The organism is Nonomuraea cavernae, from assembly GCF_014646355.1.
GTDB lineage: Bacteria > Actinomycetota > Actinomycetes > Streptosporangiales > Streptosporangiaceae > Nonomuraea > Nonomuraea cavernae.
In genome coordinates, this window is sequence record NZ_BMNH01000038.1 from 1 (window position 1) to 54481 (window position 54481).

Below are 54481 nucleotides of genomic sequence, written 5' to 3' on the forward strand. Positions count from 1 at the left end.
GTAAGACCAGACCGGCCGCGCGTCAGCGCGGCCAGGGCGGCACGGTCGGCGAAGCAGGTAGCCACAGAAGTGCCGCCTAAGCGGCACAGGCTGAATCCTCGGCCTTCAGGCCGGGGAGCGCGTCAACGTCTCCGCCTCGACCGGAAGCCGCCCGACCTCGACGACCCCCGCCCGCCGTCCGCCGCCCACCTGGTGGTCTCACTCGAACGACCGGAGGAGCCCCCGGTGCCGCCGTCGAGGTGAGTCACGCGGAGGGGATGCGTTCCAGGAGGCTCTGCATGTCGTCGGCGTGCTCCTCCTCCTTGGCGAGCAGTTCCTCGAACACGCGCCGGGTGGTGATGTCGCGGTCGCCCAGCCACTGGATGATCTCCGTGTAGCTGGCGACCGCGATGCGTTCGGCGACCAGGTCCTCCTTGATCATGTCGATCAGGCCGAGGCTCTCGTCGTACTGGGAGTGGGCGCGGGTGGTCAACGTGTCGGGGTTGAAGTCGGGCTTCCCGCCCAGCTGGACGATCCGGGCCGCCAGCTTGTCGGCGTGCTGTTGCTCCTCGCCGGCATGCTCCAGGAACTCCTGGGCCACGGACTCCGACTGGATCCCGGAGGCGGTGTAGTAATGGCGCTTGTAGCGCAGGACGCAGACGAGTTCGGTGGCCAGGGCCTCGTTGCACACCTGGATGACGCGTTCCAGGTCGGCGCCGTACGCGTCGGTGATGGGGCCCTTGTCGATCTCGGCGCGGGCGCGCTCGCGGATGGTCTTGATGTCGGTCAGGAACTCAGCCATGTCGGCCTCCTGCCCACTGGGTGGCTGAAGACGCGCCTTGGATGACAAAGAGCGGTCACTTCCGGCCTCGGGGCAAACGTCGCGAACGGCCTTCCAGAGGCTGTTACTGGTCGGTAATTAGCCGTGTTTAATGTTCAACCAAAGTCGCCATCCCCGCTGGTGGCGGCAGTTGCGGGCGAAGGCGGCGCGCGGGGCCGGTTATGGCGCCTTCTGTATGGACCGCGTCGAAGATTGTTTGCAGGCCATTTACCGCTAATGCGCAACCGGCCTTTCTTCCTGGGGCCGCCGGTCAAGTCTCATTTAATCGGGCCGATTAGTAGTGATTTGTGTCCTTATGGGTGCTAGCGTCCTTTTTGGAAAGATCCTCACCACTGGAGGAGGAGAAATGGCTCGCAACGGATTCCAGGCATGCGGTTGGAGGCGTGGCTGCGGATGCCGCCGACGCCGCTGGTGCGGAGGCGGCTGTGGCTGCGGATGGCGCCGGCGGTGGTGGTGGTAGCAAGAACACGTGAGAGCCGGCGGGTCACCCGCCGGCTCTCGTTCTCGCCGTCCGGCAGGGGAGACCGCGCGCCGCTCGCGCCGGCGGTCACTCTGCGCCGGACCTTCCGGGAGTTCTGGCCCGGGACTCGCGGCCTGCGCCGGCTGTTCGCGGCCGGCGCGGTGTTCGCGATCCTGGCAGCGCTCTGCGAGGTCGCCGCGATCGGCCTGTTCGGCCACATCACCGACGAGGTGCTCACCACCAGGAACCTGGCGGCCTTCTGGGCTCCCGCGTCCATGTGGCTCGGGCTCGCCGCCGTCGCCGGCCTCGCCTCCTTCGGGGGTACGTACCTGACGGCCCTCGGCGCCGAACGCTTCCTGCTGAAACTGCGCGACCGGGTGTTCGCGCACGTCCAGACGCTGACACCGGACTATTTCGAGAACCGGCGGCTCGGCGACCTGATGGCCAGGCTGACCGACGACATCGAGGCCATCGAGGAGCTCGTCGGCTCCGGCGTGGTCAAACTGATCACCACGGTCGCCAGCGTGGTCTTCTTCGCCGGTGCCGCGTTCTACGTCCGGTGGGACCTCGCGCTGGTCACCCTGGCGCTGGTCCCCGCGTTCCTCCTGGTCTCGAAGATCTTCGCGAGCAGGTTCAGGACGGCCGCCGCGCGCGAGCGCCGCAGCAACGGCGCCATGAACAGCGTCATCGAGGAGAGCCTGGCCAACCAGCCGCTGGTGCAGGCCTACAACCGTCAGAACAACGAGTCGGTACGCCTGAACCGCGAGGGCCAGGGCTGGCTGCGGGCCAACCTGTCACAGGCCTGGCTGTCCGGCATGTACGGCCCCCTCGTCCAGGTGCTCGAAACCGTCTGCCTGATCATCGTCCTCGGCTTCGGCGCCTGGCAGATCGCCCAAGGACGCCTCACCCTGGGCGGCCTGCTCGCCTTCGCCGCCTACCTGGCGATGCTCTACCCGGCGGTGCAGAGCCTGGGGCAGATCGCGCTCACCGTGTCGGAGGCGGCGGCGGGCTCCGACCGGGTCCTGGAGATCCTCGACGCCCGGCCGGCCGTCACCGACCGCCCCGTCGCTGTGCCGCTCATCTCCCGCAGCCGCGGCCGCGTGGAGTTCGACGACATCGGCTTCACCTATCCGAACCGCAGGAGGCCGACCCTGTCACACCTGTCCTTCGTCGCCGAACCCGGCGAGCTCATCGTCTGCACCGGGCCGAGCGGATCGGGCAAGTCCACGCTGACCAAGCTGCTGCTCAGGTTCTACGAGCCGAGCGCGGGGCGCATCCTGCTGGACGGCGTCGACATCCGCGACGTGACCCGGGCCTCGCTGCGGGAGAACGTCACGATCCTGCACCAGGAGAGCATGCTGTTCTCGGGCAGCGTGCGCGAGAACATCGCCTACGGCCGCTCCGGCGCGTCGCTCGACGACGTGATCAGGGCGGCGGAACTGGCCGGGGTGCACGACTTCATCTCCACGCTGCCGCGCGGCTACGAGACTCCGCTCGGCCAGCGCGGCCGGCTCGTCTCCGGCGGCCAGCGGCAACGCATCGCCATCGCCAGGGCACTGCTGCGCGACGCGCCCGTCCTCGTCCTCGACGAGCCGATGACCGGGCTGGACGAGGCGACCGCCGCCCGTGTCATGGCGCCGCTGCGGCGGCTCATGGCCGGCCGGACCACGATCCTCATCACGCACGACCTGCGCCACGTACCGGTGGAGGCGCGCCGGATCGTGCTGGAGCCGACCCGGCGCGTGGACCGCATCCGGATCCGACGCCTCGGCGTCCCGGTCTGAGCACCGCCCGGCAGACGGGGACCGGCCTGAACACTGTCCGGTCCCCGCGCCGGGCAGGAGTCAGGGGGCTGCCTGGGTCATCCACCAGCGGTCGGAGGAGCGCCGCACCTGTTCGAGCGGCACCTCCACCCGGGTGCCCGGCGGCGTCTCCCCGCCGAGCCCGGTCAACCGGCGCACCATGGCCCTCCCCATGCGGCTGTGCGGCATCGTGAAGGCCAGCCTGTCGACGCCGGCGGCTCGCAGCTCATGCCAGAGCCGCAGCGCCGTTCGCACGGCGGCATGCTCCCCCCGCCTGTCGGGCCGGATCACGAAGACGCTCACGTCACAGGTGCCGGGCTCGGGCCGATGGAGCCGGGCGGCGATGACACCGATCAACCTTCTGTGCCGGTCCCTGTGTGCGGGCCTGTTGACCACCAGCAGCACGCGCGTGGCCGCACGCTCTCCCGTGAGAATCTCGCGCAGGACATCTCGTTCGGCATGCTCGCCCGCGGCGTCCAGAGCGGCGATCATCGACAGCATCTCGGGCTCGTCGTACGGCTCGTAGTCCCGCACGATGTGTCCGTTGTTGTGTTCGATCTCCAGGTAGGCATCGTCCGCGCAGGGCGCATGGGGCGGATGCCGCCGGGTGCAGCGCGGGTCCCAGTGGAACGCGTAATGGATCAGCGAAGCGGCCAGGCCGGGATGAGCCGCCGCCCAGATGTCGTCGAACAGGAACCACTGCCGGTGGCCGAACGGCTCATCGGTGTGAACGCACATCTGGGCCAGGTGGTCGCCGACGTGGATGAGCGAGCGGCCAGGGTCGCGACCGTACGCCGGGGTGAAGCCGTCAAGCAGGCGCAGCGCCCGCGCGTGTGCCCGCGGGTGCGGATAGGCCAGCGCCGCCCGGCGACGCCGGTGAACGCCGATGATCTCGTCCTCCGTCGTCGGCCATCTGTTGCGGCGCTCCAGCGCGGGGCCGATCAGATCTTCGCCCGGGGCCGTCAGTGCCCGTAGTGCCAGCATCTCGCCGCTCCAACGCTCAGGGTCAGCGTCACTCTCGCGCAGGGCCGTCGCCAGCTCCGGCAGCCGAACGCCGGGGAAGGCCGTGGACCGAACCCCGCCCACGCTCCGATCGCCGTCTTCGAAATCGAGGACGACCGCGTACGTCACCCCGTCGCCTCCTTCGCGGCCGAGGTCGACGGTGTTGGGGGACACCGGAGGCTCGAAGGGCCGGCCCGGGCCGTCCGCGGCATCCGGCAGGAGCCGCCCCTGGTGAACCGGATACGACCAGCGATCAGGCTCCGCGGACACGAGCGCGTCGTCCACGAAGTAGTACGCGAGTTTCACCTCGTCGTCGTTGGTGAGGACACGGACGCTGTGGTCGTCCACGCGCAGGTCTTCCTCGTAGTGGAGGTGATGCCGCATCAGCCGGCGCAGGTCGGCCATGCTCGTGGGCGCGGGCTCTCCGGTCTCGAAGACGCTGTAAAGGCCATAGACGTCCGCGCCGAGCTCGCGACGCACCCACTCATGGGCGTCCTCCCGAGCGGCCTCGTCCCAGGAGCGGCGAAACCAGTCGAGGACGGTGACACCGGGAAAGTGCCGAGCGTGCTTGCTGAGCGGGCCGGCGTACCAACTGCGATAGACGAAGTGCATCCGCGTCCTGTCCTCGGCACGTTTGCCGCGATCCTGGCAGATCGCTCCGACATTTCCCCGGTTCCTTGACGTCGGACGCTCACAGCCGCCGGGCGGCTATGTGATGGGTCACAAGAATGGCCGCCGCGATTTACCGCGCCGCCCAATTCACGGACGGGGGGCGGCGACGGATGGTGTGGGAGAACTCCACTGATCACGGGAGATTCCCATGGAGCGACGCACCTTCCTCTTCGCCATGTCCGCCGCCGCCTTCTCGGGTTCGCTGTGGCAGGCCGCGGCACCCGCCTGGGCCGGAGTGAGTCCGTACGGACCACTCGGCCCGCCCGACGCCAACGGGATGGCCCTGCCCGCCGGCTTCACCAGCCGGGTCGTGGCCCGCACGGGCCAGTCGGTGGGCGGCATCCTGTGGCATCCCGCCCCCGACGGCGGCGCCTGCTTCGCCAACGGCACCGGCTGGATCTACGTGTCCAACTCCGAGGTCCCGCTGATCGGCGGCGCGTCGGCGCTGAGGTTCCGGGCCGACGGCTCGATCGAGCGGGCGTACCGGATCCTCAACAACACCAACATCAACTGCGCGGGCGGCGCGACGCCGTGGAACACCTGGCTGTCGTGCGAGGAGATCTTCCGCGGCCGGGTCTACGAGACCGACCCGTACGGCGTCCGCTCCGCCCAGGCGCGCTCGGCGATGGGCCGGTTCAAGCACGAGGCGGCGGCCTGCGACCCCGACCACCAGGTCATCTACCTCACCGAGGACGAGAGCGACGGCTGCCTCTACCGGTTCCGCCCCAACACCTGGGGTGACCTGTCCAGCGGCCGGCTCGACGTGCTGTGCGAGGGCGTCGTGTGGCGTCAGGTCCCCGACCCGTCGCCCGGCGTGTTCGAGCGGCAGACCCGGCACCAGGTGAGCTCCGCCCTGCACTTCGACGGCGGCGAAGGCTGCCACTACGCCGCCGGCGTCTGCTACTTCACGGCCAAGGGCGACCGCAAGGTCTGGGCGTACGACGCGGTCGCCGGCACGCTCTCCGCGATCTACGCGGGAGGAGGCACTCTCGACGGCGTCGACAACATCACCGGCACCCGCGGAGGCGACCTCTACGTCGCCGAGGACGGCGGCAACATGGAGATCAACATCATCACTCCGGACCGGATCGTCGCACCGGTCATGCGGCTCGACGGTCACGGCAGCTCCGAGATCACCGGTCCCGCGTTCTCTCCCGACGGCTCGCGCCTGTACTTCTCCTCGCAGCGCGGGACCAGTGGAGAGACGGCGGGCACGGGCGGCGTCACCTACGAAGTCACCGGCCCCTTCCGACGTTAGGGAGTCACCATGTTCCGCCGATTAACGCTCCTCGCCACCTCCTGCCTGCTCGCGCTCAGCCTCACGCCCGTGGCGCACGCCGCCGCCGCCGAGTCGTACGTCGCCCTCGGTGACTCGGCCGCCGCCGGGCCGCTCATCCCCAACCAGATCCTGCCCGAGCTGGGTTGCTTCCGCTCCGACCGCAACTACGCCCACCTGACCTCGCAGAACCTCGGCGGCTCCCTGAAGGACGTCACCTGCTCGGGAGCCAAGACCAGGCACATGTACGAGTCGCAGGAGACCGACCTCGGCTCGGTGCCGCCGCAGCTCAACGCGCTGTCGTCGAGCACCAGCCTGGTGACCGTGCACATCGGCGCCAACGACGTCGGCCTGACCGGCTTCATCGAGGACTGCCTCAACCTGCTGCTGCCCGGCGACCCCTGCAACGACGACTACCAGCAGAACGGGCGCGACTCCTGGCGTGACGCCACCGACGCGCTCCGGCCGAAGATCGACCAGGTGATCCGCGACATCCGGGCGCGTGCCCCGCAGGCCAGGGTGTACGTGGTCGGCTACGCCACCTACGCGCCGGTCAACGGCTGCTGGCCGAGGGTGCCGGTGTTCAAGGCCGACGCCAACTACATCCGCGCCACCATCGCCTACTTCAACCTCATGCTCGCCCAGCAGGCCGCGGCCCAGGGCGTGGGCTTCATCGACCTGCAGACGCCCAGCGAGGGCCACGACCCGTGCAAGTCGTCCGGCGTCCGCTGGATCGAGCCGTACATCCCGACGACCCCGGCCACTCCCTTCCACCCCAACGCGCTCGGCATGCGCAACTTCGCGACCATCGTCACCGCGGCCGTGCGCGCGGCCGTATAAGCCCGTACAGCACGAGGTCAGCGTCCTCTGGCGCGGCGCGCGGCCAGCGCCGCGCCGATGGACTGCAGATCCGCCGGGTCGACCGGGTCCAGCCCGGTGAGGCTCACGGCCCGGCGGAGCCGGTAGTCGACCGTGTTGGGGTGCACGTGCAGCAGCTCGGCCGTACGCCTGCGGTCCAGCCCGGTCTCCAGGTAGACGGTGAGGGTGCGCAGCAGGTCGGGGTTGCCGGTCAGCGGGTCGAGCAGCCCGGCCAGGTGCTCCGTCGCCTCGCTCGGCCGGGTCAGCTGATACTCCAGCAGCACGTCGGCCAGCCGGTAGAGCCCCGGCGGATGCTGGAAGAGCTGGACCACGTCGAGGACCTCCTGGGTCAGCCGGGCGGCGTCCGCCACACCCTCCGGCGGGACGACCTCGCCCGCGGCCCGCACCTCCACCCCGGCCGCCTCGCCCATCCCGGCCACCAGAGCCTCGGCCGAGCACCAGTCGAGGTCGGGCACGAAGATCAGCCCGCCGCCCGGATCCAGCAGTGACAGCACCGGCTCGGCGGCGAACTTCTGCACCGAGTCGCCGATCCGGCGCAGCTTGCGCCGCCCCGCCACCGCCCCCGACCGCTCGTCGGGGTGGAAGCCGAACGTCACGCTCAGCACCAGATAGCGGGCGGCGAACCGGATGCCGGCCGTGGCCAGCGGCTCGCCGCTGAGCAGCGCCGAGACGGCGGCGTGCCGGGCGTGCTGGTCCTGGCTGACCAGGCTCTCGCGTTCGCTCTGGTAGGCGCCGCACACGGCGGCCGTCACGGACTCGATGTAGCGGAGCATCAGCCGGCCGGCGTCCAGCGCGTCGGGCAGATCCTCCTGGCAGGCGTCGGCGAACACGTGATCCCAGATCCGGCCCGCCCCCAGATGGTAGGCGGCCAGGATCGCCTCGACCGGCACGCCCTCCTGCGCCCTGCGCGCCGCCGACCTGCGCAGCGGCTCCAGCTCGGCCGAGGTGGGCGCCCGGCGGTCGCGGAACATCCGGGCGACCAGCCTCAGGTTGTGCACGGTGATCCGCTCGATGTCGCCCGCGATCTCCTCGGCGGGTAACTGGCGGTAGACGGGGATCTCCTCGACGAACGAGCGGACGAGCTCCCGGGCCAGGCTCACCGCCTTCCGGTCCAGGAGTTCGTGTACGGCCCGCCCGGCCAGGGTGAGCGCTTCGGCCATCGTCGCTCCCGAAGGTCGTTCTGAAGGTCGTTGCTTACGCCCATCCAGTAAGGCAGAACCACGACTCCCCGTCACGACCCAGGTAAGACCAGGACTCAACCCACAACCCCGGACATATCTGGCAAGCGCCGACGAACTCGTTCACCCGGGCCCCTCAGGAGGGTGGCTCGCGGTGCCGCGCGAGCATGTCCTCGCCGACGGCGACATAGCTCTCGAACAGGCCGACGACGCTGTCCAGCCGTTCGCGCGTCGCCGGGCTCCTGGCCAGCTCGCGGCCCTGCCGCAGGGTGCCGATGAGGGTGCGGGCCCGGGCGTGGCTGGCCTCCAGGAGCGACTCGATCCCCCCGGCGGCCTCCACGACCAGGCGGCGACTGCCAGGCCGTGGGATGGTGCGGGCCAGGCCCCACGACACGAGCTGTCGCACGGCGGTGCTGACCGCGCCCTTGCTGAGGCGCAGCTCCGCGCCGATGGCGTCCAGCGAGAGGGGCTCGTCCGTGACGAGCAGCAGCCCGTACACGCGGCCGGTCGCGTGCGGCAGGTTCCACGACGCGAGGAGATCGCCCACCGCGGTCACGAAGCTGTCCGTTTCGCTCATGATTCAAGCTCCGTACGGAGAAACGCCAGGATCGCCGAATTGACCGCGTCGGGCGCGTCCAGGGTGACGAGATGCCCCGCGTCCGGGATGACCGTCTCCTGCACCCCCTCGGTGCGGGCCCAGCGGGGCATCGCGGTCGCGATGTTGCCGGTGCGGTCGCGTTCGCCGCGGATCAGGCAGAGCGGCACCGGAGTCCGGTAGGCCGGATCGGGATCGACCAGCTCCACGGTCGCCCGCCACACGGCCAGGAACTCCCGCTTCGGCAACTGCTCGAACGCCCGCCGCGCGTACGCCCGTCCCTGTTCGGTGGCCGCCGAGGCGTTCGCCATCAGCGCGGGGAGCCGTCGCGCCGGGATCACGGACAGGGTGGGCAGCGCGGCGCTGAGCAGGACGCGCTCGGCGCGGCTGAGCGGGCCGGTGTTGCACGTCGAGTCCATCACGATCAGTCCGCGGGCCAGGCCGGGCCGCCGCCGCACGACGGCCTGGGCGAGGTTGCCGCCCAGCGACTGCCCCGCCAGCACGGGCCGCGCCAACTCCAGGTGGTCGAGGAGCGCCACCAGGTCGCCGGCCGCCCGCTCCGCCGTGAACGGCGCGCCGCCCGGACGCGACCGCCCATGCCCGCGCAGGTCCCAGGTGACCACCCGGTATCCGTGACGGGCCAGGTGCTCGGCCTGCGACCGGAACATCAGTTGGTCGGCTCCCGCCCCGTGCGAGAACACCACGGGAGTGCCGTCGCCGCCGGTGTCCCAGTAGCGGAGGTCGCATCCCGCGACTGTCAGGCTCGCCTCTATATTCAGCATGTACTAAATATAGTGAATAAATCGGGAGGCGTACGCTGGGGGCATCACAGCAGGTCACAGGGCTGACAGCGAGGTGGGCAAGGGTGGAAGAGAGCGTACGGGTGCACGTGGCCGACGCCGTTCTGGAGGCCGATCTCGCCGTGCCGGCGGACCCCAGGGGAGTGGTGCTGTTCGCCCACGGGAGCGGCAGCGGCCGCCACAGCCCGCGCAACCGTCACGTCGCCGGGCGTCTCCAGGCCGCCGGGCTGGCCACGGTCCTCGCCGACCTGCTCACCCTGGCGGAGGACCGGCGCGACTCCCTGACCGGCGAATACCGCTTCGACATCGACCTGCTCGCCGGCCGGATGACCTGCCTGACCAACTGGGCCGAGGCCGACCCCCGCCTCACCGGCCTCGGCATCGGCCTCTTCGGCGCCAGCACCGGCGCCGCCGCCGCGCTCGTGGCCGCCGCGCACCGTCCCGACACCGTCCGCGCCGTCGTCTCCAGGGGCGGCCGTCCCGACCTGGCCGAGGACTCCCTCGTCCGGGTGGAGTGCCCCACCCTGCTCATCGTCGGCGGCGACGACCCGATCGTCATCGACCTCAACCGTCAGGCCCAGCGCCGGATGCCCGGCGAGACCCGGCTGGAGATCGTGCCCGGCGCCACCCACCTGTTCGAGGAGCCCGGCGCGCTCGACCAGGTCGCCGACCTGGCCGCCGACTGGTTCGTCAGCCACCTGCCTCCCCTGCCCGGCGACCTCACCCAGGAGGGCCAGGCCGGTTAGAGACGCGGGGGCGCCCCGCGCCCCGCGGTGGGGTCCTGCTCGGGGGAGGGACGGTCGAAGAACGGGGGCTCGCCGGCCGGGAGGGGGGTGCGGAAGGCGCTGAGTGACAGGACGAGGGTGTCGTAGTAGCCGACGAGGACGACGAGCTCGTACAGCATGTGCTCGCCGAGGTCGGCCGTGGCGCGCGCGTAGAGGGCGTCGTCAAGGGAGCGGTCGGTGAGAAGGGCCCGGCAGACCGCCCGGAGGGTGCGCTCGGTCTCGTCGAAGGTGACGGCGTCGGCCCCGGTGGAGAGGGCGGCCAGCTCTTCCTCGGTGAGCCCGACCCCGCGGCCGACCCGTTCGTGCGCGTACCACTCGAAGTCCGCGCGTTGTTCCGGAGTCAGGGTCGTGCGTTCATGCCAGGGGATGCGTCCGTGCATAGGGCCTCTCCTGGCACCAGCGACATGTGTCATACAGACGACGAAGCTAGCAGGCGCGGGTGACCCGGACGCCGCGCGGATGGGGAGCGACCCCGACGATGATGCGAAACATTCCTCAGATCCACGTATGCGGTTGTCTGTCATGAATCCTGTTACCTGAGAGGTAATCGCGCCACGTGGGCGTATTGGAAAGGATGTGATCTCACCGCAGGTCCTGATCGGGAGGAAATACCCCATGTCTACGCGCGAGGTCGTCGAAGAACTACTGCGTCGGATCGGCGACGGCGACTCCGAGCGCATCGCCGAGATGTACGTCGAGCACAGCGACTGGAAACTGGACTGGCCGGAGGCCGAGCACGGACGCGCCGCCACGCCATGGATCCGGCACCGCGCCACCCGCGCCGACGCCGCCGCCCACTTCCGGCAGATCGCCGAGCACCACGTGCCCGAAGAGGCGGGCACCGTGATCGAACGCGTTCTCGTGGACGGCGACGACGCGGTCGTCCTCGGCGAGATCCGCCAGACCGCCCGCTCCACCGGACGTGCCTACCGGTCAAGGTTCGCCCTGCACCTCACGGTCGAAGACGGCCTCGTCACCCGGCACCACATCTACGAGGACAGCCTCGCCGTCGCCCAGGCCTTCGACCGGCCCTAGGCGTCGCCGAAGACCTCCCAGACCTCCAGCAACTGCCTGCTGACCGGGTCGTACGCGACCTTGGCCAGGGTGTAGTGGAACCGCACCGCCGGTGGTGGCGGCGAGCTGGCGCAACATGGCGGATCCCCCGTTCCCCGAGTACTTTGTGAGCCTTCCCCTGAGCACGAGGAGAGCCTGGTGTCCGAACCGACCAGCCTGGCCGAGGTCCGCGCCCGGATCGACGCGCTCGACGGCGAGCTGATCCGCCTCCTGGCCGATCGGCAGGCCCTGGTCCGGCGAGCGGCCGCGTTCAAGAAGGACGAGCAGGCCGTACGCGCTCCCGGCCGGGTGGAGCACGTGGTCACGGCGGCCCGCGAACGCGCCGCCGGCGCCGGACTGTCCCCGGACGTGGCCGAGAGTGTGTGGCGGGCCATGATCGACGCCTTCATCGAGCTCGAACTGACCGAACACCGGGCCGCCGGCGCCCCAGGCTGATCGCGCTGTTCGTCAGCGCGGGTGATGACCCCGACCGATGCAGCCGATCAGCGTGGCCGGGCATGACTGTGAGTCCCGACGCGCCCACGTGACGGCGGGCCGATCACCGCGCATCCTGGTACTCACCAGCCGCGAGGCATCAGGGAGAATCGATCCGCATGGCTGTCCAGAAGCTGAGGCGCAAGCCGTACGAGAAGGAGCTGCTTCGCCTGCAGGCGGAGCTGGTCAAGGTGCAGGAGTGGGTGCGTGCCGAGGGGCAGCGGCTGGTCGTGCTCTTCGAGGGCCGTGACGCCGCCGGCAAGGGCGGCACGATCAAGCGGGTCACCGAGTATCTCAACCCCCGGATCACCCAGATCGTCGCCCTGCCCGCGCCGACCGAGCGGGAGCGGACGCAGTGGTACTTCCAGCGCTACGTGGAGCACCTGCCGGCCGCCGGGAACATCGTGCTGTTCGACCGGAGCTGGTACAACCGGGCGGGCGTCGAGCGGGTGATGGGATTCTGCACACAGGACGAATACACCAGGTTCCTGCACCAGTGCCCCATCTTCGAGCGGCTGCTGGTGGAGGACGGGATCCTGCTGCGCAAGTACTGGTTCTCGGTGAGCGACGCCGAGCAGGAACGCCGCTTCCGGGCCAGGCTGGACGACCCGATGCGGCACTGGAAGCTGTCGCGGATGGACCTGGAGTCGATCACCCGCTGGGAGGAGTACTCGCGGGCCAAGGACGAGATGCTGATCCACACCCACATCCCCGAGGCGCCCTGGTACGACGTGGAGAGCGAGGACAAGCGCCGGGCCAGGATCAACATGATCAGCCACCTGCTGTCGACGATCCCGTACGAGGAGGTCGAACGGCCGTCCATGGAGATCCCCGAACGCCCGCCGAGCACCGGCTACCGGCGCCCGCCGCGAAGGCTGGACACGTCCGTCCCGGACGTGACGACCGGCCTCTGACGCCGGCCGCGTGGCTACTCCCATCCGGGTCTCTCACGGTGATGACGGAGGCCGTCACAGCACCTCGACCCGCCCGCGAACCGATCATCTTTCGCGCGATTTCGCACGTCGTCTGGGATAGTGGCCGTGTGCCAACCGTTCACATCGAGGCTAAACCCGACCATCTGCTGCGACTTGCGAAGCAGCGGGACCCGGTAGGCGCGGTCGCGGAGATGATCTGGAACGCCCTGGACGCGGAAGCGAGCCTCGTCAGCGTCGACCTCGAGGTCAACGAGCTGGACGGTGTGGAGTCGGTTCGGGTCAGTGACAACGGCCATGGCATGCCGAATGCCTCCTGCGCCAACTACTTCGGAGGTCTGGGCGGATCCTGGAAGACCACCGCCAAGGTGTCCCCGGAGCTGAAGCGCGGGCTGCACGGGCGCAGCGGGCAGGGCAGGCTCCGCGCGTTCGCGCTCGGCGAGCAAGTGCGTTGGGTCACGGTCGCGAAGGCGGCAGACGGCCGGATCGAACGGACGGTGATCAGCGGAGCAGTCGACAGGCCTGCCGATTTCGACATCTCCGAACCGGAATACGTACGAGAGCCATCCGGGACACGGGTGGAAGCGTCGGTCCCGGCGGACTTCGTCACCCGCCTGACACAGGACGACACGGCTCAACAGCTGGCCTCAACTTTCGCGCCATTCCTGGCGGCCAACCTCGAGGTGCGGATCGTCTATCAGGGCACGGTCCTTGATCCGGCCACGGTGTGGACTGACATGGCCGAGTATCCGGTGCCCTGGCCGGACGCGGACGGTCACCCAGAACCGGTGCTGCGCGTCATCGAATGGCCGAAGGACGTCGGCCGGGTGCTCGCTCTCTGTGATGCCAACGGTGTGGTTCTGGACGAACTATCGCCCGGGATCCAGGCGCCCGGCTACCACTTCACGGCGTATCTGCTCTGGGACGGCTTCGTCGAGCGGCGGGACGATCTCCCGTTGGCGGAGATGGACGAGATCGGTCCTCTCCTCGCCCTCGCCCGCGAGACACTGCGTGCGCATGTCAAGAGACGCGACCAGGAGCGCAGGGCGAGGCTCATCCAGGAATGGAAGTCCGAGGGCGTCTATCCATACTCCGAGGAGCCCGCCGAGCCGGCGCAGGCGGTCGAACGCGAGATGTTCGACGAGGTGGCTACCAGGATCTCCCGGCGCCTGCCGGGCGTGACGCAGAGCAAGAAGACCACGCTGCGACTCCTCCGCGAGATCATCTCGCGCGACCCGAGTGGGCTTTATCCGGTGCTGGACGAACTGTTCCGGCTGCCCCAGTCGGAACAGGAGGAACTCAAGCGGATCCTGCAACGGACCAGCCTGTCCGAGGTGATCAAGGCCACTGGGCAGGTGAGTGACCGGCTCGACTTCCTGGCCGCCTTGAAGCGGCTTGTGTTCGAGCCGGAGATCAGCCGGACCGTCAAGGAACGGAGCGAGCTCCACAAGATCCTGGAAAGTGAAACCTGGATCTTCGGCGACGCCTACGCCTTGATGGTCAGCGACCAGAGCCTGGATGCCGTGCTGGTGCGCCATCTCAAGGAGCTGGGGCGCGAACTGGAAGATGGCCGCCTGAATCCGGTCCGTCGTGAGGATGGCAGGACGGGCGTCGTCGACCTCCTGCTTGGCCGAGCACATCGCGGAAGCGCCGGACGCGAACACCTTGTGGTCGAACTCAAGGCTCCCAAGGTCAAGATCGGCCAGGCCGAGGTTGCTCAGATCAAGAGTTACGCGGAGGCGATCGTCAGCGATCCGCAATTCCGCGACGCCCGCGTTGCCTGGGATTTCTGGGTCGTCTCAACCGAGATGGCGGACATCGTCAGGCGGGATGCCAGCGCACCGAACCGCCCTCCGGGCTGCATCGCGGAGTGGGAGGGAGGGGTGCGCATCTGGGCCCGTACGTGGAGCGAGATCATCGATGACTGCGAGGAACGGCTGCACTTCTATCGGGAGCATCTGAACCACGACCCTGCCGCGGAACACGCGGTCGAATATCTTCAGCGGGTCCATGGCGAGCTCGTAACGGAGTCAATCGCGGCGAACTGATCCCTAAGAAGCGTGGCTCGCATTACTTCCCGGAACGGGTGGATCAGGCCGGCATCAGAGACCCGTCGCGACGTCGAACAGCAGCGCCCGAAGCCATTCGATGAAGTGCTGGTCAGCCAGCCGAGGGTTCCAGACCATGTCGATCCCGAGCCCGGGAAGCGGGAACGGGAACTCCTCGATCCGCAGGTCGGCGAGGGTCAGCATGGTGGCGGCGACCTGGTAGCGAAAGAGGGCGACGCCGCCCGCGCGGGCGACCAGGAAAGGCACCAGCAGAAAGTCGGAGACCAACTGGCCGACCCGGTAGGGGATCCCCTTCTCCTCCAGCACCGCATAGGGGAAGACCCGCCCATCGGTGTCGACGACGATGTGCGGCTGGGTGGTCAGCAGGTCGAGCGCGTTCGCGTCCGGAGGAGTGTCCGGTGAGGCCACCACCACAATGCGGTCGTCGTAGAGGCGCTCGCGTGGATACGGCGAGTAGTGCCCCTCGGAGATCAGCACGACGTCGACGCCCTTGTCGGTGAAAGTCGCCTCGGTCGGCACCGTGATCGTACGGATCCGCAACGTGGCGCGAGGGGCATGTTCGGCGATGAGCCGCGCCAGTCGAGGGCCGAGGACGAACGCCGTGCTGTTGGTCATGGCGATCGTGATGACGCGCTGATCCGTGGCGGGGTCGAAGGAGGGGAAGTTCACGATGTGTGCCGTCTGTTGCAGGGCACTGCGCAGCGGCGCGATCAGCTCCTGTGCTCGCGGGGTCAGGGTGACGCCTGCCCCCTGCCGGACGACGAGGTCGTCACCCAGCAGCCGCCGCATTCTCGTGAGGGCGTGGCTCATCGCCGGCTGTGACAGCCCGACCCGTTGCGCCGCCCTGGTCACCGAACACTCTTCCAGGAGCGCGAGGAGGGGCACCAACAGGTTGAGGTTGACCGATGCCAGCCGGTCCAACCCCGAACCTGTGACGTCCTCTCCGTCGTGTCCCATCGAGAAGAACCCTACGCGGCGGCCTGACTCATACGACGCAGCCGGGGAATCGCGACCCGGTAGTTGAGCGCCGCGGCCACACCGGCCCCGTCATCGTGTGACCAGCGCATCAACGCCGGCCCGCCACCGGGCTCTCCCTCGATGTACGTCGGTTCGCCCTCCAGCGGCAGATAGCCCACCGCTTTGAGGCTCAGCCCGAACTGCTCGGTCCAGAAGTACGGCTGGAACCGCAGCGGCGGCGCGTCGTGGCCGTGGACCAGTGCCCGGGCGGCGACCTTCGCCTGCTCGATCGCGCTGCTCCAGAGGGGGATGCGGCGCAAGCCGTACGGGGTGGGGAAGGCCGCCAGGTCACCGACGGCCGCGACGTCGGGCCGGACCAGCCCGTGTGAGTCGACCGGGATGACGCCCTGCGGCGCGAGTCCCGTGTCCGCGAGCCATTCCGTGTTGGGTACGTCGCCGACGGCGGTGATGATCATTTCTGCCTCGCGGACCGCGCCCTCGTCAAGGACGACCCGCGCACTCCCCTCACGCCGTTCGAGCCGGGCCGACCCGGTCTCGACGATGGTGAGTCCCTGGTCCAGCGCGGCCCTGACGAAGACGCCGGCGAGGTGGGGGCCGAGCTGGACGATCAGCGGCACGCCCTGGGAGACGAGGGTGACCTGACAGCCGGCGGCCAGGCACCCGGAGGCGATCTCCATGCCGAGCGGGCCGCCGCCCACCACGATGACCGACGGTGTGGCCGCCAGCCGGCCCCGCAGGGACAGCGCGTCGTCGAGCCCGCGCAGGGTGAGCTCCTCGGAAAGACTGGACAGCCGTCGCGCCCGGGAGCCGGTGGCCAGGACGACGCGGTCGTACGGCAGGGCCGTGCCGTCGTCGAGGCTGACGAGCCGGCGATCGAGGTCGAGTGCGGTCGCGCGTACGCCCAGCAGTTCGGTCGCCCCGTGGCCGGTCGGCGGAAGCTCGTGCGACGACACGTCGTCGCCGTCGAGCAGCAGCGCCTTCGACAAGGCCGGGCGGCTGTACGCGGGGCGCGGCTCGTCGCCGACGATGGTCAGCTCGCCGTCGAAGCCGGCCTCGCGGAGCGTGTCGGCCGCGGTCAGCCCGGCGATCCCGTTGCCGACGACGACGACGCGGTTGATGGCGCCGCCACTCATGCGATCCTCAGTGCCGCGACCGGGCACACGCGGACGGCGGCGTTCGCCAGGGCGGCGTCGGCCTCGTCGATCTCCTCTCGGTCCAGCACGAGCTCGCCGTCGTCGTCGAGGTGCATGAGCCGCGGCGCGGCCTCCTCGCACAGGCCGTGACCCTCACAGCGGGGGCGGTCGACAACGATCCTCACGCGGGGATCACCTCCAGGACGGGGAGCTCCTCGATGCTCCGGGTGATGTTGCTGGGAACACGGACCTCGGGCCCGACGACGAGGCGCTTGGCGCGCCGGGAGAGCGCTTCGATCACGGCGTGAGCCTCCAGGCGCGCGAGTCCCTGGCCCGCGCAGCCGTGGGGGCCGTAGCCGAACGACAGATGGTCGACCGGATTGCGCTCGACGAGGAAGGCGTCCGGGTTCTCGTAGTGCCGGGGGTCGCGGTTGCCGGCGCCGAGCAGGACCGCGATCTGCGCGCCCGCCGGGATGACGGTCCCGTCGATCTCGACGTCCCTGGTGGCGCGCCGGCCCCAGGCGTTGACGGGAGGCCAGAAGCGCAGCACCTCGTTGAACGCCGCCGGCACCAGCGACGGGTTCTCACGGACCAGATCGAGCTGATCGGGGTGCGCGGCGAAGAGCGCGACGACGTTGCCGATCGCCGCCACGGTGGTGTCGACACCGGCGCCGAGGTACTGGTGGATGATGTGACCGGCCGTGTCCGGCGGGATGGCGCCCCGCGCCTCGGCGTCGAAGATGCCGCGGCCCACGGACCCTTCGGCCAGGTCGGACGCCTTGACCTGGGAGCACCAGGCGTAGAGCTCCCCGGCGATCGGGAAGCTCTCGGCCGTGCGCTGGTTCATCGGACCGATGACCTGCATGGCGGCCTGTCCCCAGCGCAGCATGTTGTCGCGCACGTGGCCGGTGAAGCCGATCAGGTCCGCGACGACCTCCAGCGGGAAGGCCCGCGCCAGGGCGTCGATGGCCTCGAAGGAGCCCTTCTCGACGAGCTCGGCGACGAGAACGTCCGCCTTCGCCTCGATCCGGCCCTTGAGCCCGCGCAGCGCACGCGGTGAGAGGTTCTCGGTGAGCGTGGCGCGCAGCTGGGTGTGGACCGGCGGATCGGACGCGAGCGAGGTGCCGGTGAGCGCCTCGTTGGCCATCGGATTGAACGCGATCGAGGTCGAGGAGAACGACTCCCAGTCCATGAGCGCGTCACGGATGGCGGCGTAGCGCGTCAGCGCGTACACATCGTTCTTCAGGAGGTGGACGACGGTGCCCTGCTCCCGCAGTTCGGCGTAGACGGGGTACGGGTCGAGGACGACCTCGTCTGCGAAGAGGTCGACGTCGGAGGTAGGCGGGGTGGTCATGCCCTCAGTGAAGTGGCTGACCTTACATCGAGCAAGTGAATGTTTTACATGCTGTTACATGCGCGACATGCATGCGTCATGGAACGGCGCCCGCGTCGACGCGCCCGCGTGCGCGGGATCGGTGGTTGTTTGATCCATTCCGCAAAGTATCCCAAACGTAATTGGCGGCGACTAATGTAGTCATGGTGCGAAAAACGATCATCACCGCCTTCAGTGCGGCAACTCTCCTGGTCATTTCTGGAGCTCCCGCTTTAGCGTCCGCCGAAAGTCACTCGCATTCTCACTCACTGGTGGCCCCGGCCGGCTGGTGCAAACAGAAGCAGAGCTCGGGCAGGTACTACTACCAGCACAAGAAGCACTGGGACTGCGTCTCGCCCGGCGCCTTCTGCGCCAAAACCCAGCGCAACGCGTACGGATACTCCATGCGGGCTGCCGCCCACACCAAGCGCTACAAGTGCGTCCGATACCCCAGCAACACCTGGCACTGGAAGCCCGTCAAGGCCTAACGCGTCCAGTGCCGCCCGTTCTGTCCGGCCTGCGTGGGACACGGACAACCGGACCAGCGAGGCCGGCGGCCTCAACCTGGCGAATCACGGGGGGCAGGCGCGGGGCAGTACGCCGGGATGACGCACGAACTCCGGAAGAGCGATAACACGCACTCCATTTGTTAGGCCTTGTCACTATGGTGCCCCTGCTTCACACTGAGCAAAATCCGTGACCTGACCAGGAGGCGTCATGCGCAAACTGTTCTTTGTCCTGCTCGCCGCAGTAACCCTCACGGCTCTGCTTGCTGGGCCTGCGTCAGCGGCGTTCATGATCTACTAGCGGCCGTCCACCTGGGGCGGCCGACACCACGCAGCTCAGACCGGCCGCCCCGGCGTGTCGTGGAGAGCGCAGCCAAGCGCTCGCACTTGACCGGGAGCGCGCCGGAGAGCTGGAAGAAGGGTCGAGACCGCCATGGCGGCGACCGCGAACGGGGCCGGGGACCCCGCCGTACGGCGAGGCGCTGCTGAAGATGAGACTCCTCCGGGCCGCCCGGCGGCAATCATCCATACTTTGATGTTCTTTACCGAGAGCCCCGTGGCCAGGCGGACCAAAGAGGGCAGGTAGGCATTAAGGCACTTTTGTTGAATGACGGGTGGTTGGTCGTGAATTTTCCTAGTGCATCGGCTCCGTTGCGGCTGGCCGCCGAAGAGTCCAGTGACTTCATCGGAATCGAGGCACCTGGCTCAGGGCAGGCGATGCTCCTACGCTTGGTGACCTCCGGTCCCGACGGCCAGCGCGGCACCAAGCCGCCGCTGATCCAGCTCAGAGCCGATATGGGACCGCCGGTCACGGTGACCGAATTCCCTGACGCGGAGCCCGTCGTCGACGCCGAGAACCATATCGTGGGCTCCGCCACCTGGATGCGGAGAAACTTCGACGTATATCTCGTACGAGTGTCTCTCGACCGCCCGGGAAGCAACTGGCAGATCCAGGTCGTGAATGACGCCTCAGAAACTCGCACTTTTCAGTTCATCAGCCTCAGTGGCGCGAGAATTTTTGCCGAAGACGGATGGCCGGGTTCCAATGTCTACTGCGGAGACTTCCCGTGCGCTTGCACCCGCCATGAAGGCAGCTTGACAAGTCCGTGCCCTCATTGCGGGCACAAAAGCCCGCAGGGCTGAAGCGTTTTCATGTTGTGAGACCGAGTAGTTGGAGCCCGTCGGTGCGAGCTCAGCCCCATAGCCTCGGACTCATGAACGATCGTGCTCTCGTCCCCGACGACTTCGCCGTCCCTCCATGCCTGGCCACCCCGCAGTTCCGTCTGGAACCCCTGGGACCCCAGCACAACGCCGCCGACCACGCTGCCTGGACCAGCAGCATCGAGCACATCCGCGCGACCCCGGGCTTCCCGGACGGAGATTGGCCCCCCGTGGGTGGCATGACCCTGGAGGCGAACCTCGCCGACCTGCGGCGCCACGCGAACGACTTCGTTCAGCGCCGCGGATTCACCTACACCGTCCTCGATCCGGCCGGTGGCGAGGTGATCGGATGCGTCTACATCTATCCCTCCCGCAGCGACGACCACGACGCTGACGTGTCCTCCTGGGTCCGGGCGGACCGAGCCGAACTGGACGTGCCCCTGTACGAAGCCGTGACAGCGTGGTTGTCCACGCATTGGCCCCTCGGGACGCTCAACTATCACCCGCGCTGAGACCACGTCATCCCGCCGGGAACGAGCCCAGGACGCCGAACGCCCAGCCGGGTGACCACGGGGTCACGATGACGCCGCCCGGCCGCGTCTGCTCCACCCAGGTCGCCTTGGTGGATCGGTTTCGGGTCTCCCGTTCCATGGCGTGGAACGGGATGTCACGCCCTTCTGATGACAGTCACTCTTACAGGGGGTATCTCATGCGTAAGCACCTGCTGGCGATCCTGGCCTCGGCAGCCACCGTGGCGGCACTGACGGCCGCCGCGCCGGCGCAGGCCGGCTCCGCACACGCGGTAATGGTCCTGGGCGGCGGCCAGTCCGCGGTCGGGAGCCTCATAATCGGCCAGAACCAGTCGATGGGCGGCCTCAACTGGACCTTCACCGAGTCCAACCGCGATCTGTCTTCCAGTGGCAGCGAAGACCGGGCCAGTGCCCTCCGCGTAACCGGCGACTCGGCCTGGGTCGTCTACCAGCACGACAACAACGGCGGCCGCGCGTACTGCATCCTTCCAGGCCAGTCCATCAATGACCTCCACCACGCGTGGTGGCAGTTCGGCGACACCATCTCCTCGGTTCAGCGGCTCATCGGCCCGAACTGCTTCAATTTCCCGATGTTCCTGAGTACGACCCTCTGACGGAGAGGCGAACATCACCCGACGGTGGCACTCTGCCCCTGATGTGGCTGCGCTACGGCGGCTCGGCCACCTACTGGGAGGTGTCAGTGGATGGTGGAACGCTGGAGCGCGGTGGCCGTGCCGTCGATCAGGGTGCGAAGGCCGTGGTCGAAGGCTTCGTCTCCGAGCGTGCTGCCGCCTTCGCGGATGGCCAGGAGGAAGGTGGCGTCCATTCCGCGCTCCAGCAGGGCGGCCACCGCCGCGAGCCGCTGTGACGGGTCGTCGGCGCTCTCCTGCCGCTCGGCCTGCTCTCGGAGGACGAAGCCGTTGATGTAGCTGGTGCAGCTCGAGATCGTACGCAGCGCGAGTGCTGGGGTGAATCCGCAGCCGACCAGCGCGGTGAGCTCCTCGTCGAACAGTCTGATCGTCGCCGGGCTCAGGCCGACCGCGTTGGCGACCAGGCGGGCACCGTCGCGGTGCGCGAGCAGCGAGGCGCGGTAGGCGTGGGCTCGGCGGACCAGCCAGTCCTGCCAGCTCTCGCCTTCGCGGGGCGGGCCCATCCCGGCGGCCACGATGATCGCGTCGGCCATGCCGTCGAGTAGCTCCTGCTTGGTGCGGATGTGCCAGTAGAGCGCCGGGGACTTCACGCCCAGCTCGGTGGCGAGCCTGCGTACGGTCAGCCCGTCGAGGCCGACCTGGTCGACCAGGCGAAGCGCTGTCTCGATCAGAGCCTGCCTGCTGAGCGCCGGGCGCTTGGTCTCACTCATCGATTGACAGCTTAGCGGCGCTAAGGCAGCATCAGATGCCTTAGCAACGCTAAGGAGACAGAGATGCGGCTGACCAGGTCCCTCTTGGCATGCGGTGCCGTCGCCGGCCCGCTGTTCATCGCTCTGGTGCTGATCCAGGACTACACGCGTCCCGGCTTCGACCCCCGGCGGCAGCCGCTCAGCCTGCTCAGCTTGGGCGACCTCGGCTGGATTCAGGTCGCCAACTTCGTGGTCACCGGGCTGTTGTACGTCGCGTTCGCGGTGGGGATGCGGCGCGCGCTGCATCCCGGCCGCGGTGGGACGTGGGGGCCATTGCTGATGGGCGCCTTCGGAACCGGACTGGTCATCGCGGGGGTCTTCCGCACCGCCCCTGGGTGGGGCTATCCGCAGGGAGCGCCGACCGGCGTGCCCACCGACGCCGGCGTGAGCCACGTGTTGCACGGCGCCGGCTTCTTCGTGGTGCTGGTCTCGCTGATCGCGGCCTGCTTCGTGTTCGCCCGGCGGTTCGCCGCGCTGGGCGAACGGCGCTGGGCGGTCTTGTGTGCGGTCACCGGGGTGGCACTACCGGCGATCTACGTGCTGTCCGGCGTGCTGTCGGAGCGCGGTGAGCACTCACAGCCCCTGAGCCTCCTGCTTCGCCTCCTGGCCCTGGTGGGCTGGGGCTGGGCTTCGCTCCTGGCGGTACGGCTACGCCGGGAAAGCACGGCCGCATTGGACCAGGCGACCAGCCTGCCATCGAACACACCCTGAGCCTTTTAATCTTGAAGCCGTAGCTCATGACGGGGGGATCCGATGGGCTCAGCGATCATCAGGGCCCTGGCCGAGCTGACCGCAAGCGGTTCGGCACCTGCGATGCTGGAGTCATGACCGACCCCGGACAAGTAGATCTGGATCTGCTCGCCGGACTCGCAACAGAGCTGGATCCGCTCATGCGAGGTGTCCTCGTCAGCGAGGACGTAAGGCAGGCAGGCGACCTCCTCGGTGAGGCGATGTGGCACTGCATGTTGTCGCCCCTACGGTATGCGAGCCATCTCTACGGCATCTGGGCGGAGATCGATGACATTCTCGACAGGTGGCCTCTCGACTACGGGCCGGACACCGATGTCATCGCCCTGCGAGAGTTCAAGCGCGTCGCCGAGGAGTGGCTGAACATGCCGCAGAGGGAAGCCGGCATCAGGGACTACGTGCATCAGTGGAAAGTACGGATGGCGCAGGACAGCTGGCCGGCACCCGGGGGAGTCCACTGGCGGCAACCGTAGCCGCACCCGCCGAAGCCGCGGACTCCTGAGGAGTGGGACGTCGGCGGCCATGGCCTCCAGGTGGTCAACGAGCTGGCTATGATCTGGGGCTACCGCTGGCCCAAGACCGGCGGAAAGATCGTCACAGCTCGGGAGGTATCCCTGAAGTACCGGCTGACGACCGAGTCAGGCCGCCCACTTCATTAAGAAGCTTGTTGAGCAGAGGACGGAGTTTCGGTGTTCCGAGAGCGTCCAGCAAGTGCGGCACGTTGACTCCGACGCAGGTGAGCTTGGCCACGGGAACGCCATCAAGGCGGCGCAAGACGACATGGTCCGGCTCGATGTCGCGATCGCTGGCGAATACGATGTACGCGGTCGGAGGCTCGCTGCCGCCCAACGCCTGGCCGTAGGCGAAGCTCTGGTAAAGATCGGCAGGTGCAGCCGTCCGGTCGGCGTAGAGCTTGTACTTGACGTCGACCGAACGTCGCCAAGCGCTTGGTCCGTGTCCGTGCACGAGCTGGAGGTCCGGGGTGATTGATGCGTAGCTGCGGCCGTCAGGACGGCTGATGCTGCGCGACAGGGGTTCCTGGGCGTGAACGGCGATTCCTGTCTGGCGCGTGGCCTCGCGGAGTAGTCGCGTGACGAAGGCCTCGAACAGGCTGTTCATATCCAGCAGGAACGTCCGGGCGGACGGTCCGCTGCTAGAGAAGAGGCCAGCGAAGCCAGGGGCCTGCAACAGAAGCAGCGCCCATCGATGTGCCAGACGGTAGTGCTCGTTGTGACGGTGATAGGTCAGGCGCTGCACAACCCAACGCGGGTCGAGCCCGTCTGCAGTGCAGACTCCGGCAAAGTCGGTTGCCACGCGGCGCGCTCTTGCCCGGACGGCCTCGTCCCGCGCTGTACGGGCCGCCAAGCGCAGGGCGGCTGCGCACAGCCGGTTGTCCAGGATGCCACTGTCGAACTCGTCGAACTGGCACTCCAGCATGTCGAGTCGACCGAAACGGCGCAGCACTTGCCGATCGTGGAGGAGTCGTCCGCGTAGCGCCGGAAGTGTCTCCTGCCGCCGGAGATAATCGCGTCGCAGCCCGTGCCGTACGAGTGCCTCGCATTCAACCGTTAGCAGCAGGCAGACGAGATCCCGCAGGTCGTATCCCTGGTCTGGGAGATCTCGTAAGCGGTCAACGTTTCGTAGTGCGGACAGTCCGCTCGCGTAGTCGAGCATCCTCAGCACGGATAGCTCGTGCCCGACCAGTTTGGGGCGGACATGGATGGTGACACAGTCGAGGGCGACGATTCCTATGTGGGAGGTTGCTTCGATCTCCAGGTCGCCGCTCGCCAGCCAGCGCAGTTTCACCCGTTTCGTGAGATCCTCCGACTCGGCCGCAGCCCGGTCGGCGGCGCTCGGTTCCAGTCCGGAGATGCTGGTTTTCTCGTACTCGGCCAGGAACGCGGGCCTCACCGGACACCTGCATCCACCTGAAGCTCGGCATAGAGCGCGTCGATCAGTTTCTCGTTACTCAGCTCGTTGAGTCGATGATCAACCACGTCAACGATCTCTGGGCCGAAGAACTTGGCGAGCATGGAGTAGTCGTCATAGACATACTCCTGCAACAGAGGGAGCACTTCGTTACGCACCACAGCTGCCAGCATTGCCTCGTCCTGCAGAGGTCGGCCGTCGGCGAGGAAGAACGAGTGCCCGATCTGGCGCTCTCGACCGAGATCCTTGAGCACTCGGCGGTTGAGCTCGTCGAGCAACTCGCCCAGATCGACCTTGCCCGCACGGGAGCCGTACAACAGGGAACTGTCCGGTAGAAGCTCTTCGAAGGCGAACCGTCGGCGCAGCGCCGAGTCCAGCAGCCGGATACTGCGGTCTGCGGTGTTCATCGTGCCAAGGACGTGCACGTTCGATGGGACGCTGAAGTCCTCGCCGCTCTGTGGAAGGACTACGGTCAGACCACGTTTGTCCTTCTCGAGCAGCGTGATCAACTCTCCGAAGATCTTTGGGATGTCTCCGCGGTTGATCTCGTCGATAAGCAGCAGATACGGCCGACCAGGATCTTGTTCGGCGGCTCGGCAGATGCGTTTGAAGACGCCGTCGACCAACGATAGACGCAGGCCGGAGCCGCCATTCTCAACCGGGCGGAACCCTTCGATAAAGTCCTCGTAACCGAATGCAGGATGGAAAGTCACCTGGGTGAGGTGACCGGCCGACCGCCCATTGCGCTGGGATAGCTTGCTCAGCACCCGTTGCAGGGCAGCGCCGTCCAACGAGGGCTCAGGCGTCAGGCCGAGTTTCTGGGACAGCCACCAGGCAGCGAACCGCAGGCTGGTGTAGGTCTTGCCAGTGCCGGGAGGGCCGAACAGTACGAGCTGGCCTTTGCGCGCGAGGGCCTCGGTTAAGGCCATGAACAGTGGGTCGGCCGGCTGAACCTTTACTGGGTCGGGCTTTATGGTTACTCCGGGCTTTTGGCGGATGCCACGCCACAGGCGGGCGGGTACGTTAGCGACGGTCACCGTCCCCCAGGACTTCTCGGCTTCCGGGAGTGTCTGAGCATATGAAGGGTCCCAGTCCACGGCTACGGCATGCCGGTATTCGGCACGATCATCACGCCAGTGATAGCCGGTTTCGGTCACACGACCAACGGCGAGGATCTCCTGAACGCCCTTGTTGGCTACGATCAGATCTCCTGCTTGCAGCTGGGTCAACCGCCACAGTTCCCTGCCCTTCGCTGTGATCTTCGACCTGTTGTTCTTGTACTCCTGGCCATAAGCGCTTCGGAAGGCTTCCACGAAGTCGTCCTCCGACGTGTACGCAGTGAGGTCCCCGACGTCGTCCCAGCCAACGCAGATGTATCCGCCGTTCAAGCACTCCTGCCAGTACTTCGCTCCTGCCCCAGGTGCGATCTTGACGATGCTGGCGTCCTGCTTGGGATTGTTCCACCAGTACAGGAAGTGCATGATCTCCCTGGGGTGCCATCCGGCAAAGTGGCCGGTCGCGTCGATGAGTTGCTTCAGCATCGCATGGGCTTCGAACGGTTCCAGTTTCGAAGTGTCCTCATCAGACAGCAGGGAAATGAAGTGACGAACGTAGTCTCGTGCATAGATCGGCAGCATGTGGTCCGGGAAGTAGACGTACAGAGTCTTCGCTGTCAGGCTCGGGCCAGAACGGAGTGCCTCGATGCCGTCGACCGCCGCGACCTGGCCGTTCTCCACTGATGAGAACGCCTCCAGAAACCCCTGACGCAAGTGCACCCACGCCTGCTGCTCGTCGGCGAAGGCGCGATCGTGATACCAGAGCTGGTCCTTCTTCTGCCTGAAGATCATGTGCTTACGGGCGCTGCCGCCACCGATGCCGCCCAGCTCGCGTGTGCCGTACTCCATTAAGTAGCAGAAGGTGCTCTTGTAATCGGAGACCCCGAGGGCGTAGCGATCAAGAGGCATATCAGTCCAGGCTGAAAGAGGGAAGTCGTGGTGGACCTTCTCGATCTCCGCGTTGGCCTTGGCGACCTCATCTGCTAGGGAAGAGCGGTCGAACTCGGCGAGCGCCTCGGTTAAGGTCATGCGAACAGGGCGACCATCATTGGTCACCGAGACCTCTTTGAGAACGCAGTCGTCGCAGGCGTCGATGATTGGTCTTCCTGCGCCGTTGAGCAGCCCGTTTACCTGGGCGAATTTCCGGCGACCGTCGTGGTCGTTCGACGGAGCGGCGTCTATAAGGCGCCGCCAGGTGAGGCGGTCGGGGTCTTCGTAGAACCGCCAGGTGGACTGGTCGCCACCGCTCAGGTGCTGACAGTCCTCGTTGTGATGGATGTCTTTGCCGGTCTTCGAACAGATGACTGTGCCTGTGGATGGCGTCAGCCTGAAGAATTTGCCCTCATATTTGATGGTTTCGGAAATTTTGTCAGACATCCGTTGGCTCCGTGTCGGGGGTGGACCACCAGGCGCCGACGATGCTGTGGTCCTTGGCGTGACGGACCGAATGATGGTTTGCGGCGCTCTGTAATACCTATATCACCGAACGAGGACATCTAGTGGTCGCTCGTTGGCGCACTCCTCAACCCAGCGATCTTGTCCCCTCCAGCCGGACTGATCAGCGTTGCAACGATGTGACGAGTCCACAATCTCCGTCACTCGCGGCACACATGCTGAATGTTCGAAAGTGGAACCTGATTACCTCTCTTAAACACACGCTTTGCAGTTACGCTTCGGGGGCGGCTCGGGAGCCGCAAGGTCATTCAGAACAAAGGATCCATAGTGGGGCAACACTCTCTCTTCGGTCCGGAGCTTGGAACGAGCCAACCCAAGCCGGTCGGGCCTGACTATCAGCGGCTTCGAGTGTTGATCACTGTGAAGGCCGCGCCGAACCCTTCCGAAACTTACGGTGAGACGGTATGCGTCGCCGCTCTAAGTCTTGATCTTGACAATCCGGGTTGGATGCGGCTCTATCCGATCAACTTTCGCGAGCTGGACGGGGATAGCAAGTTCAAGAAATACGACATCGTCCTGGTGGACGCCAAGCCGAACACGAGTGATCCACGGGCAGAGAGCTGGCGCCCTCGCGCGGACAGTTTCGTGGTAGAGGCGCAGATCAAAGGCTGGGATAGGCGCATGTCCTACGTCGATGACTACGTCGAGGAATCGATGTGCGATCTCATCAACGCCGTTCGGGACCGACCAAGTGCCCGCTCGCTGGCGGCAATCCGGCCAAGGGAGATCCTCAAGTTGGACATCAGGCCCCACCCCGGCTGGACACCTGAGGAACAAGCGAAGATCGACCGATATGTACAACAGCTTGATCTTTTGGACACGGGACCTCGTACTGCCTTGCAGGCTCCCCGTTTCAAAGCGTGGTACCAGTACCGATGTCACTCGGCCACCTGCAAAACGCATCGTCAAGGCATCTACGACTGGGAGCTTGTAGCCCTGCAGCGTCGATTCACCGACCGTGACGACGAAGGTCTGAAGCGGCTCATTCGGGAGAAATTCTGGGACATGATGTGCTCGCCGAAGCGTGACACGATCTTCTATGTCGGCAACCAGCAAGCGCACCCACAGAGCTTCATCGTCCTGGGTGTTGTCTACCCTGAACGTCCTACGCTGAGATCGCGAAGCTGAACTGTTCGTGAATCGCTTCCAAGACCAAGTCCCGATGGCAGCGGGACTCATCAGCCTCGAAGCACATCACCGCCACACGCTGATTTCGGGCAGCGAAGGCGATCCGCTCCAGACAGGTACGAGCGTGGTCATCATGCAGGGTTTGAGCGTAGAAGCCGCGAGCGGCTCCTAGCTCTGCGGGGCTACCGCCGAACCCTGGACGGTTCCATTTCGGATTGCCCAATTCGCGCATGTGCTCATAGGCGATCTCGGCGTCGGCCAAGGCGGTGGATAGGGCCGTCTTGCTGAACCCACGCTTGCGGGAGATCGGATTGAGACGCACATCGACCAGCCTCGCCACGCCCTCGCCGCGTAGCTGCCGGATGAACTCATCGAGGTCGCGTCCTTCGTAGCCGACGCCGACCACTCCAGCTGACTGATCGTTTGTAGACATGCCCTGCACTCTTCCACGCCTGGTCGCAGTCGTCACCTTGTTCGTGGAACACGCCGTAGCGATTCGATTCCCTTCATCAGGCTCGCCCGGATGAGCGGTGAAGTCGAATCGATCACCAAAATGGCCGTACGAACAGCGTGGCCAGAGGCGACGGTTTCCGGCACCTTTGTGGGATGAAACCCGCCACGATCACCGTCGCTGTGAGCGGACTGCTGCTGACCCTGTCGATCGGCTGGATACTCGGGCCAGGTGCGCCCTGGTGGCTGACGCACGTCGACGGGGTGCACGGGCTGCAGGGGGACCAGCTCGCGGCGGCGCTGGACGCGATCAGAGGCCGAGCACTGGCGGTCGGCACCGGTCTGGCCGCGCTGGTGGCTGTCTTCTACACCGCGCGCAACGCCGACACCGCGCGGCGCACGTTCCAGCTCGGCCAACGCGGCCACGACACCGACAGGTACGGCAAGGCCGCCGAACAACTGGGCCATGTCCAAGCCCCCGTACGGCTGGCCGGCCTCTACGCCCTGGAGCAACTGGCCCAGAACACGCCTCTACTACGGCAGACGATCGTGGACGTGATCTGCGCGTACCTGCGCATGCCCTACCACGAGCCCTTACCAGGGGACCGGCACACCAGGATCCGGGCCGCGCAACGAACCGCTCGCGCCCGCGTGCCCGCCGAGCGTCCGGCCGGTCGGGACGCACGGGAGGAACGGGAGGTACGCCTCACCGCGCAACGCATCCTGGCCGACCACCTCCGCTACCGGGAGCCGCCGAAGACACGATGGTGGAGAGCGGCCGATCCCGATCCCCGGTTCTGGCCCGGCATCCGACTCGACCTGACCGGCGCTGTCCTGTGCGACGCCAACTTCGTGAGCTGCCGCATCGCGGAGGCCACGTTCACCGGGGCCACCTTCAACGGCGACGCGAAGTTCGGCGGAGTGGTCTTCACCGGCGCGGCCCACTTCGACACGGCCTCCTTCACCGGCGACGCCGAATTCGGCGAGGCGAGATTTCTCGGCGCGGCGGAGTTCACCTCGGCGACCTTCCGGGGCGCGGCCAGATTCGGCGGGGCCGCCTTCGAGCGCGGCGCAAACTTCGGGTTCGCCTCCTTCGAGGGGCAGGCGGGCTTCAGCGAGGTGGTCTTCGGGGGGCACGCCTCGTTCGGCATCGTGAACTTCGGGGGCAACGCCAGGTTCACTGGGGCGATCTTCCACGGCAACGCCGGGTTCGCGGCGGCCACGTTCACCGGTCTGTCCGGGTTCGTCGAGGCCGCCTTCCACCAGCAGGCGATGTTCAAGGGCGCGACCTTCACCAGCGCCACCTCGTTCGACCGGGCCACGTTCGACGGGCCGGCCGATTTCGCGTACACGCATGGGGCCGAACACGTGCGGCTGCACGAAGCATCCGTGGCCCGCCCCGCCGACACCCACCGGTGGCCGCCCGGATGGAGGCTGGAGAGCGAACCGAACGGCCACGCCGTGCTGAGCGCCGTCGGCCCAGGCGGGTCTGCTTACCCCCGATAAGCTCAGGGCGCACAGTCTGGGACGTTGTCCCGTAAACCCAGACGGCCCTCGTAGATGGCCACCTTGTGGGTGATCAGCTTGAGGCACTCGTCGAGGTCGTGCATCTGGGCGAGCACCCGTTCCCGATGTCCGCGCAACACCTCCAGCCGTTCCACTTCATTGCCCTGGCCCGCTCTGACGAGTTCGGTGTAGCGGCGGATGTCGGGCAGGGGCATGCCGGAGGCCCGTAGCCGGATGCACACGCCGAGCCAGTCGACGTCATCCTGGTTGTAGACCCGGTGCCCTGCGGTTCCCCGCCGTACCGGCTGGGTCAGCAGCCCCTCCCGCTCGTAGAACCGGAGTGTGTGCACGCTGAGCCCGGTGCGTTCGGCGACCTGGCCGATGCTCAAACCCGACATGGGGCCCAGTTTGACCTAGAGTCGGCTCTAGCTTCTACGGTTCCGAAGCATGAGATATCGCATCCTCGGCGGCACTGGCATCGAGGTCAGCACCCACTGCCTCGGCACCATGATGTTCGGCTCGGCCGGTAACCCCGACCACGATGACAGCATCCGCATCATCCACACCGCCCTCGACCACGGGATCAACTTCGTTGACACCGCCGACATGTACTCGGCGGGCGAGTCCGAGGAGATCGTGGGCAAGGCGCTGCAGGGCCGGCGAGACGAGGTGGTGCTGTCGACCAAGGTGCACTTCCAGATGGGGGAGGGGCCCAACCGAAGCGGCAACTCGCGGCGTTGGATCATGCGCGAGGTCGAGGCGAGTCTCAAGCGGCTGCGCACCGACTGGATCGACCTCTACCAGATCCACCGCCCCGACCACCGGACCGACATCGAAGAGACCCTCTCCGCACTGACCGATCTGGTACGGCAGGGCAAGATCCGGGCCTTCGGCAGCTCGGCCTTCCCGGCGCACGAGACCGTTGAGGCCTACCACGTGGCCCGGCAGCGCGGCTTGTACCGGTTCCGCACCGAGCAGCCGCCGTACAACATCCTGGCCCGCGGCATCGAGGGCGACGTCCTTCCCACGGCGCAGCGGCTCGGCATGGGCGTGCTCACCTACAGCCCGCTGGGCTGGGGGTTCCTGACCGGCCGTTACCGCAAGGGGCAGCAGGCCGACATGACGCGGGGCCGCGCCGCGCTCGCGCCAGAACGGTTCGACCCGTCCATCCCGGTCAACGCGGCCAAGCTGGAGATCGTCGAGGAGCTGGTGAAACTGGCGGACGAGCTCGGCTGCACCCTGCCGGAGCTGGCCGTCGCCTTCGTCGCGGCACATCCGGCGGTCACCTCGGTCATCCTGGGCCCGCGCACGATGGAGCAGCTGGAGGGCTTGCTGAAGGGCGCCTCGCTGGTGCTCGACGACACCGTGCTCGACCGGATCGACGAACTCGTGCCGCCCGGCACCAACGTCTACCACCCGGTCGGTCTCTGGAGCCCCGCACCCCTGACCGACCCCGCACTGCGCCGCCGCCCGCTCGGCGACCGCGCCGCGAGCTGACCAGAGATCATCTGGCACGTTCATGCCCGCCGGCCTGAGGCAGGCTGTCCCGGCTGCGCGCCGTAGGGGGTTCAGCCGCAGGTGAAGCCTTCGGTTGCGGCGCGACAGAAGTCGCGGAACGTCCGTAGCCACTCGGTGCTCGCCGAGTAGTTGCGGTCCAGGTCGGCGCGGTGGAACTGGTGGGTGTCGGGGTCGGTGGTGACCGTTCCGTCCAGCCGGACGCGGCCGTCGGCGGGCAGGCCGTTCAGGTAGGTGTCGAGGAAGTCCGCGATCCGGGCGGCCTCTTGGGCGGTGATCGGCATGTGACCATTGACGCCGAGCATGGTCGTGGTGTCGGGGTCGAGGACCTTGCCGTCTTCCAGCAAGGCCAGGGTGGGGCGCCAGGTCCAGGCGTTCACGTTCAGCCGAGCACCGTCAGGCGACTCCAGGGTCCAGCTCAGGTTCGTCCCTCTCTGAGATCAGTCGTTTGGCGCTGGAGGATATCTCTGTTGGCGATGGCCCTCACCTCCTGCATAGCGGGGAGGCAGGGCCTGATCGACTTCGCTGGCCTGGCCCACTTGGAAACGGGGACTTTCAGCAGCGCCACTTCGTTCGACCGTGGCCACGTTCATCGGACCAGCCGATTTCGCGTACACGCATGGGCTAAGCGCGTGCGACTGTACGAAGCGTCGAGGGCCCGCCCGCCGATACCCATCGGTGCCGGGTGGCGATGGAAGCGAACAGGCGCCGCCGTGCCACACCAAGGTTCGGTTCCCTCAACTGCTAACGGTCTTTAGGATTCGATCCCGTCTTGGCTGCCTATCCGGCGGCGCGGAACCGCTCGTAACGCTCCTCTAGAAGATTGTGGTCTGGGCGGTCCATACGTCGGCGCGGGAGCGTAAGGCGAAGATCATGCATTGCTTGAAGGCCATACCTCAACATGGGTCCGTCGCGCTCTTCCAAGATGTCAGACCGTACCTCGATGACGTAGTCCGGCCGTACGCCGAGGATATTCTCGTCGTACGCTGCATGGTGGATCTTGCAGAGGGCCATGCCGTTGGAAATGGCCGGCACGCCGTGGGTTTCGCGGTCGGGGATGATATGGGCGGCGTCCAGGAGCGAGCGGTGGCGCAGATGACACATGGCGCAGCTTGTCTCGTACGCTTGGATCACTCGTTGCCGGAAGACCGGCTGGTGCAGACGTTGCTTGGTGATTCGTTCGGAATAGCCGCGTTCGATCAGGCTTACCGGGCCATCGATCCGGAGATGTCGCTGGGCCTCGTCTAGCGCGACGGCGACCTGAGACTGCTCCACCTCGACGGCGACGATCCACACGGGGAAGAACGGCAGATAGAGACCCTGCCTGATGCCGAAGAACCACATCAGCGGAAGTCTGAGCTCGAAGGCACGCTGCAGCCCGACGTTCGTGTAGTGCTCGCGATTGCCCTGGAACTTGTATCGCAGCAGCCCGTCCCCGCCCACGGCGTCCTCGTAAGGGGCTCGCGCGCCATCGGAGGTGTAGGTCGTAAGGATCGATAGCGCGGCGGTCATCCCCTGCGGTTTCCGGATGCCCAACTGGTTGTCGATCAGTGGGAATGGCCGCCCCTCGAACTGGAAGCTGAGCAGTTCACCACGTGGTACGACGGGGTCTTCGGGCGTGCAACGCTGCCGAAGCCAAGCCATGGCCGCTGCGCGTACACGGCCGTCCAAGTCGTTGCCCAGGGACATGATCACATGTGTTTCTACACCCGCGGCGGCTCTCTCCGCTAGGGAGTCGAGCGGAAGTGTTGGCTGGCATTCGTGGACGCGCTACACCGAGGTGTGTGGCTCGAATTCTCCTTCCTTGGCGCCTCGTATAAAGGCGTTCCACTCGCCTGCGGTGAAAGTCAGCACTGGTCCAGTCGGATCCTTGCTATCCCGTACGGCGACGTGACCGCCACCCAAGAATGCGACCTGAACGCATTGGCCGTTCGATCCGCTGAAGCTGCTGGTGCGCCACTTGGCACGGGAAAGGTCGACTTCCTGACCTGTCACCCCGCACCTCCTCTCACTCCGTATCGACAAGCAAGCGGGCTATGAGATGCCGGGACTCTGTCGGGCTGGCTGCGACAGTCTGAAGCTGCTCGAATATCAGGTTATATCGCCGCAGGTCTTTCTCGCTCTCCAGGAACAGATCCGCCGCACTCGTCTCGATGTAGACCACATCGTGCACACCCTCGGCGAACTGGAGGATGACGAACGAGCCGTGCATCCCCGGATGGACGCCGACCTCGTAGGGGATCACCTGCAACGTCACCTGAGGTTGATCGCTGACGTCGATCAGCTGCTGCAATTGCTGGCGCATGACCTTGGGGCCGCCAACCTGGCGATGCAGCACCGCTTCGTCGATGATCGTCCAGAGATTCAGCGAAGGATCGCGCCGAGCCTGGCGCGTCATGCGTGCTACGACCCGGCTTTCGACCTCTTGCGATGGGAGCTCTGGATCGCCGCCGGGGATTGCGGCTCGCGCGTACGCCTCAGTCTGCAGCAAGCCGGGCACGAATGAGGACTCGTAGTTCAGGAGCCCCTTCGCCTCGCTCTCGAATCCGATGTACGTGGCGTACTGGCCAGGCAAGCTTTCAGTAGTGCCGTGGAGCCAGCTCTCCTCCTTGGCCAGCCTGAGGATCGCGACCAGCTCGTCCTGACGGGCGGTAGGCACGCCGTACACGTCGAGAAGCGCTCGAAGCGTCCTGACCTGCGGTTTCGCCTGTGCCGTCTCGATGCGGTAGAGGGTCGCGCGGTTGATGTCCGTCGCGTCGGCCACCTGCTCGCGGGACAAGCCCGTGCGTTCTCTGAGCTGTCGCAACTCCATCGCGAGGCGCCTCAAGCGGGCCGTGGGTGCCTGTCTCGGTGGAGGCATGCGGCAAAGAGTAGCGGAGAGTTCCTTACCGATGCGACGCAACGTGTTGCATCGGCAGCAGAGCGTATGCATCATGGTGCGTAATCAAGTCATCACAGAATGCTGTCGAGATAACTGATCCGGCTTGTCGACGACATGGCCGTGCATGCGTCGCCGTACCACAGCAAGGGGTAGTGCGATGGAGGAGCGGTTTCTAGGAGAGCTCGTCTTGCCAGGAAACGCGAGATCGGTGCCGCTGGCTCGTCACTGCGTGAGGGAGATCCTCAAGGCGGCAGGCCACCAGGATGTGGACGACGTGCAACTGCTGGTGAGCGAGCTGGTCAGCAACGCGGTTCTGCATACCGCCTCACAGCTGGGCGGCGGGCGGATCACTCTGGTGATCGCCGATGTGGGGCCGGAAATGGTCCACGTCGAGGTGATCGACGAAGGGGCCGGCACGGTGCCGCGACCTCGGGTCTCGGACTTCGACGATTGCACCGGGCGAGGGCTGTGGTTGGTCTCCCAGCTTTCCGCCAAGTGGGGTGTACGGACATCAGGTCTGGCGCGCGGCGCGGTTTGGGTGGACGTATCCACGGCGCATGTAGAGCCCGCTGCGGCTGATGCGGGAGGGCTCGGACATGGATGAGATCACGGCGAGCCAGGCGGTTCGGGTGCTCGCGGCGAGGCTGCCGAACTGGACCATCTGGTACGGCCGGCACACCGGCCATTTCTGGGCCCTGCTCAAGCATCGTCCCGGCCTCCAGGCCCTCCACGCCGAAGCGCCGACCGCGGCGGAGTTGGAGGGTAAGGCCGTCGAGGCCGAGCGGTGGTTGCCGCGACCGGCCCTGGTCCGGCCGGTGCCCAGGCTGCCGATGGGGGTCGCTCCGGTCGAGGACGTTCTCGTCGCACGGGCTCCCGGCGGCTTCCTGGGCGACACGGGTTCGACTGCCTCAGAAAACCTGGGCGACACGGGGCCGACTGCGTCAGGATAAAAGGATTTGACCAGGTGATCGCGTCTGGGATAGAACGTCCTGCGATTCTCGGCCGACGTACGGCCGGAACTGCTTCGACGAGAGGAGGGATAAGCCGATGCGTGCCATGACCATCGTGCCGGTCCTTCCCGGGGTGCCGCGAAAGCACTGATCCCGGAGTGGCCAGGCACGCCTTCACCGAAGGACAGTGCCTTGCCTCAGAACGACCTGATCATGCGCCCGATCGCCGGGCGTGCGGAACTCGACCTCTTCAACCGCCTGCCGTACGTGCTCAACCATGAGTTCGCGGAGCCGTGCTCGATCCCGGCCCGGAACAACTACAACCCGATCATCGCGTACCTCGGCGTCGTGCCCGCGCACCGAGGGAACGGCCACATCGACGACCTGCTCGCCGAGGGGACCCGGACCCTCGCCGCGCACGACGTCCCGAGGATCCGGGCGTCCACGGACGTCGGCAACGTTCCCATGGCGCGGGCGTTCGAGCGGGCCGGATACGTCGACTTCCAGCGTGAGATCAACCTGGTCTGGAGCTGATCCGAGCGCGGTGGGATCAGTGCTGATCGGCTTCGCGTGCCGCCCGCTCCACCCGGCCCCGATACTCCTCCCACCACGCCTGGTCGCCCTCAGGCAGGTTGTCGTTCTCCTTGCGCAGCCCGGCGGCCCCGTCGATGAGTTCGCGGACGATGTCGGCGTGGCCGGCGTGCCGGTTGGTCTCGGCGATCATGTGGATCAGGATGAGGTGCAGCGTCACCTGGCGCCGGCCTTCCCTCCACCACGGCACGTGGCCGATCGCGTCCACCGCGAGCGCGTCGATCGTCGCGTCCGCGTGGGCCCACGCCCGGTGGTAGAGCCCGATGACGTCCTCGCGTGACTCGTCGGCGGTCGCCCACATGTCCGCGTTGGGCTCGGCGCCCTCCTCGAACCAGGGCAGCGGCTCGCCGGACGGCCGTCCGAAGGTCTCGCCGAAGTAGCCGAACTCCACGCTGGCGACGTGCTTGACCAGCCCCAGCAGGTTGGTGCCGGTGGGGGTCAGCGGACGCCGGATGTCGTACTCCGAGAGCCCGTCGAGCTTCCACAACAGGGCTTCACGAGCAGTTTGCAGATAACGGTGAAGTTCTGCTTTTGGGTCCCATTCGGTCATGCGGGACATTTTCGCAGCTATTAGGACCGCCCTGCTACTGACATGTGCTCAGGGTCGCCTTGGAGGACGACCCTGAGCACGTGTCGAGGTCAGCCCAGTTTGGCGGTGATGGCTCTGGTCATCGCGTCGAGGCCGATCAGTGCGTTTCGCCTCTCCGCAAGCCCTGCGGCGAGGATGTTGCCGATCGTTAGTGCCGGCATGGAAACATCGTCAACAACGAAGACGAAGTTCGTGCGCGTTGCCCCACGGCCGGGGCGGGAACCGTCTCGCTATACGGGGATGACCCTGGGGAGGCGTGGGCCGTCATACCAGCCGGGCTTGTGCTTGCGCAGCAGTGCCTCGCCGTCGTTCTCCCAGGAGAAACGCGGCTTCTTGAGCAGCTTGCGGAAGACCTCGCTCGCCTTGCCGGGGTCCTCCGCGGCCAGCCGCCGCAGTATGCCGGGGCTGACGTCGTCGCCGCGCAGATATCCGCTGACCACCTCGCGATAGCGGCCCCGGACGACGAGCGCCGGGCTGGCGAAGACCTCCTGCAGCAGGTCGAAGTCCGGGTGGAACCCGAGACCGGCCTCCTCGTCGAAGACGATCGCGACCGTCCCCATCTCGGCGAAGCCAGGATCGGGCAGCTCAGGGTCCGTCCACGGGCCGCCCTTGCTGCCGGCCCGCTCGTAGTCGTGCCGGTAGAAGGCGAGCATCTTCTCCTTCACCTCGGCTCCCGGCACGACGATCAGATCGCTGCCGTAGAGGTCGACGAAGGATGCGCGTTGGGCGGCCTGAAGCTCGCGGGCCTGGGCGAGCTTCTCAGGGTTGCGGAAGACCAGCTTCGGGCTCCGCAGCTGCAGGTCTCGTACGCCGGCGAGGGCGGTGGAGGCGTCCTCGGCGGGGAAGGCCATCGACGCGCCGCTGATCATCCAGTCGTCGCCGACGGGGACGATGCCGCCGATCATGACGACGCCCGGCGTGAGCTGTTCGACGCCCGCAGGGCCCATGTTGGAGCGGATCCGGTAGGTCAGCTCGTCGATGTGGTTGACGGCAACGAAGCCGTCATCGCCGTACGGCTCCTTGATCTCGAAGACGCCCTGTACGTAGTCCGTCCACGAGAGCACGAGCGCCCGGTCGTCGCCCGTGAGGGTTTCGGCGAAGAGCTCGACCACGGTCTGCCCGCCGTCGAGCCGCTGGGTGAAGATGAACGCGTCCAGGGCCGCCGAGAAGGTCATCTCGTCGTTGACGACGCCGCCAGGGAACGCCTCCAGAATCGCTTCCCTGCTGGCCCGGTGAAACCGAGGCGACTGCGCGTACTGCGACAGCTCGCCCTTCAGATCCCCGGCACGCTGCATCGCGTCCATGACTTCCTCCCGGTCCATCGGCGGCTAGCCCAAGGTACCGGTGAAGGCGCCGCGATGACGCCGGGTCGGGGACCGGTCACCGGGTGAGTTCGGTCTCCTCGTCGAGCCGGGCCAGCTTGTGCGGGTTGCGGATCGCGTAGATCCGGGTGATCCGGCCGTTCTCGATCACCAGGCTCGCCACCGTGTCCAGTTCGCCGTCGAGGTGGAGTCGCGCCGCCGGCTCGCCGTTGAGCCACATCGGCATCGCCTCGAAGGCGCTCGTCACCGTGGCCAACGAGCTCAGCAGCGGGGCCACCCGGTGGGCGCCCTCGACCGGGCGGCGAGAGGCGGCGACCACGCCGCCACCGTCGGCCACCACGACCACGTCCGGCGCGAGCACGTCCAGCAGCCCTTGCAGGTCACCGCCGCGGACCGCGGCCAGGAACCGCTCCACGACGGCCTCCTGCTCGGCCCGGCTCACCTTCACTCGCGGTCGCCGCGCGGCCACGTGATCCCGGGCGCGATGGGCGATCTGCCGCACCGCCGCCGGCGTCCTGCCCACCGCCTCCGCGATCTCGTCGTACGGCGTCTCGAAGACCTCACGCAGCACGAACACCGCCCGTTCGACGGGGCCCAACGTCTCCAGCACGGTCAGCATCGCGAACGAGACGCTCTCGGCGAGTTCGACGTCCTCTGCCACGTCGGGGCTGATCAGCAGCGGCTCGGGGAGCCACTCGCCGATGTACTCCTCGCGTCGTCGCGTCAGCGTGCGCAGCCGGTTGAGCGCCTGCCGGGTGACGGTCCGCACCAGGTAGGCCCGTGGGTCCCGGACGTCCGCCCGGAGCGCGGCGTCGAGGCCCGCCCACCGCAGCCAGGTCTCCTGCACGACGTCCTCGGCGTCGGCGGCGGAGCCGAGCATCTCGTAGGCGACCGTGAACAGCAGGCTGCGGTGGGTGACGAACGGGTCGGCGATCATGCCCGCGACGCTACGTCGCCAGGTCGCGCCAGGGGCGCCAGGCCGCACGCCGCGGAGAAGCCCTGGGCCTCGATGCCGAGGGCGAAGTTCGTCCGCGCGGTCTGGTTCGCCACGGCGATCCACGCGGTGAGCTCGACCATCGCCGGGGCCCCGAGCCGATCGAGCAGCCGCGCCGAGAGCTCGTCGGTGACGGTCGGCGGCGTCCGCGTCATCGCCTCGGCGTACTCCATGACGTCGCGCTCCAGCGGCGTGAAGACGTCCGACTCGCGCCAACGCGGCACCTCGCGGGCCTTGGCCACGTCGAGCCCTTCGTTGTGCGCGTGGAAATACCCGAAGTCGAGGCAGAACGTGCAGCCGATCAGGGAGGCCGCCGCCATGTGGGCATAGGACTTCAGGTTCTTGTCGCACGTCTTCCACTTGCCGGCCTTGCGGCCGAGGCTGAGGCTGAACGTGAGCACCGGCCGGTTGTTCCACATCACGCCGAGTGGCTCGGGCACGACGCCGAACATCTTCCTGCTGAACTTCTTGAGTACGGCCCCGTAGACGCCGGTGATCTCAGCCTTGGGAACCCGGGTGTGGCTGGTCATGTCTCTCCTCGTCTCCTGATGTCGGCATGGAGACACCGACGGGGCCCGATCTGTGACATGTCCGGCGGGGTGTCTCGCCCCAGGGCGGCGATGTAAAGAAAAGTAGACATCGGGTCCGCTTTGTTTTACATTGCCGGTATGGCAGCAGAAGAGAAGAGCGCGTGGATCATGCTGATGGTCTCGGTCGTCGCGTACACGGCGTACCTGGTCGTGGTCCTCGGGCGGGTGGGAGACGGCCCGCTGGCCGAGGTGTCGTACGCCGCGCCGCTGGTGTGGACCATCGGCGGGGCGATCGTGGCCGGGATCGTGCTGAACATCGCGGCCGGCGTCATCGCGCCCAAGGAGGCGCTCCGGAAGGACCAGCGCGATCGGGAGATCAACCAGTTCGGCGAGCACATCGGCCAGTCGTTCGCCGTCATCGGCGGTGTGACGGCGATGGGCCTGGCGGTGGCTGAGTTCGCCCACTTCTGGATCGCGAACGCGATCTACCTGGGGTTCGTGCTGTCGGCGATCCTCGGGTCGATCGCGAAGATCTTCGCCTATCGCAAGGGCTTCCACCCATGGTGAAGCCGACCCGGGTGACGAACTCGATCCGCTCCCTCCGGTTCGCGCAGGGCGAGATGACCCAGGCGGAGCTGGCGGAGCGGGTCGGCGTGACCCGGCAGACCGTCATCGCCATCGAGCAGGGCCGCTACTCGCCCTCGCTGGAGATGGCCTTCCAGATCGCCAGAGTGTTCGGCGTCCCGCTCGACGACGTCTTCCAGTATCCGGACAGTGAGGAGTAGACACCATGAAGGCAATCATTCAAGACAGGTACGGTTCGCCCGACGTGCTGAGATTAGAGGACATCGACCGGCCGATTCCCGGGGACGACCAGGTGCTCGTGGAGGTGTACGCGGCGGGTGTCGAACAGGGCGTCGCCCACCTCATGACCGGCCTCCCGTACCTGCTGCGGCTGGGCTTCGGGCTCCGCGCGCCCCGGCATCGCGTCCGGGGCCGCGAGCTCGCCGGGCGCGTCGAAGCGGTCGGGAAGAACGTGACCCGCTTCCGGCCGGGCGACGAGGTCTTCGGCATGGGCGAGGGCACCTTCGCGGCGTACGCCTGCGCCCGCGAGCGCAAGCTCGCCCGCAAGCCGGCGAACCTCACGTTCGAGCAGGCCGCGGCCGTCACCATCTCGGCGACCACCGCCCTCCTGGGGATCCACGACATCGGCCAGGTCAAGCCCGGGCAGCAGGTGCTCGTCACCGGCGCCGGAGGGGGCGTGGGGACGTTCGCGCTGCAGCTGGCCAAGGCGGCCGGCGCCGAGGTCACCGGCGTGTGCGGCCCGGCCAAGGCGGAGCTGGTCCGGTCGATCGGTGCCGACCACGTCATCGACTACACGCGCGAGGACTTCACGCGCGGCGGGCGTCGCTACGACGTCATCTTCGACCTGGCAGGCAACCGCCCGGTGGCCCGCCTGCGGCGCGCCCTCACGCCCCGCGGCACCCTCGTCCTCGGCGGCGGCGAGGACGGCGGGCGGTGGCTCGGCGGCATGGAACGTTCCCTCGGCGCCATCCTGCTGTCGCCGTTCGTCGGCCAGCGGCTCCGCTGGCTGCTGGCGGGCGAGCGCAGCGAGGATCTCGAACGTTTGAGAGAGCTCGCCGAGGCCGGCACGATCACGCCGGTCATCGGCGGGACGTATCCGCTGAGCGAGGCCCCCGACGCCCTGCGGCAACTGGCCGCCGGCCAGGCACGCGGGAAGCTGGTCATCACCGTGCGGGAGTGAGACGCCGGTCACCCCGCTCACCATGCCCGGCGCGAGGGCCGCTGCGCCGGGAGGAGGAGTCATATCGGGCGAGACGGAGTCGAAAGATCCAGTGCCTGGATGGTGGTCGTGTTGGCGTGTTCGATGGTGGCCGCCCGGTCGGCCATCACGGCGACTGCCGCGCTGGTTTCGCCGAGATTGGTCTGCACACGGTCGCATGCCTGGCTGAGCATCTGGTTGATCTGGTCCATGGCCATGCCGATGACACCGATCCCCCAGGGGGAGCGCACGCCGCCGGAGATGGCCTCCTTGAGCGTGTTGGCATGCTCACCGAGCAGATCAGCTGCTTCCTGGACGCGTCGCGCGGCCTGGGCCAACGATGCATGATCGACCAGAACCTCGTCCACCGTTCACACCCCACGACTGCTGGGCGATGATCGAACTTGCCGATTTTTACCATATGTACGCGGGGTTTCGGTGTCTCGAACGGCCAGAGGTTCCCGCGTAGATCGAAGGGAAGGACGCGCTCGCTGCGGGCGACTCCAGCGACCGGCTCCCATCCGTGTTCCGTAGCCCCGGTTCACCGCATGCCAGCGAGTCGTTCGAGTTCGGCCAGCCCGGAGGCTCGTCGCTCCACGGCATCGGCTGGGATCTTCCCGGCTGCCGGATCCTCCGGCATACCGATCCAGTAACGCAAGGCGCACATGGGGCTGTACCCGTCGCATCGAGCCTGCCGGAGGCGGGATTTCCACATCAGATACGCGGCCGGTCCCGCCTCGCCGGCTTCGCTTGTGGAGTAGTAGCCGGCCGCGTCATCGGAGACGGCCGCCCACAGATATCCGATGACGATGTCACCACTGGCCTCCCTCACGACCGGCAAATAGCAGACGGCTTCTTCGGTGGTGAACGGGTACTCCAACGATGCGCTGTCGCGGGAAGGCGCGTCCATCGGTGGGGACGCCGGCCACTCCATGATTTCCCGGGGATCGGCCAAGCCCGGATTCGCCATCTCGGTGAGGGCCTCGTAGGACGTGGCGAAACGATCCGCAGCGTCCTCGGCGATCCCACCGGCAAGGGGGTCTTCAGGTGTGCCCACCCAGCGGTGTAGCGCCTCCATAGGTGACCGGCCCGCCTTGCTCTCCTCGCCCATGCGCGTGGCCCAGATCACCGCCGCGTCGAAACTGTCGCCTGCCGCGCCAAGCCGGCGTTCGTAGTGGGCGCTCCCCCCGCTTTCCTCGGTGGCGGGAGCCCACAGGTAGCCGATCTCTTCCCCGCGCAGCGTCACGGGGACGTACCGGATGGGTGTGCGGTGCGGCGGTGTGGGTGATGATCGCGCCATGGGGAAACTCCTGCTCTCCGGCTGTCCCGCTCATGATGCCGATCGAGGGAGAACCCGCGCATAGAGGTGGACCATGCCGTCGCCTTTAAGGACCGCATCGGTGAAGACGTATTCTGCTTGCGGAGGAAGTACTAGCTCGCGCTGCTCTGGATGGATGCTACGTCGGCCCAACCATAAGCATGGATATTTCTGGGGAATGTCGAAGTGCACTAGGTAACGTATGGGATGTGGCGTGGTGGGAACCACCGTGGTCCCCAGCGAGGTGGAGGTGAACGCCTGGTCAACGTGTCTCACACCGATGATGGAGCGGGGATCCACACCGTCGTATCCCTTGATGTAGTCAATTGAGTTGAGCGCGCGCAACGCCTCTAGCCGTTCGGGAAGCGGGAACCTCACTGCGCCCTGCAGATGTGCGATCTCGTCACTGACATCCTTAAGACTCGGGACGACCCCGTTGAACATGTTTATCAATACTCGGCGATCCCGGGGGATGCTGAGCATGCGGTCCAGTTCGGCCTGGGGATCGGGAACTCGTAAGAGGTAGTTGAATGGACGACCGTCGCGCGAATAGTTTTCCGCAGCGAGTCGCTCTCGTCGGGAGAGCTCGGTGAAATGGTGACCAAGGAGTCTTTCTCCATAGGCCTCGCCCTCGGCATCGCTGCCGAAGCGGCGGAGTCGGCCGTCGAGTCCGTCGCCGTGGCGTCGACTGATCGGCAGGAGGGGCGCACGAGCGTCGAGTATTCGGCGAAGGCGCGTTCCGACGCCTCCGGCCAGCCTTTCCCGGAAGGCTTCTTCGAGCTTTCGGCGAAAGGTGGATGCGGACCGCTGGGCGAACATCCGCCAGACCGAGGTGGCGGTCCGCGCGTGCAATGCGGCCATGCCGCCGCTGATGACGGCGGCGGCCGCCGCCCACGCCAGGACAGCGGCCAGGCAGAAGGCGGCGAAGATGAGGATCAACTTGATGGCCACGACGAGTACGGCGGCCAAGTCGTGGCCGTCGGCCAGGGCGCGCAGGCTGATGGTGAGGCTGGTCAGGTGCGGGGAGTCATCGACTTTGTCGTTGGGGTGGTATTCGGCCCAGTAGGCGAGGAGTGTGTCGATGTCGTCCCCGGCGTTGTTGGTCATCACTTCGTTGATGCCGGCGTTCGCGGTGGGGATGACGACGGTGGCGAGCGCGGTGGCGCAGGTCCGGTAGGCGGTGGCGCATTCGCGTAGTTTGTCCTCGTCCTCGGTGGGCCATGGCACGCCGAGCAACTGGAACGCGATCTCCAGTTCGGGTGGGAGCATCAATGCCATGAGGCTGCCCCTGAGCCGCTACTGGTGACCCCTGCGCGTCGCCTCACGCCCGCGCGCGGGGACGGGGAGCTCATATCGGGTGGGACGGAGCCAAGGGCGTCAGGACCTGGATGGCGTTGGCGTTGGCATGAGATCTGAGCAGATCAGCCGCTTCCCGCTTGTGCCGCACTGTCAAGATCAACGATGCCTGGTCGACCAGGATCCCGTCGTTCATTGTCCCCCAGAGCAGGGCTGGTCATGATCAAGGTTGTAGATTTCTACCATATGTACGCCGGTCATGGCACGACGGCGAGCATTCGGCCGGGAACCCTTCATCTGCACGCCATGCGGCTTCGCTGAGCACGCCGACGTCACGCGGCTCGCAACATCGCCTCACGCGGCGTCGCGGGCCGGTCAGTGAGTCGCGCTGCCTGACGCGTACCAGACCGTCGACATCATCGACGCCAGGAGCCCGCAAAGCTCGGTCGTCAAAGGTTGGAAAGTCGACGGACCCGGGCGGGTGCCTACAGCCAGCTGGCCCGGACGCTGTCCGCCTCGTCGGTGGGCGCCCGGCCGAGCTCTCCCTTGCGCACCCTGGTGAGCAGGCGTTCGACGCTGTCGAGGATCTCAGGGGCGGAGGCGCGAAGCTCGGCCACGTCCGCGGCGATCACGTCGTCGCGCTCGATCCCGGCCCGCTCCAGCACGCCGTCCAGGTCGGTCAGCCGGGCGGCCAGCCAGCCGAGCGGGTCGCCCGACAGCTCCCTCTCGAACACGCGGGAGCCCGGCTCCCAGCCGGTGAACGTGGGGTGGTGGTGGGTGCGGTCGAAGCTGCCGGGCTGCCCGGCGACCGACTCCAGCAGGTCGACGCGCCAGACGGGCTGGTCGACCTCGATGGGGCGGGCCGAGTAGATGGATCCCTTCAGTTGCCCCTGGCGGAGCATGCGCACCTCGAGACGTACGCCGCGTTCGGGTCCCTCCTGGCCTTTGTCCGGCTCGGGGTCCACGAAGTAGAGGTCGCTGACGACCACGCCGATGCGCTCGAAGCCGAAGACGTAAAGCACAACAAACACTCCTATTTCGGATGTCTTTCTCGCAGTATGTACACCCCGGAGATCGGCTTCAATCCGCGCCCGGAGACAGCGGCCGTCAGTCCACGAACTCCATCAGGGCCCGGTTGACCTGTTCGGGATGGGTCCAGCCGATGTTGTGCGGGCCGCCCTCGACGACCTCGAACCGCAGGTTCCTGACGAACTCACCCAGCCGCCTGCCCGTGGACTCGATCGGCAGGATGCGGTCCTCGTCACCCTGGACCACCAGCAGCGGCACGTCGAATCTGGCCAGATCCGCGCGGAAGTCCGTGCCCCACGTCGGGACGCAGTCGTAGGTGGCCTTGGCCGACGCCGCCGCGGCCACGTTCCAGCTCGCCTGCCACGCCTCCGCGCTGATCCGCTCGCCGCCGAGGACGTCCACGTTGTAGAAGTCGTCGAGGAACGTCTTCAGGTAGGCGAACCGGTCGTCGGCGATGGACTTCTGGATGCCGGTCAGCACGCCCGGGTCGATGCCGCCGTGCTCGTCGACCAGGTACGGCTGGAGCGGAGCGAGCAGCACCGCCTTGCGGACCCGGGCGGAGCCGTACATGCCGAGGTAGCGGGTGACCTCGCCGGTGCCCATGGAGAAGCCGACCAGGACGACCTCGCGCAGGTCGAGCCGCTCCATCAGGATGTTGAGGTCGGCGGCGAAGGTGTCGTAGTCGTAGCCCGTGGCCGGCCGGCTGGAGCGGCCGAAGCCGCGCCGGTCGTAGGCGACGACGCGGTGACCGGCCTCCAGCAGGACGGGCACCTGCTTCTCCCACGAGTGGCAGTCCAGCGGGAAGCCGTGGATCAGCACGACGGGCGTGCCGCTGCCGTGGTCCTCGTAGTAGATCTCGATGGGGCCGGAGTTCTCCTGACCGGTCGTGATGTAAGGCATGTGGTGTCTCCCCCGAAGTGACGCTCAAACCGCATGAATGCCCGTTGACGAGGATGAACACGCCTCCGCCGGCCGAACGCCTCAGAGATGGCGGACCACTCTGGCCTGGACGCCCACGAGCTCTGCCGGGAGGTCGCAGATGTCCGTTGTGCCGTCCACCGGGAGCGGCGGCCTGGAGACCGCGCTCGCCGAGCTCCCCTCTGGTCGACCACCACGTGCACGGAGCCTCGCCGACGACCATGATCGGCGCGGGCAACGCCCTGCGCGTCTACGGCCTGGAGGAGGACCCTGGCCGACAGGTTCGATGACCTGCTTAAAGGGGACATCCGGGATGCCGACCGGATCCGTATCGCAGGCAGGGGGCAGCGCCATGGACACCATGATCAAGGAGACGCACGCCGCCCTGGTGTTCCTGCTCGGCGAGCACGCGTACAAGATGAAGAAGCCGGTGAACCTCGGTTTCCTCGACTTCTCGACCGTACGGGCCCGAGAGGCGGCGTGCCGGCGGGAGGTCGAGCTCAACCGCAGGCTGTCGCCCGACGTCTACGAAGGCGTGGCCGACGTGCTCGGCCCCGACGGACAGGTCTGTGAGCATCTGGTGGTCATGCGCCAGATGCCCGGCGAGCGGCGGCTGGCCACGCTCGTACGGTCGGGCGCGCAGGTGGAGGAGCAGCTGCGCGGGATCGCGCGCCAGCTCGCCGGGCTGCACGCCAACTCCCGGCACGGCCCCGACATCGATCGCGAGGGCGGCCGGCAGGCCCTGCGTGGACGATGGACCGAGAGCTTCGCGCAGGTGCGCGGCCTGCCCGGCGCCACGATCCCGCCCGGCATGCTCGACGAGATCGAACGGCTCACGCTCCGCTTCCTGGACGGCCGCGACCCCCTCTTCGCGGCCCGCGTCGCCGCCAAGCGCGTCGTTGACGGCCACGGCGACCTGATGGCCGAGGACATCTTCTGCCTGGAGGACGGCCCCCGGATCCTCGACTGCCTGGAGTTCGACGAACGCCTCCGCTTCGTCGACGGGCTCGACGACGCGGCCTTCCTGGCCATGGACCTCGAACGGCTGGGCGCGCCCCGGCTGTCCGAGGAGTTCCTCCGCCGCTACGTCGAGTTCTCCGGCGACCCCGCGCCGCCCACGCTGTGGCACCACTACGTCGCCTACCGCGCGTTCGTCCGGGCCAAGGTCGCCTGCCTGCGCCACTGGCAGGGCGACGTCGACGCGGGCTGGGAGGCGCGGCGGCTGGCCGAGCTGACCCTGGGCCACCTGCGCGCCGGCGAGGTCGCCATGATCGTCGTCGGCGGCTCGCCCGGCACCGGCAAGTCGACCCTGAGCGGCGGCATCGCCGACCGGTGCGGCTACACCGTGCTGCGCAGCGACCGCATCCGCAAGGAGCTGGCCGGGCTCGACCCCCTCGACTCCGCGAGCGCGCCGTACCAGCAGGGGATCTACGACCAGGCGCACACCGAACGCACCTACACCGAGGTGCTGTCGCGCGCCGAGAAGCTGCTCGGCCTGGGCGAGCCGGTCGTCCTCGACGCGTCGTGGACCGGCGAGCGGCACCGGGACCAGGCCGCGCGGGTGGCCGCCCGTACGTCGAGCACCCTGGTCATGCTGCGGTGCACGGTCATGCCGCAGATCGCCGCCGAACGCCTCGCCACGCGCGGGCTCGGCCTCACCGACGCCGACGAGGCCATCGGCGCCGTCATGGCGGCGACCGCGGCGCCCTGGCCGGACGCCGTCGAGATCGACACCGGGGTCGCGCCGGAGCAGGCGCTCGAACGTGCTCTGGCGGCCGTCCAACCGGCCAAGGGCGAGCTGTCCTGGAGGTTCCGGCGCCCGCAGATCGAGCCCGGCTGACCTCCGTCGCCGTCCCTGGGGGCGCCGCCGCACCTCGCGCCGCCGGTGGGGGCGCCGCCACCACCCAGCGCCGGTCCTGGGCGTGCCGCTACACCTCGCGCCGGCGCTGCCAGTGCTGGTTGTACCGGCTCCAGGACGTCTCCCACTCGGCCAGGCGGCGCCGGTCGAGCACCCGCCGGAAAACGGCGAACGCGCCCCAGCACAGCAGCGCGGTCACCAGGACCACCGACCCGCTCGTCGTGACCGCCTGGATCCGGAGCTGCGTCTCGCTCAGAGGCGGAGACGCGGGAGTCCCGCCGCCGTCCAGCCACACCGGAACAGTGGCTCCGGCCTTGGTCAGGGCCGGAGCCGGCACCGGCCCTGTCCGCACCTCACCCGTCCGGGTCGTCCACCGCGCCTTCACCCGCACCTCGGGCGGGGTGCCGTCCCACGCCGACCGGCGGCCGGCCGGCGCGTCCTCCAGCAGGGTCGCCTGCACCTGCCGGCTCGTGCCGGCCTCGCGCGCGTTCATCTCGTACGAGTGCCGCCCCGCCAGCACCGCCGGCCAGAGGCTGACCAGCACCAGCAGCACCGCCACCACGCCTCCGCCCGTCTCCAGCCGGTCGGCGCGGCGGCGCAGTGGATTGCCGTCCAACCGGTGCCTGCGCACGCGGGACTTCACGGAACACATCACGGAGCGGATCGCGGCCTTCATCTCGCACCTCCCTCGCCAGGCTCCCCTCTCTCCCGCGAGCCGGGCCAGAGTCGTAAGCCCTGCCCGATCAGGGACCTTCGGCCGGCCCGCGCCCAGGCCCGGCAAGGTCCAAAGTCCCTGCGGGGCAGGCCCTACGGCACTGCACCGGAGCCGCCGGACACGGTGTGATCGTGGTGTGAGAAAGACGCTGACCCAGCACTGAAAGGGGGCCGTCATGGCCACCACGATTCACAAGCCCGTCATGGCAGCCGACACCGGCACCACGGCGCGCCGCCCCGCCGACTACGTCTGGGCGATCACCCGGATCTCGCTCGGCTGGATCTTCCTGTGGGCGTTCCTCGACAAGACCTTCGGCTGGGGATTCGCCACTCCCGCCGAGCGGGCCTGGGTCGCGGGTGGCAGCCCGACGACCGGCTTCCTCAAGGGCACCGGTGAGAACGCGCTCGGCGGCTTCTTCGGCTCGCTGGCCGGACAGGTCTGGGTGGACTGGCTGTTCATGATCGGCCTGCTCGGCATCGGCACCGCGCTCGTCCTCGGCGTCGGACTGCGGATCGCCGCCGCCACCGGCAGCCTCCTGATGGTCATGATGTGGGCCGCGGCCCTGCCCCTGACCACCAACCCCTTCATGGACGACCACATCATCTACGCGATCGTGATGGTCGGCCTGGCCCTGGCCGGCGCCGGCACCACGCTCGGCCTGGGCAACCTGCCGATCGTCCAGCGCAACCCGTACCTCAAGTGATCGGCCCCGCCGATGCCCACCCTCCCGGTGGGCATCGGACCGTATCCCCGACGCCCCGCCCCTGACCAGGGACGGGGCGTTCTCGTCGGGTCCGCTCAGGCCAGGCGCTTGGCCACGGTGAGCAGGACGGCGGCGTCCTCCAGGGCCTCCAGGCTGTGGCGCTCCTGCGGGATCTCCAGGAGGTCGCCGGCCAGCCCGTCGCGGGTCTCGTCGCCGCCGCGCAGCCGTACCCGTCCGCGCAGCACCAGCAGCGTGGCCTCGCCCGGGTTCTCGTGCTCGGCCAGCGACGTGCCGGCTGTCAGGACGAGGAGCGTCTGACGGAGCGCGTGCTCGTGGCCGCCGTAGAGGGTTTCGGCGCTGCGCCCCGACGTGGCCGCCGTGGCGCGCTCCATGTGGTCCAGTACGAGTGCGTCCAAAGGGATCTTCCGCATGTTCACGAGTCTGCACCACCTCCCTGCCGATCACCCCACCCAGGTCCGCGTTTCACCTCCCGGGCCCGCCGGCTTCGGTGAACGGCGGGTGCCATGAACGTCGGGTGCCCTGAAGGCCCGGCTCAGCGCCGCCCGCGGCCGCGCTTGTCCTGCTGCTCGGCGCGTTGCCTGCGGCGACGTCCCAGTAACCAGGCCAGCCCGACGACGGCCAGGCCGATGGGGGTGCGTGCCAGCCAGCGCGCGACGACGACTTTGAGGAAGTTCTTCATGGGGACCACTTCTGCCCCGCTGAGCGGCGGGTAAAGCTGCCCGAACATCCATCACCAGGACCTCGCCGGCCCGGTCCCGGCGAAAACGGTTGGGAATCTGTCGGAGGCCGGTGATAGGAACAGGGGCGTTCTTTCTCCTCTTTTCCTGCGGCCGGGGGGCTCGCCGTGACCACCAGCAGTTCGGAGTTCTCCGTCTCCGGTCCGCGCTACAACGGGCGCGGTCCGGTGCGCTGGCTCTGGTCCCACCTGCGCCGCCATCCGCTCCACCTGGCCGGTTTCCTCGGCGGGTCGCTCGTCATGGTGGTGCTCAACGCCCTGGTCCCCCAGCTCACCGGCGAGGCCTTCGACGCCGTGCTGGGAGAGCGGGGTGAGCCGCGCGCCGCGCTGGGCCTGCTCGCGCTGGCGCTGCTGGCGATCGTGTCGGCCCGTGGGCTGTTCGATCTGGCCGCCCGGCTGTCGAGCGAGGTGCTGGCCAAGCGGTTGGAGCGCGACGCCCGTGACGAGCTCTACGTGAGCCTGCTGGGCAAGAGCCAGACCTTCCACAACCGGCAGCGGGTCGGCGACCTGATGGCCCGGGCGGCCAACGACATCCGGCAGCTCTCCATCATGGTCACTCCAGGGTTCGACCTGATCGTCGACTCCGGCCTCAACGGCCTGGTGCCGCTCTTCTTCATCGGCATGATCGACCCGCGGCTGCTGCTGGTGCCCTGCGTCTTCGCGGTCACCTTCGTGATCGCGCTCTGGCTCTACATGCGCCAGCTCAACCCGGTGGCCACGCGCATGCGTGAGCAGTTCGGCGACCTCAACGCGGGCCTCAACCAGGCCGTGCGCGGCATCGAGGTGATCAAGGTGACCGCGCAGGAGGAGCAGGAGCGGCTACGGTTCCGGTCCTACGCGCGCCGCTACCGCGACTCGTTCGTCCGCAACGGCCTGGTCCAGGCCCGCTATCTGCCCACTCTGCTGTTCGCCTTCGCGATGGCCGGGGCGCTGTGGCACGCCCTCCACCTCCATGCCGCGGGGGCGATCACCATCGGCGAGCTGGTGGCCTTCATGGGCCTCATGGGCATGATGGGCTTCCCGACGCAGATCTCGATCTTCACGTTCTCGCTGGTCCAGCTCGGCGTCGTGTCCTCCCGCCGGATCCTCGACATCGTCAACGCCGAGACCGAGCTGGAGCAGCGGGCCGACGGCCATGCCGCGCCCATCACCGGCGAGATCGTCTTCGACGACGTGACGTTCGGCTACGGAGAGGGCGACCCGGTGCTGCGTGGGGTGTCGTTCACCGTGCGGCCGGGCGAGACGGTGGCGATCGTCGGCGAGACGGGCTCCGGCAAGAGCACGCTGACCAAGCTGGTGCCCCGCATCTACGACGTGACCTCGGGCCGGATCCTGGTCGACGGCGTCGACGTGCGCGACTGGGACCTCGACTCGCTGCGCTCGCAGATCTCCACCATCGAGCAGGACATCGTGCTCTTCTCCCGTTCAGTCGCCGCCAACATCGCCTTCAGCCTCGGCCAGCGGGCCGATCGCGAGGCCGTGGTCAGGGCGGCCGAGGACGCGCAGGCCGCCGAGTTCGTCGCCGAGCTCGACGACGGCTACGACACGGTCATCGGCGAGCGCGGCGTCACCCTGTCGGGAGGCCAGCGCCAGCGGCTGGCCATCGCGCGGGCGTTGCTGACCGACCCGGCGATCCTCGTGCTCGACGACTCGACCAGCGCCGTCGACTCCGCCACCGAGGACCGCATCCAGCAGGCGATCGGCCGCATCCTCGACGGGCGCACCACGCTGCTGATCACCCATCGCCTCTCCCAGATCCGGTGGGCCGACAAGGTCCTGCTGCTGCGGCGCGGCGAGCTGGTCGACTACGGCACCCATGACGAGCTGATCGAGCGCAGCCGCCTCTACCAGCGGATCTTCGCCCACTACGACGAGGTCGCGGACCCGGCCGAGTCGTCCTCGTCGACGGCTCGCCAAGATCAGGCCGAGTCGTCCTCGGCGGCGGCTCGCCGGGATCAGACCGAGCCGCCGGTCCTGGCGAGCGAGCAAGGAGGGGTGCGCTGATGGGCTTCGTCATGGACGGCCTCGACGCCGAAGACTACGACCGCAGTTACGACGACCGCGATCTGCTGCGCCGGATCCTGTCCTACTTCCGGCCGAAGCTCGGGTCGATGCTCCTGGTGGCCGTCATGATCGTGCTGGTCTCGGCGACCCAGGCGGCCATGCCGCTGCTGGCCAGCTGGGGCGTCGACGCGATCGCCGACGGCACCATCGCCGACGTGGGGTGGCGGATCACGGCGGGGCTGCTGCTCGCCGGGGCGCTCGGCTGGCTGTTCACCTTCGTCCGGCAGTGGTACAGCGCGCGGGTCACCGGCGACGTCGTGCTCCGCCTGCGTGAGGACGCGTTCGACGCCGTGCTCGAACGCGACCTGTCCTTCTACGACGAGACGCCGTCAGGCAAGATCGTCAGCCGGGTGACCTCCGACACCGACGACTTCGCCACCGTGTCCACGCTCACGATGGACCTGATCAGCCAGGTGCTGATGGTGGGGTTCGTCACGGTCCTGTTGTTCCTGCGCAGCGTCGAGCTGGCCCTGCTGACCCTGCTGATGGTGCCGGTCGTCGTGGGCATCGCGCTGCTCTTCCGGCGGCTCGCCCGCATCAGCACCCGCACGGCCCAACGTTCGCTGAGCCGGGTCAACGCCAACCTGCAGGAGACCATGGGCGGCATCGCCGTGGCCAAGAACTTCCGCCAGGAGCGGCAGGTCTACGACGAGTTCCGGCCCATCAACCAGCAGAGCTACCGGGTGACCCTCAGGCAGGGGTTCGTCTTCTCCGCCATCTTCCCGGTGCTCTTCCTCGTGGCCGGGCTCGCCACCGTCGCGCTGGTCCAGCTGGGCGGCACCTCGGTGCTCGGGGGCGGTCTTTCGGCCGGCGACTGGTACCTCTTCCTGCAGGGCGTGTCGCTCTTCTGGTTCCCGCTGACGTCCATCGCCGCCTTCTGGTCACAGTTCCAGCAGGGCCTGTCGGCGTCCGAGCGGGTCTTCGCCCTGATCGACGCCCAGCCGCGGGTCGTCCAGACGGACGCGCGGGTCCCCGGCAGGCTGGCGGGCCGCATCGAGTTCCAGAACGTCACCTTCGGCTACGACGCCGCCAGCCCCGTGCTCCGCGACTTCGACCTGCTCATCGGGGCCGGCGAGTCCGTGGCCCTCGTCGGCCACACCGGCGCGGGCAAGTCCACGCTCAGCAAGCTGATCACCCGGTTCTACGAGTTCCAGGAAGGCCGCCTGCTGATCGACGGCCACGACATCCGCACGCTCTCCCTGGGCCACTACCGCAGGCAGATCGGCGCGGTCCCGCAGGCTCCGTTCCTGTTCAGCGGCACCGTCGCCGACAACATCCGCTACCCGAGGCCCGACGCCGGCGACGAGGAGGTGGTCGCCGCCGCGGCCGCGGTCGGCGGCGGCGACTGGGTCGACGCCCTCCCACAGGGCCTGCTGACCGATGTCGGCGAGCACGGCCGGGCGCTGTCCATGGGCCAGCGCCAGCTCGTCGCGCTGGCCCGCCTGCTCATCCAGGACCCGGCGATCGTGGTGCTCGACGAGGCCACGGCCAGCGTCGACCCGCTGACCGAGGCCCAGATCCAGGAAGGGCTCGACGTGGTGCTGGCCGGCCGCACCTCGATCGTCATCGCGCACCGGCTGTCCACGATCGAGCACGTCGACCGCATCATCGTGCTCGACCACGGCCAGATCGTGGAGGAGGGCGACCACGCGATGCTGCTGGCTCGGGGTGGCCGCTACTGTCAGGTCTACAACACCTACTTCCGGCACCAGTCGCCCCATTATCGCGCCGGCTCGGGGTTCGTCGCCGTGGGCGACTGATACCGGGGATTCCTCGTGGGAGATCGTGGATCTTGCCGCAGGTGGGGGCGTGGGGTGGTGAGCATGCCGCCTTGCGGGCCGTTGACTTCCGCCGGTCCGCCGCCGGCACCTCGCGTTTAATCAGCGACGTGGCGTGCAGGGTCCATGCGGCGAAAGGCAGGCTGATCACGAGGGGTGGTGGTCGATGTGGTCGACCGGGAAAGCGTGCCCACGTTCTGTCAGGTGGTGCTCGACTGCACCGATGCGAGGGCGTTGGCGGAGTTCTACCGATCTCTGCTGGGTCTGGTCTATCGGCCCGGTGATGAGCCGCCGGAGGCAGGGGGCGCCGATGAGCGTGGCCGCGACTGGCTGGTGCTGAGGACTCCTGAGGGCGCCCCGCAGCTGGCCTTCCAGCAAGTCGAACGACTACCCGAGGCGACTTGGCCGGAAGACCGGGTGCCACAGCAGTTGCACCTGGACCTGACCGTGGACTCGGTCGAGAGCTTGGACGTTCAACACGAACGCGTCCTGCGTCTCGGCGGCCGGCTGCTGCTGGACCGCAGCGATGATCCCGAGGAGCCCCTCCGCGTCTATGCCGACTTGGCCGGCCATCCGTTCTGCGTTTTCGTCGGCTGATAGGGGTGCCGCGCCGCTCACCCGACCCGCCGCGAGAGGGAGCGGTGGCTGGAGAAGCGGTCCGCCGGGGTCCGGCGGCAACTGGAGTTCCTGCGTTCGGCGCTGGACGGCGGCGCCGCCGACGAG

At 67.7% G+C, this 54481-nt stretch carries 58 protein-coding genes and 1 pseudogene; 28 read left to right on the forward strand and 31 right to left on the reverse strand.

Translation table 11 applies throughout. The annotated features are described in order from the left end of the window. Positions 1-244: 244 nt before the first annotated feature. A complete protein-coding gene (locus IEY82_RS35125; RefSeq protein ID WP_189128598.1) occupies positions 245-781 on the reverse strand; it encodes a ferritin-like domain-containing protein in 537 nt (178 codons plus the stop codon). A 408-nt stretch (positions 782-1189) separates the two neighbouring features. On the opposite strand from IEY82_RS35125, the gene IEY82_RS35130 reads away from it, so the two are divergent. Then, positions 1190-3064, forward strand: a complete 1875-nt coding sequence (locus IEY82_RS35130) for an ABC transporter ATP-binding protein (RefSeq protein WP_225263917.1) — start codon at positions 1190-1192, stop codon at positions 3062-3064. A gap of 60 nt (positions 3065-3124) precedes the next feature. Here IEY82_RS35130 and IEY82_RS35135 read toward each other — a convergent pair whose 3' ends face one another. Further along, complete coding sequence (locus IEY82_RS35135) at positions 3125-4696, reverse strand: hypothetical protein (protein WP_189128599.1); 1572 nt, start codon at positions 4694-4696, stop codon at positions 3125-3127. A 208-nt stretch (positions 4697-4904) separates the two neighbouring features. On the opposite strand from IEY82_RS35135, the gene IEY82_RS35140 reads away from it, so the two are divergent. Further along, positions 4905-6014, forward strand: a complete 1110-nt coding sequence (locus IEY82_RS35140; RefSeq protein ID WP_189128600.1) for an alkaline phosphatase PhoX — start codon at positions 4905-4907, stop codon at positions 6012-6014. Between the two features lie 9 nt (positions 6015-6023). Next, positions 6024-6872, forward strand: a complete 849-nt coding sequence (locus IEY82_RS35145; protein ID WP_189128601.1) for an SGNH/GDSL hydrolase family protein — start codon at positions 6024-6026, stop codon at positions 6870-6872. Between the two features lie 17 nt (positions 6873-6889). Here the strand turns inward: IEY82_RS35145 and IEY82_RS35150 are convergent, their stop codons facing one another. From IEY82_RS35150 to IEY82_RS35160, 3 genes are all read right to left on the reverse strand, one after another. Beyond that, complete coding sequence (locus IEY82_RS35150; protein WP_189128602.1) at positions 6890-8071, reverse strand: PucR family transcriptional regulator; 1182 nt, start codon at positions 8069-8071, stop codon at positions 6890-6892. Between the two features lie 154 nt (positions 8072-8225). After that, positions 8226-8666 (reverse strand): GbsR/MarR family transcriptional regulator, encoded by a 441-nt coding sequence (locus IEY82_RS35155; RefSeq protein WP_189128603.1) that lies wholly within the window; start codon positions 8664-8666, stop codon positions 8226-8228. Further along, complete coding sequence (locus tag IEY82_RS35160; RefSeq protein ID WP_189128604.1) at positions 8663-9466, reverse strand: alpha/beta fold hydrolase; 804 nt, start codon at positions 9464-9466, stop codon at positions 8663-8665. The genes IEY82_RS35155 and IEY82_RS35160 overlap by 4 nt, the downstream gene beginning before the upstream one ends. 83 nt (positions 9467-9549) lie before the next feature. Here IEY82_RS35160 and IEY82_RS35165 point away from each other — a divergent pair, with 83 nt between their 5' ends. Next, on the forward strand, positions 9550-10230 hold the full coding sequence (locus IEY82_RS35165) for a dienelactone hydrolase family protein (protein ID WP_189128605.1): 681 nt from the start codon (positions 9550-9552) through the stop codon (positions 10228-10230). Here IEY82_RS35165 and IEY82_RS35170 read toward each other — a convergent pair. After that, positions 10227-10649 carry a carboxymuconolactone decarboxylase family protein gene (locus IEY82_RS35170; RefSeq protein ID WP_189128606.1) on the reverse strand — a complete coding sequence of 141 codons (423 nt, stop codon included), beginning with the start codon at positions 10647-10649 and terminating at the stop codon, positions 10227-10229. The two genes, IEY82_RS35165 and IEY82_RS35170, sit on opposite strands and share 4 nt — an antisense overlap. Positions 10650-10884: 235 nt before the next feature. On the opposite strand from IEY82_RS35170, the gene IEY82_RS35175 reads away from it, so the two are divergent. The 4 genes from IEY82_RS35175 to IEY82_RS35190 all read left to right on the forward strand — a co-directional run bounded on the left by IEY82_RS35175 (position 10885) and on the right by IEY82_RS35190 (position 14797). Continuing rightward, the gene (locus tag IEY82_RS35175; RefSeq protein WP_189128607.1) at positions 10885-11304 is read left to right on the forward strand and encodes a nuclear transport factor 2 family protein; all 420 of its coding nucleotides are present in this window, start codon (positions 10885-10887) and stop codon (positions 11302-11304) included. A 177-nt stretch (positions 11305-11481) separates the two neighbouring features. Further along, on the forward strand, positions 11482-11778 hold the full coding sequence (locus IEY82_RS35180; protein ID WP_225263915.1) for a chorismate mutase: 297 nt from the start codon (positions 11482-11484) through the stop codon (positions 11776-11778). A gap of 158 nt (positions 11779-11936) precedes the next feature. Continuing rightward, positions 11937-12731 carry a polyphosphate kinase 2 gene (gene ppk2, locus IEY82_RS35185; RefSeq protein WP_189128608.1) on the forward strand — a complete coding sequence of 265 codons (795 nt, stop codon included), beginning with the start codon at positions 11937-11939 and terminating at the stop codon, positions 12729-12731. 41 nt (positions 12732-12772) lie between these two features. After that, the gene (locus IEY82_RS35190) at positions 12773-14797 is read left to right on the forward strand and encodes an ATP-binding protein (protein ID WP_189128609.1); all 2025 of its coding nucleotides are present in this window, start codon (positions 12773-12775) and stop codon (positions 14795-14797) included. A gap of 54 nt (positions 14798-14851) precedes the next feature. Here the strand turns inward: IEY82_RS35190 and IEY82_RS35195 are convergent, their stop codons facing one another. The 4 genes from IEY82_RS35195 to IEY82_RS35210 are packed head-to-tail and all read right to left on the reverse strand — an operon-like array spanning position 14852 to position 18283. Next, positions 14852-15775, reverse strand: a complete 924-nt coding sequence (locus tag IEY82_RS35195; RefSeq protein ID WP_189128610.1) for a LysR family transcriptional regulator — start codon at positions 15773-15775, stop codon at positions 14852-14854. A gap of 11 nt (positions 15776-15786) precedes the next feature. Then, entirely contained in the window at positions 15787-16929 is a 1143-nt protein-coding gene (locus IEY82_RS35200; RefSeq protein ID WP_189128611.1) for an NAD(P)/FAD-dependent oxidoreductase, read from the reverse strand. Further along, positions 16926-17114: a ferredoxin gene (locus IEY82_RS35205; protein ID WP_189128612.1), complete on the reverse strand. Its 189-nt coding sequence runs from the start codon at positions 17112-17114 to the stop codon at positions 16926-16928. The genes IEY82_RS35200 and IEY82_RS35205 overlap by 4 nt, the downstream gene beginning before the upstream one ends. Further along, on the reverse strand, positions 17111-18283 hold the full coding sequence (locus IEY82_RS35210) for a cytochrome P450 (RefSeq protein WP_189128613.1): 1173 nt from the start codon (positions 18281-18283) through the stop codon (positions 17111-17113). The genes IEY82_RS35205 and IEY82_RS35210 overlap by 4 nt, the downstream gene beginning before the upstream one ends. 290 nt (positions 18284-18573) lie before the next feature. Between IEY82_RS35210 and IEY82_RS35215 the strand changes: the two genes are divergently transcribed. The 4 genes from IEY82_RS35215 (at position 18574) to IEY82_RS35230 (ending at position 21112) form a co-directional block, all read left to right on the forward strand. Continuing rightward, positions 18574-18789, forward strand: a complete 216-nt coding sequence (locus IEY82_RS35215) for a hypothetical protein (RefSeq protein WP_189128614.1) — start codon at positions 18574-18576, stop codon at positions 18787-18789. 642 nt (positions 18790-19431) lie between these two features. After that, complete coding sequence (locus IEY82_RS35220; RefSeq protein ID WP_189128615.1) at positions 19432-19950, forward strand: hypothetical protein; 519 nt, start codon at positions 19432-19434, stop codon at positions 19948-19950. Positions 19951-20021: 71 nt separating this feature from the next. Then, positions 20022-20480: a GNAT family N-acetyltransferase gene (locus tag IEY82_RS35225; RefSeq protein WP_189128616.1), complete on the forward strand. Its 459-nt coding sequence runs from the start codon at positions 20022-20024 to the stop codon at positions 20478-20480. 197 nt (positions 20481-20677) lie between these two features. Next, a complete protein-coding gene (locus IEY82_RS35230; RefSeq protein ID WP_189128617.1) occupies positions 20678-21112 on the forward strand; it encodes a beta/gamma crystallin-related protein in 435 nt (144 codons plus the stop codon). A gap of 83 nt (positions 21113-21195) precedes the next feature. Here IEY82_RS35230 and IEY82_RS35235 read toward each other — a convergent pair whose 3' ends face one another. Continuing rightward, the gene (locus IEY82_RS35235) at positions 21196-21858 is read right to left on the reverse strand and encodes a TetR/AcrR family transcriptional regulator C-terminal domain-containing protein (protein ID WP_189128618.1); all 663 of its coding nucleotides are present in this window, start codon (positions 21856-21858) and stop codon (positions 21196-21198) included. Between the two features lie 63 nt (positions 21859-21921). Between IEY82_RS35235 and IEY82_RS35240 the strand changes: the two genes are divergently transcribed. Both IEY82_RS35240 and IEY82_RS35245 read left to right on the forward strand, forming a co-directional pair. Then, positions 21922-22608, forward strand: a complete 687-nt coding sequence (locus tag IEY82_RS35240; protein ID WP_189128619.1) for a DUF998 domain-containing protein — start codon at positions 21922-21924, stop codon at positions 22606-22608. A gap of 113 nt (positions 22609-22721) precedes the next feature. Continuing rightward, positions 22722-23117 (forward strand): hypothetical protein, encoded by a 396-nt coding sequence (locus IEY82_RS35245; RefSeq protein WP_189128620.1) that lies wholly within the window; start codon positions 22722-22724, stop codon positions 23115-23117. A gap of 121 nt (positions 23118-23238) precedes the next feature. Here IEY82_RS35245 and IEY82_RS35250 read toward each other — a convergent pair whose 3' ends face one another. Together IEY82_RS35250 and IEY82_RS35255 are read right to left on the reverse strand one after the other, a co-directional pair. After that, a complete protein-coding gene (locus IEY82_RS35250; RefSeq protein ID WP_189128621.1) occupies positions 23239-24555 on the reverse strand; it encodes an McrC family protein in 1317 nt (438 codons plus the stop codon). Further along, entirely contained in the window at positions 24552-27005 is a 2454-nt protein-coding gene (locus tag IEY82_RS35255; protein ID WP_189128622.1) for a DUF8426 domain-containing protein, read from the reverse strand. Before IEY82_RS35255 ends, IEY82_RS35250 begins: the two co-directional genes overlap by 4 nt. Positions 27006-27350: 345 nt before the next feature. On the opposite strand from IEY82_RS35255, the gene IEY82_RS35260 reads away from it, so the two are divergent. Continuing rightward, positions 27351-28211, forward strand: coding sequence for a DUF8757 domain-containing protein (locus tag IEY82_RS35260; RefSeq protein WP_189128623.1), 861 nt, complete (start codon positions 27351-27353; stop codon positions 28209-28211). Here IEY82_RS35260 and IEY82_RS35265 read toward each other — a convergent pair. After that, on the reverse strand, positions 28189-28644 hold the full coding sequence (locus IEY82_RS35265; protein WP_189128624.1) for a DUF488 domain-containing protein: 456 nt from the start codon (positions 28642-28644) through the stop codon (positions 28189-28191). The genes IEY82_RS35260 and IEY82_RS35265 overlap by 23 nt on opposite strands. Positions 28645-28817: 173 nt before the next feature. Between IEY82_RS35265 and IEY82_RS35270 the strand changes: the two genes are divergently transcribed. After that, the gene (locus tag IEY82_RS35270; protein ID WP_189128625.1) at positions 28818-30167 is read left to right on the forward strand and encodes a pentapeptide repeat-containing protein; all 1350 of its coding nucleotides are present in this window, start codon (positions 28818-28820) and stop codon (positions 30165-30167) included. Between the two features lie 2 nt (positions 30168-30169). Here IEY82_RS35270 and IEY82_RS35275 read toward each other — a convergent pair whose 3' ends face one another. Next, positions 30170-30565 carry a MerR family transcriptional regulator gene (locus tag IEY82_RS35275; protein ID WP_189128626.1) on the reverse strand — a complete coding sequence of 132 codons (396 nt, stop codon included), beginning with the start codon at positions 30563-30565 and terminating at the stop codon, positions 30170-30172. A 49-nt stretch (positions 30566-30614) separates the two neighbouring features. Between IEY82_RS35275 and IEY82_RS35280 the strand changes: the two genes are divergently transcribed. Then, a complete protein-coding gene (locus tag IEY82_RS35280) occupies positions 30615-31664 on the forward strand; it encodes an aldo/keto reductase (RefSeq protein ID WP_189128627.1) in 1050 nt (349 codons plus the stop codon). A gap of 71 nt (positions 31665-31735) precedes the next feature. Here IEY82_RS35280 and IEY82_RS35285 read toward each other — a convergent pair whose 3' ends face one another. The 4 genes from IEY82_RS35285 to IEY82_RS35300 form a co-directional block, all read right to left on the reverse strand. Continuing rightward, positions 31736-32062, reverse strand: coding sequence for a hypothetical protein (locus IEY82_RS35285; protein ID WP_189128628.1), 327 nt, complete (start codon positions 32060-32062; stop codon positions 31736-31738). Between the two features lie 400 nt (positions 32063-32462). Then, positions 32463-33371 carry an HNH endonuclease gene (locus tag IEY82_RS35290; protein ID WP_225263914.1) on the reverse strand — a complete coding sequence of 303 codons (909 nt, stop codon included), beginning with the start codon at positions 33369-33371 and terminating at the stop codon, positions 32463-32465. Between the two features lie 81 nt (positions 33372-33452). Then, positions 33453-33677 (reverse strand): DUF397 domain-containing protein, encoded by a 225-nt coding sequence (locus IEY82_RS35295; RefSeq protein WP_189128629.1) that lies wholly within the window; start codon positions 33675-33677, stop codon positions 33453-33455. A gap of 13 nt (positions 33678-33690) precedes the next feature. Continuing rightward, positions 33691-34494 carry a helix-turn-helix domain-containing protein gene (locus tag IEY82_RS35300; RefSeq protein WP_225263912.1) on the reverse strand — a complete coding sequence of 268 codons (804 nt, stop codon included), beginning with the start codon at positions 34492-34494 and terminating at the stop codon, positions 33691-33693. Between the two features lie 226 nt (positions 34495-34720). On the opposite strand from IEY82_RS35300, the gene IEY82_RS35305 reads away from it, so the two are divergent. The 3 genes and pseudogenes from IEY82_RS35305 to IEY82_RS35315 form a co-directional block, all read left to right on the forward strand. Further along, on the forward strand, positions 34721-35167 hold the full coding sequence (locus IEY82_RS35305) for an ATP-binding protein (RefSeq protein ID WP_189128631.1): 447 nt from the start codon (positions 34721-34723) through the stop codon (positions 35165-35167). Next, complete coding sequence (locus tag IEY82_RS35310; protein WP_189128632.1) at positions 35160-35513, forward strand: hypothetical protein; 354 nt, start codon at positions 35160-35162, stop codon at positions 35511-35513. Before IEY82_RS35305 ends, IEY82_RS35310 begins: the two co-directional genes overlap by 8 nt. A gap of 300 nt (positions 35514-35813) precedes the next feature. Further along, positions 35814-36047, forward strand: a pseudogene (locus tag IEY82_RS35315) (GNAT family N-acetyltransferase); the annotation flags it as partial. A gap of 16 nt (positions 36048-36063) precedes the next feature. On the opposite strand, the gene IEY82_RS35320 reads toward IEY82_RS35315, so the two are convergent. From IEY82_RS35320 to IEY82_RS35335, 4 genes are all read right to left on the reverse strand, one after another. Then, positions 36064-36663, reverse strand: coding sequence for a DinB family protein (locus tag IEY82_RS35320; protein WP_308425897.1), 600 nt, complete (start codon positions 36661-36663; stop codon positions 36064-36066). Positions 36664-36923: 260 nt separating this feature from the next. Beyond that, positions 36924-37997, reverse strand: a complete 1074-nt coding sequence (locus tag IEY82_RS35325; protein ID WP_189128634.1) for a hypothetical protein — start codon at positions 37995-37997, stop codon at positions 36924-36926. A 76-nt stretch (positions 37998-38073) separates the two neighbouring features. Continuing rightward, positions 38074-38952: an RNA polymerase sigma-70 factor gene (locus IEY82_RS35330; protein ID WP_189128635.1), complete on the reverse strand. Its 879-nt coding sequence runs from the start codon at positions 38950-38952 to the stop codon at positions 38074-38076. Beyond that, complete coding sequence (locus tag IEY82_RS35335) at positions 38949-39539, reverse strand: carboxymuconolactone decarboxylase family protein (protein ID WP_189128636.1); 591 nt, start codon at positions 39537-39539, stop codon at positions 38949-38951. The genes IEY82_RS35330 and IEY82_RS35335 overlap by 4 nt, the downstream gene beginning before the upstream one ends. 138 nt (positions 39540-39677) lie before the next feature. Here IEY82_RS35335 and IEY82_RS35340 point away from each other — a divergent pair, with 138 nt between their 5' ends. From IEY82_RS35340 to IEY82_RS35350, 3 genes are read left to right on the forward strand one after another with little or no spacing between them, the layout of a single operon-like run. After that, positions 39678-40106: a hypothetical protein gene (locus IEY82_RS35340; RefSeq protein ID WP_189128637.1), complete on the forward strand. Its 429-nt coding sequence runs from the start codon at positions 39678-39680 to the stop codon at positions 40104-40106. Beyond that, positions 40100-40324, forward strand: a complete 225-nt coding sequence (locus tag IEY82_RS35345; RefSeq protein WP_189128638.1) for a helix-turn-helix transcriptional regulator — start codon at positions 40100-40102, stop codon at positions 40322-40324. The genes IEY82_RS35340 and IEY82_RS35345 overlap by 7 nt, the downstream gene beginning before the upstream one ends. Before the next feature lie 5 nt (positions 40325-40329). Further along, positions 40330-41304 carry an NAD(P)-dependent alcohol dehydrogenase gene (locus IEY82_RS35350; RefSeq protein WP_189128639.1) on the forward strand — a complete coding sequence of 325 codons (975 nt, stop codon included), beginning with the start codon at positions 40330-40332 and terminating at the stop codon, positions 41302-41304. A 59-nt stretch (positions 41305-41363) separates the two neighbouring features. Here IEY82_RS35350 and IEY82_RS35355 read toward each other — a convergent pair whose 3' ends face one another. From IEY82_RS35355 to IEY82_RS35375, 5 genes are all read right to left on the reverse strand, one after another. Next, positions 41364-41690 carry a hypothetical protein gene (locus tag IEY82_RS35355; protein WP_189128640.1) on the reverse strand — a complete coding sequence of 109 codons (327 nt, stop codon included), beginning with the start codon at positions 41688-41690 and terminating at the stop codon, positions 41364-41366. A 173-nt stretch (positions 41691-41863) separates the two neighbouring features. Beyond that, positions 41864-42568 carry a hypothetical protein gene (locus IEY82_RS35360; protein WP_189128641.1) on the reverse strand — a complete coding sequence of 235 codons (705 nt, stop codon included), beginning with the start codon at positions 42566-42568 and terminating at the stop codon, positions 41864-41866. Between the two features lie 84 nt (positions 42569-42652). Further along, positions 42653-43918 carry a WXG100-like domain-containing protein gene (locus IEY82_RS35365; protein ID WP_189128642.1) on the reverse strand — a complete coding sequence of 422 codons (1266 nt, stop codon included), beginning with the start codon at positions 43916-43918 and terminating at the stop codon, positions 42653-42655. A gap of 503 nt (positions 43919-44421) precedes the next feature. After that, the gene (locus IEY82_RS35370) at positions 44422-44958 is read right to left on the reverse strand and encodes a hypothetical protein (protein WP_189128643.1); all 537 of its coding nucleotides are present in this window, start codon (positions 44956-44958) and stop codon (positions 44422-44424) included. Positions 44959-45043: 85 nt separating this feature from the next. Further along, positions 45044-45865: an alpha/beta fold hydrolase gene (locus tag IEY82_RS35375; protein WP_189128644.1), complete on the reverse strand. Its 822-nt coding sequence runs from the start codon at positions 45863-45865 to the stop codon at positions 45044-45046. Between the two features lie 370 nt (positions 45866-46235). Between IEY82_RS35375 and IEY82_RS35380 the strand changes: the two genes are divergently transcribed. Beyond that, on the forward strand, positions 46236-47723 hold the full coding sequence (locus tag IEY82_RS35380; RefSeq protein WP_189128645.1) for a bifunctional aminoglycoside phosphotransferase/ATP-binding protein: 1488 nt from the start codon (positions 46236-46238) through the stop codon (positions 47721-47723). An 88-nt stretch (positions 47724-47811) separates the two neighbouring features. On the opposite strand, the gene IEY82_RS35385 is transcribed toward IEY82_RS35380, so the two are convergent. Then, positions 47812-48417 (reverse strand): Rv1733c family protein, encoded by a 606-nt coding sequence (locus IEY82_RS35385; protein ID WP_189128646.1) that lies wholly within the window; start codon positions 48415-48417, stop codon positions 47812-47814. 214 nt (positions 48418-48631) lie between these two features. On the opposite strand from IEY82_RS35385, the gene IEY82_RS35390 reads away from it, so the two are divergent. Further along, positions 48632-49159, forward strand: coding sequence for a DoxX family protein (locus IEY82_RS35390; RefSeq protein ID WP_189128647.1), 528 nt, complete (start codon positions 48632-48634; stop codon positions 49157-49159). A 95-nt stretch (positions 49160-49254) separates the two neighbouring features. Here the strand turns inward: IEY82_RS35390 and IEY82_RS35395 are convergent, their stop codons facing one another. Next, complete coding sequence (locus IEY82_RS35395) at positions 49255-49590, reverse strand: cupin domain-containing protein (protein WP_189128648.1); 336 nt, start codon at positions 49588-49590, stop codon at positions 49255-49257. A gap of 122 nt (positions 49591-49712) precedes the next feature. Continuing rightward, positions 49713-49859, reverse strand: coding sequence for a DUF6203 family protein (locus IEY82_RS35400; RefSeq protein WP_189128649.1), 147 nt, complete (start codon positions 49857-49859; stop codon positions 49713-49715). A 165-nt stretch (positions 49860-50024) separates the two neighbouring features. Between IEY82_RS35400 and IEY82_RS35405 the strand changes: the two genes are divergently transcribed. From IEY82_RS35405 to IEY82_RS35415, 3 genes are all read left to right on the forward strand, one after another. Next, a complete protein-coding gene (locus tag IEY82_RS35405; protein WP_225263910.1) occupies positions 50025-51920 on the forward strand; it encodes an ABC transporter ATP-binding protein in 1896 nt (631 codons plus the stop codon). After that, positions 51920-53740 carry an ABC transporter ATP-binding protein gene (locus IEY82_RS35410; RefSeq protein ID WP_189128650.1) on the forward strand — a complete coding sequence of 607 codons (1821 nt, stop codon included), beginning with the start codon at positions 51920-51922 and terminating at the stop codon, positions 53738-53740. The genes IEY82_RS35405 and IEY82_RS35410 overlap by 1 nt, the downstream gene beginning before the upstream one ends. 177 nt (positions 53741-53917) lie before the next feature. Beyond that, a complete protein-coding gene (locus IEY82_RS35415; protein WP_225263908.1) occupies positions 53918-54355 on the forward strand; it encodes a VOC family protein in 438 nt (145 codons plus the stop codon). Positions 54356-54481: the final 126 nt, after the last annotated feature.

Bases quoted from the DNA above. Each gene is read 5' to 3' on its own strand.
- IEY82_RS35300 (WP_225263912.1), bottom strand. From the start codon at position 34,494: ATGGAGTTGCGACAGCTCAGAGAACGCACGGGCTTGTCCCGCGAGCAG.
- IEY82_RS35335 (WP_189128636.1), bottom strand. From the start codon at position 39,539: ATGACCAGCCACACCCGGGTTCCCAAGGCTGAGATCACCGGCGTCTAC.
- IEY82_RS35330 (WP_189128635.1), bottom strand. From the start codon at position 38,952: ATGATCGCCGACCCGTTCGTCACCCACCGCAGCCTGCTGTTCACGGTC.
- IEY82_RS35410 (WP_189128650.1), top strand. From the start codon at position 51,920: ATGGGCTTCGTCATGGACGGCCTCGACGCCGAAGACTACGACCGCAGT.
- IEY82_RS35195 (WP_189128610.1), bottom strand. From the start codon at position 15,775: ATGGGACACGACGGAGAGGACGTCACAGGTTCGGGGTTGGACCGGCTG.
- IEY82_RS35240 (WP_189128619.1), top strand. From the start codon at position 21,922: ATGCGGCTGACCAGGTCCCTCTTGGCATGCGGTGCCGTCGCCGGCCCG.
- IEY82_RS35160 (WP_189128604.1), bottom strand. From the start codon at position 9,466: ATGCTGAATATAGAGGCGAGCCTGACAGTCGCGGGATGCGACCTCCGC.
- IEY82_RS35225 (WP_189128616.1), top strand. From the start codon at position 20,022: ATGAACGATCGTGCTCTCGTCCCCGACGACTTCGCCGTCCCTCCATGC.
- IEY82_RS35155 (WP_189128603.1), bottom strand. From the start codon at position 8,666: ATGAGCGAAACGGACAGCTTCGTGACCGCGGTGGGCGATCTCCTCGCG.
- IEY82_RS35390 (WP_189128647.1), top strand. From the start codon at position 48,632: ATGGCCACCACGATTCACAAGCCCGTCATGGCAGCCGACACCGGCACC.
- IEY82_RS35400 (WP_189128649.1), bottom strand. From the start codon at position 49,859: ATGAAGAACTTCCTCAAAGTCGTCGTCGCGCGCTGGCTGGCACGCACC.
- IEY82_RS35135 (WP_189128599.1), bottom strand. From the start codon at position 4,696: ATGCACTTCGTCTATCGCAGTTGGTACGCCGGCCCGCTCAGCAAGCAC.
- IEY82_RS35190 (WP_189128609.1), top strand. From the start codon at position 12,773: ATGACGGAGGCCGTCACAGCACCTCGACCCGCCCGCGAACCGATCATC.
- IEY82_RS35275 (WP_189128626.1), bottom strand. From the start codon at position 30,565: ATGTCGGGTTTGAGCATCGGCCAGGTCGCCGAACGCACCGGGCTCAGC.
- IEY82_RS35145 (WP_189128601.1), top strand. From the start codon at position 6,024: ATGTTCCGCCGATTAACGCTCCTCGCCACCTCCTGCCTGCTCGCGCTC.
- IEY82_RS35310 (WP_189128632.1), top strand. From the start codon at position 35,160: ATGGATGAGATCACGGCGAGCCAGGCGGTTCGGGTGCTCGCGGCGAGG.
- IEY82_RS35280 (WP_189128627.1), top strand. From the start codon at position 30,615: ATGAGATATCGCATCCTCGGCGGCACTGGCATCGAGGTCAGCACCCAC.
- IEY82_RS35170 (WP_189128606.1), bottom strand. From the start codon at position 10,649: ATGCACGGACGCATCCCCTGGCATGAACGCACGACCCTGACTCCGGAA.
- IEY82_RS35395 (WP_189128648.1), bottom strand. From the start codon at position 49,590: ATGCGGAAGATCCCTTTGGACGCACTCGTACTGGACCACATGGAGCGC.
- IEY82_RS35125 (WP_189128598.1), bottom strand. From the start codon at position 781: ATGGCTGAGTTCCTGACCGACATCAAGACCATCCGCGAGCGCGCCCGC.
- IEY82_RS35375 (WP_189128644.1), bottom strand. From the start codon at position 45,865: ATGCCTTACATCACGACCGGTCAGGAGAACTCCGGCCCCATCGAGATC.
- IEY82_RS35210 (WP_189128613.1), bottom strand. From the start codon at position 18,283: ATGACCACCCCGCCTACCTCCGACGTCGACCTCTTCGCAGACGAGGTC.
- IEY82_RS35130 (WP_225263917.1), top strand. From the start codon at position 1,190: ATGCGGTTGGAGGCGTGGCTGCGGATGCCGCCGACGCCGCTGGTGCGG.
- IEY82_RS35325 (WP_189128634.1), bottom strand. From the start codon at position 37,997: ATGGACGCGATGCAGCGTGCCGGGGATCTGAAGGGCGAGCTGTCGCAG.
- IEY82_RS35350 (WP_189128639.1), top strand. From the start codon at position 40,330: ATGAAGGCAATCATTCAAGACAGGTACGGTTCGCCCGACGTGCTGAGA.
- ppk2 (WP_189128608.1), top strand. From the start codon at position 11,937: ATGGCTGTCCAGAAGCTGAGGCGCAAGCCGTACGAGAAGGAGCTGCTT.
- IEY82_RS35305 (WP_189128631.1), top strand. From the start codon at position 34,721: ATGGAGGAGCGGTTTCTAGGAGAGCTCGTCTTGCCAGGAAACGCGAGA.
- IEY82_RS35255 (WP_189128622.1), bottom strand. From the start codon at position 27,005: ATGTCTGACAAAATTTCCGAAACCATCAAATATGAGGGCAAATTCTTC.
- IEY82_RS35230 (WP_189128617.1), top strand. From the start codon at position 20,678: ATGCGTAAGCACCTGCTGGCGATCCTGGCCTCGGCAGCCACCGTGGCG.
- IEY82_RS35245 (WP_189128620.1), top strand. From the start codon at position 22,722: ATGACCGACCCCGGACAAGTAGATCTGGATCTGCTCGCCGGACTCGCA.
- IEY82_RS35385 (WP_189128646.1), bottom strand. From the start codon at position 48,417: ATGAAGGCCGCGATCCGCTCCGTGATGTGTTCCGTGAAGTCCCGCGTG.
- IEY82_RS35320 (WP_308425897.1), bottom strand. From the start codon at position 36,663: ATGTCCCGCATGACCGAATGGGACCCAAAAGCAGAACTTCACCGTTAT.
- IEY82_RS35175 (WP_189128607.1), top strand. From the start codon at position 10,885: ATGTCTACGCGCGAGGTCGTCGAAGAACTACTGCGTCGGATCGGCGAC.
- IEY82_RS35365 (WP_189128642.1), bottom strand. From the start codon at position 43,918: ATGGCATTGATGCTCCCACCCGAACTGGAGATCGCGTTCCAGTTGCTC.
- IEY82_RS35345 (WP_189128638.1), top strand. From the start codon at position 40,100: ATGGTGAAGCCGACCCGGGTGACGAACTCGATCCGCTCCCTCCGGTTC.
- IEY82_RS35290 (WP_225263914.1), bottom strand. From the start codon at position 33,371: ATGTCCCTGGGCAACGACTTGGACGGCCGTGTACGCGCAGCGGCCATG.
- IEY82_RS35380 (WP_189128645.1), top strand. From the start codon at position 46,236: ATGGACACCATGATCAAGGAGACGCACGCCGCCCTGGTGTTCCTGCTC.
- IEY82_RS35150 (WP_189128602.1), bottom strand. From the start codon at position 8,071: ATGGCCGAAGCGCTCACCCTGGCCGGGCGGGCCGTACACGAACTCCTG.
- IEY82_RS35235 (WP_189128618.1), bottom strand. From the start codon at position 21,858: ATGAGTGAGACCAAGCGCCCGGCGCTCAGCAGGCAGGCTCTGATCGAG.
- IEY82_RS35140 (WP_189128600.1), top strand. From the start codon at position 4,905: ATGGAGCGACGCACCTTCCTCTTCGCCATGTCCGCCGCCGCCTTCTCG.
- IEY82_RS35340 (WP_189128637.1), top strand. From the start codon at position 39,678: ATGGCAGCAGAAGAGAAGAGCGCGTGGATCATGCTGATGGTCTCGGTC.
- IEY82_RS35265 (WP_189128624.1), bottom strand. From the start codon at position 28,644: ATGTCTACAAACGATCAGTCAGCTGGAGTGGTCGGCGTCGGCTACGAA.
- IEY82_RS35270 (WP_189128625.1), top strand. From the start codon at position 28,818: ATGAAACCCGCCACGATCACCGTCGCTGTGAGCGGACTGCTGCTGACC.
- IEY82_RS35200 (WP_189128611.1), bottom strand. From the start codon at position 16,929: ATGAGTGGCGGCGCCATCAACCGCGTCGTCGTCGTCGGCAACGGGATC.